59 protein-coding genes and 1 riboswitch (1 of these 60 running past the window's edge) are annotated in these 57,671 nt (G+C 39.2%); of the genes, 27 read left to right on the top strand and 32 right to left on the bottom strand.

Annotated features, from left to right (window positions below; genetic code table 11):
- The 4 genes in view from priA to nadC are tightly spaced (at most 12 nt apart) and all read right to left on the bottom strand, a layout consistent with a single transcriptional unit that may run on beyond the window.
- On the bottom strand, positions 1 to 564 hold the beginning of the coding sequence (gene priA / locus HPE63_RS00295; RefSeq protein ID WP_188312235.1) for a replication restart helicase PriA. Its footprint begins 1,893 nt before the window's first position; 564 of the gene's 2,457 nt are visible here — the first part of the coding sequence; the start codon lies at positions 562 to 564; its stop codon lies off the left edge, out of view.
- A 12-nt stretch (positions 565 to 576) separates the two neighbouring features.
- Entirely contained in the window at positions 577 to 1,017 is a 441-nt protein-coding gene (locus tag HPE63_RS00290) for a DUF2147 domain-containing protein (RefSeq protein ID WP_188312234.1), read from the bottom strand.
- Positions 1,001 to 1,984 carry a YihY/virulence factor BrkB family protein gene (locus HPE63_RS00285; RefSeq protein WP_188312233.1) on the bottom strand — a complete coding sequence of 328 codons (984 nt, stop codon included), beginning with the start codon at positions 1,982 to 1,984 and terminating at the stop codon, positions 1,001 to 1,003. Before HPE63_RS00285 ends, HPE63_RS00290 begins: the two co-directional genes overlap by 17 nt.
- Entirely contained in the window at positions 1,985 to 2,842 is an 858-nt protein-coding gene (gene nadC, locus HPE63_RS00280) for a carboxylating nicotinate-nucleotide diphosphorylase (RefSeq protein ID WP_188312232.1), read from the bottom strand.
- Positions 2,843 to 2,924: 82 nt separating this feature from the next.
- Here nadC and rlmH point away from each other — a divergent pair, with 82 nt between their 5' ends.
- On the top strand, positions 2,925 to 3,398 hold the full coding sequence (gene rlmH, locus HPE63_RS00275; RefSeq protein WP_188312231.1) for a 23S rRNA (pseudouridine(1915)-N(3))-methyltransferase RlmH: 474 nt from the start codon (positions 2,925 to 2,927) through the stop codon (positions 3,396 to 3,398).
- Between the two features lie 67 nt (positions 3,399 to 3,465).
- On the opposite strand, the gene serA is transcribed toward rlmH, so the two are convergent.
- From serA to HPE63_RS00250, 5 genes are all read right to left on the bottom strand, one after another.
- Positions 3,466 to 5,358 carry a phosphoglycerate dehydrogenase gene (serA, locus tag HPE63_RS00270; RefSeq protein ID WP_188312230.1) on the bottom strand — a complete coding sequence of 631 codons (1,893 nt, stop codon included), beginning with the start codon at positions 5,356 to 5,358 and terminating at the stop codon, positions 3,466 to 3,468.
- Positions 5,359 to 5,622: 264 nt separating this feature from the next.
- Positions 5,623 to 6,771 carry a cellulase family glycosylhydrolase gene (locus tag HPE63_RS00265; RefSeq protein ID WP_188312229.1) on the bottom strand — a complete coding sequence of 383 codons (1,149 nt, stop codon included), beginning with the start codon at positions 6,769 to 6,771 and terminating at the stop codon, positions 5,623 to 5,625.
- A 16-nt stretch (positions 6,772 to 6,787) separates the two neighbouring features.
- Entirely contained in the window at positions 6,788 to 7,483 is a 696-nt protein-coding gene (locus HPE63_RS00260; protein ID WP_223198000.1) for a DUF3307 domain-containing protein, read from the bottom strand.
- Positions 7,483 to 8,094, bottom strand: a complete 612-nt coding sequence (locus tag HPE63_RS00255) for a SatD family protein (protein WP_188312228.1) — start codon at positions 8,092 to 8,094, stop codon at positions 7,483 to 7,485. Before HPE63_RS00255 ends, HPE63_RS00260 begins: the two co-directional genes overlap by 1 nt.
- Positions 8,095 to 8,191: 97 nt before the next feature.
- The gene (locus tag HPE63_RS00250) at positions 8,192 to 8,644 is read right to left on the bottom strand and encodes a methyltransferase family protein (protein ID WP_188312227.1); all 453 of its coding nucleotides are present in this window, start codon (positions 8,642 to 8,644) and stop codon (positions 8,192 to 8,194) included.
- A 163-nt stretch (positions 8,645 to 8,807) separates the two neighbouring features.
- Between HPE63_RS00250 and HPE63_RS00245 the strand changes: the two genes are divergently transcribed.
- The 6 genes from HPE63_RS00245 to HPE63_RS00220 all read left to right on the top strand — a co-directional run bounded on the left by HPE63_RS00245 (position 8,808) and on the right by HPE63_RS00220 (position 15,020).
- Complete coding sequence (locus HPE63_RS00245) at positions 8,808 to 9,401, top strand: non-canonical purine NTP diphosphatase (RefSeq protein ID WP_188312226.1); 594 nt, start codon at positions 8,808 to 8,810, stop codon at positions 9,399 to 9,401.
- A complete protein-coding gene (locus HPE63_RS00240; protein WP_188312225.1) occupies positions 9,385 to 10,029 on the top strand; it encodes a DUF4337 domain-containing protein in 645 nt (214 codons plus the stop codon). Before HPE63_RS00245 ends, HPE63_RS00240 begins: the two co-directional genes overlap by 17 nt.
- Before the next feature lie 148 nt (positions 10,030 to 10,177).
- Entirely contained in the window at positions 10,178 to 11,980 is a 1,803-nt protein-coding gene (locus HPE63_RS00235; protein WP_188312224.1) for a DEAD/DEAH box helicase, read from the top strand.
- Positions 11,981 to 12,055: 75 nt separating this feature from the next.
- On the top strand, positions 12,056 to 12,829 hold the full coding sequence (locus HPE63_RS00230) for a carboxypeptidase-like regulatory domain-containing protein (RefSeq protein WP_188312223.1): 774 nt from the start codon (positions 12,056 to 12,058) through the stop codon (positions 12,827 to 12,829).
- Between the two features lie 49 nt (positions 12,830 to 12,878).
- Positions 12,879 to 14,573: an alpha-amylase family glycosyl hydrolase gene (locus tag HPE63_RS00225; protein WP_188312222.1), complete on the top strand. Its 1,695-nt coding sequence runs from the start codon at positions 12,879 to 12,881 to the stop codon at positions 14,571 to 14,573.
- A gap of 135 nt (positions 14,574 to 14,708) precedes the next feature.
- Positions 14,709 to 15,020 (top strand): metallophosphoesterase family protein, encoded by a 312-nt coding sequence (locus HPE63_RS00220; RefSeq protein ID WP_188312221.1) that lies wholly within the window; start codon positions 14,709 to 14,711, stop codon positions 15,018 to 15,020.
- Between the two features lie 2 nt (positions 15,021 to 15,022).
- On the opposite strand, the gene HPE63_RS00215 is transcribed toward HPE63_RS00220, so the two are convergent.
- The 3 genes from HPE63_RS00215 to HPE63_RS00205 are packed head-to-tail and all read right to left on the bottom strand — an operon-like array spanning position 15,023 to position 16,632.
- Complete coding sequence (locus HPE63_RS00215) at positions 15,023 to 15,400, bottom strand: VOC family protein (RefSeq protein WP_188312220.1); 378 nt, start codon at positions 15,398 to 15,400, stop codon at positions 15,023 to 15,025.
- A gap of 5 nt (positions 15,401 to 15,405) precedes the next feature.
- Positions 15,406 to 15,933, bottom strand: a complete 528-nt coding sequence (locus HPE63_RS00210) for an SRPBCC family protein (protein WP_188312219.1) — start codon at positions 15,931 to 15,933, stop codon at positions 15,406 to 15,408.
- 42 nt (positions 15,934 to 15,975) lie between these two features.
- Positions 15,976 to 16,632, bottom strand: a complete 657-nt coding sequence (locus HPE63_RS00205) for a TrmH family RNA methyltransferase (RefSeq protein WP_188312218.1) — start codon at positions 16,630 to 16,632, stop codon at positions 15,976 to 15,978.
- Between the two features lie 34 nt (positions 16,633 to 16,666).
- Here HPE63_RS00205 and HPE63_RS00200 point away from each other — a divergent pair, with 34 nt between their 5' ends.
- Positions 16,667 to 17,359, top strand: coding sequence for an SIR2 family NAD-dependent protein deacylase (locus HPE63_RS00200; protein ID WP_188312217.1), 693 nt, complete (start codon positions 16,667 to 16,669; stop codon positions 17,357 to 17,359).
- Here the strand turns inward: HPE63_RS00200 and HPE63_RS00195 are convergent.
- A complete protein-coding gene (locus tag HPE63_RS00195; RefSeq protein WP_188312216.1) occupies positions 17,322 to 17,795 on the bottom strand; it encodes a heme-binding domain-containing protein in 474 nt (157 codons plus the stop codon). The genes HPE63_RS00200 and HPE63_RS00195 overlap by 38 nt on opposite strands.
- A 34-nt stretch (positions 17,796 to 17,829) precedes the next feature.
- Here HPE63_RS00195 and HPE63_RS00190 point away from each other — a divergent pair, with 34 nt between their 5' ends.
- Together HPE63_RS00190 and purB are read left to right on the top strand one after the other, a co-directional pair.
- Positions 17,830 to 18,405, top strand: a complete 576-nt coding sequence (locus HPE63_RS00190) for an adenylosuccinate lyase (RefSeq protein WP_188312215.1) — start codon at positions 17,830 to 17,832, stop codon at positions 18,403 to 18,405.
- Positions 18,406 to 18,496: 91 nt separating this feature from the next.
- The gene (gene purB, locus HPE63_RS00185; RefSeq protein ID WP_188312214.1) at positions 18,497 to 19,840 is read left to right on the top strand and encodes an adenylosuccinate lyase; all 1,344 of its coding nucleotides are present in this window, start codon (positions 18,497 to 18,499) and stop codon (positions 19,838 to 19,840) included.
- Positions 19,841 to 20,056: 216 nt separating this feature from the next.
- Here purB and HPE63_RS00180 read toward each other — a convergent pair whose 3' ends face one another.
- The 6 genes from HPE63_RS00180 to HPE63_RS00155 all read right to left on the bottom strand — a co-directional run bounded on the left by HPE63_RS00180 (position 20,057) and on the right by HPE63_RS00155 (position 23,760).
- On the bottom strand, positions 20,057 to 20,872 hold the full coding sequence (locus tag HPE63_RS00180) for a mechanosensitive ion channel family protein (RefSeq protein ID WP_188312213.1): 816 nt from the start codon (positions 20,870 to 20,872) through the stop codon (positions 20,057 to 20,059).
- A gap of 145 nt (positions 20,873 to 21,017) precedes the next feature.
- Entirely contained in the window at positions 21,018 to 21,557 is a 540-nt protein-coding gene (locus tag HPE63_RS00175) for a DUF4252 domain-containing protein (RefSeq protein ID WP_188312212.1), read from the bottom strand.
- A 76-nt stretch (positions 21,558 to 21,633) separates the two neighbouring features.
- On the bottom strand, positions 21,634 to 22,182 hold the full coding sequence (locus HPE63_RS00170; RefSeq protein WP_188312211.1) for a DUF4252 domain-containing protein: 549 nt from the start codon (positions 22,180 to 22,182) through the stop codon (positions 21,634 to 21,636).
- 106 nt (positions 22,183 to 22,288) lie between these two features.
- Entirely contained in the window at positions 22,289 to 22,834 is a 546-nt protein-coding gene (locus HPE63_RS00165; protein ID WP_188312210.1) for a DUF4252 domain-containing protein, read from the bottom strand.
- Between the two features lie 10 nt (positions 22,835 to 22,844).
- Positions 22,845 to 23,264 carry a hypothetical protein gene (locus HPE63_RS00160; RefSeq protein ID WP_188312209.1) on the bottom strand — a complete coding sequence of 140 codons (420 nt, stop codon included), beginning with the start codon at positions 23,262 to 23,264 and terminating at the stop codon, positions 22,845 to 22,847.
- Positions 23,251 to 23,760 (bottom strand): RNA polymerase sigma factor, encoded by a 510-nt coding sequence (locus HPE63_RS00155; protein ID WP_188312208.1) that lies wholly within the window; start codon positions 23,758 to 23,760, stop codon positions 23,251 to 23,253. Before HPE63_RS00155 ends, HPE63_RS00160 begins: the two co-directional genes overlap by 14 nt.
- Positions 23,761 to 23,995: 235 nt before the next feature.
- Here HPE63_RS00155 and HPE63_RS00150 point away from each other — a divergent pair, with 235 nt between their 5' ends.
- Entirely contained in the window at positions 23,996 to 25,477 is a 1,482-nt protein-coding gene (locus tag HPE63_RS00150) for a S41 family peptidase (protein ID WP_188312207.1), read from the top strand.
- 78 nt (positions 25,478 to 25,555) lie between these two features.
- Here the strand turns inward: HPE63_RS00150 and HPE63_RS00145 are convergent, their stop codons facing one another.
- Positions 25,556 to 26,611 carry a YncE family protein gene (locus HPE63_RS00145; protein WP_188312206.1) on the bottom strand — a complete coding sequence of 352 codons (1,056 nt, stop codon included), beginning with the start codon at positions 26,609 to 26,611 and terminating at the stop codon, positions 25,556 to 25,558.
- A gap of 2 nt (positions 26,612 to 26,613) precedes the next feature.
- On the bottom strand, positions 26,614 to 28,452 hold the full coding sequence (locus HPE63_RS00140; protein WP_188312205.1) for a TonB-dependent receptor plug domain-containing protein: 1,839 nt from the start codon (positions 28,450 to 28,452) through the stop codon (positions 26,614 to 26,616).
- A 35-nt stretch (positions 28,453 to 28,487) separates the two neighbouring features.
- Positions 28,488 to 28,718: riboswitch (cobalamin riboswitch) on the bottom strand.
- A gap of 235 nt (positions 28,719 to 28,953) precedes the next feature.
- Between HPE63_RS00140 and HPE63_RS00135 the strand changes: the two genes are divergently transcribed.
- The 7 genes from HPE63_RS00135 to gndA all read left to right on the top strand — a co-directional run bounded on the left by HPE63_RS00135 (position 28,954) and on the right by gndA (position 35,685).
- A complete protein-coding gene (locus tag HPE63_RS00135) occupies positions 28,954 to 30,099 on the top strand; it encodes an ABC transporter substrate-binding protein (protein ID WP_188312204.1) in 1,146 nt (381 codons plus the stop codon).
- On the top strand, positions 30,100 to 31,131 hold the full coding sequence (locus tag HPE63_RS00130; protein ID WP_188312203.1) for a FecCD family ABC transporter permease: 1,032 nt from the start codon (positions 30,100 to 30,102) through the stop codon (positions 31,129 to 31,131).
- A gap of 3 nt (positions 31,132 to 31,134) precedes the next feature.
- On the top strand, positions 31,135 to 31,935 hold the full coding sequence (locus HPE63_RS00125; protein WP_317172881.1) for an ABC transporter ATP-binding protein: 801 nt from the start codon (positions 31,135 to 31,137) through the stop codon (positions 31,933 to 31,935).
- Positions 31,936 to 32,000: 65 nt separating this feature from the next.
- Positions 32,001 to 33,347, top strand: a complete 1,347-nt coding sequence (gene rmuC, locus HPE63_RS00120) for a DNA recombination protein RmuC (protein ID WP_188312202.1) — start codon at positions 32,001 to 32,003, stop codon at positions 33,345 to 33,347.
- Complete coding sequence (locus HPE63_RS00115) at positions 33,344 to 33,709, top strand: 6-phosphogluconate dehydrogenase (protein WP_188312201.1); 366 nt, start codon at positions 33,344 to 33,346, stop codon at positions 33,707 to 33,709. Before rmuC ends, HPE63_RS00115 begins: the two co-directional genes overlap by 4 nt.
- A gap of 3 nt (positions 33,710 to 33,712) precedes the next feature.
- Positions 33,713 to 34,267 (top strand): acyl-CoA thioesterase, encoded by a 555-nt coding sequence (locus tag HPE63_RS00110; RefSeq protein ID WP_188312200.1) that lies wholly within the window; start codon positions 33,713 to 33,715, stop codon positions 34,265 to 34,267.
- 8 nt (positions 34,268 to 34,275) lie between these two features.
- Positions 34,276 to 35,685: an NADP-dependent phosphogluconate dehydrogenase gene (gene gndA / locus HPE63_RS00105; RefSeq protein ID WP_188312199.1), complete on the top strand. Its 1,410-nt coding sequence runs from the start codon at positions 34,276 to 34,278 to the stop codon at positions 35,683 to 35,685.
- Between the two features lie 60 nt (positions 35,686 to 35,745).
- On the opposite strand, the gene carB is transcribed toward gndA, so the two are convergent.
- Positions 35,746 to 38,598: a carbamoyl-phosphate synthase large subunit gene (gene carB, locus HPE63_RS00100; protein WP_188312198.1), complete on the bottom strand. Its 2,853-nt coding sequence runs from the start codon at positions 38,596 to 38,598 to the stop codon at positions 35,746 to 35,748.
- A gap of 91 nt (positions 38,599 to 38,689) precedes the next feature.
- Positions 38,690 to 38,848, bottom strand: coding sequence for a 50S ribosomal protein L34 (gene rpmH / locus HPE63_RS00095; protein WP_089887732.1), 159 nt, complete (start codon positions 38,846 to 38,848; stop codon positions 38,690 to 38,692).
- 225 nt (positions 38,849 to 39,073) lie between these two features.
- On the opposite strand from rpmH, the gene HPE63_RS00090 reads away from it, so the two are divergent.
- Entirely contained in the window at positions 39,074 to 39,589 is a 516-nt protein-coding gene (locus HPE63_RS00090) for a DUF2892 domain-containing protein (RefSeq protein ID WP_188312197.1), read from the top strand.
- Here the strand turns inward: HPE63_RS00090 and cls are convergent.
- The 3 genes from cls to HPE63_RS00075 form a co-directional block, all read right to left on the bottom strand.
- Positions 39,586 to 41,049, bottom strand: coding sequence for a cardiolipin synthase (gene cls, locus HPE63_RS00085; RefSeq protein ID WP_188312196.1), 1,464 nt, complete (start codon positions 41,047 to 41,049; stop codon positions 39,586 to 39,588). The genes HPE63_RS00090 and cls overlap by 4 nt on opposite strands.
- A 2-nt stretch (positions 41,050 to 41,051) precedes the next feature.
- On the bottom strand, positions 41,052 to 42,011 hold the full coding sequence (locus HPE63_RS00080; protein WP_188312195.1) for a lytic transglycosylase domain-containing protein: 960 nt from the start codon (positions 42,009 to 42,011) through the stop codon (positions 41,052 to 41,054).
- 202 nt (positions 42,012 to 42,213) lie between these two features.
- Positions 42,214 to 42,876 carry an alpha/beta hydrolase family protein gene (locus HPE63_RS00075; RefSeq protein WP_188312194.1) on the bottom strand — a complete coding sequence of 221 codons (663 nt, stop codon included), beginning with the start codon at positions 42,874 to 42,876 and terminating at the stop codon, positions 42,214 to 42,216.
- A gap of 164 nt (positions 42,877 to 43,040) precedes the next feature.
- On the opposite strand from HPE63_RS00075, the gene HPE63_RS00070 reads away from it, so the two are divergent.
- Positions 43,041 to 43,334, top strand: a complete 294-nt coding sequence (locus tag HPE63_RS00070; protein WP_188312193.1) for a GNAT family N-acetyltransferase — start codon at positions 43,041 to 43,043, stop codon at positions 43,332 to 43,334.
- A 45-nt stretch (positions 43,335 to 43,379) separates the two neighbouring features.
- On the opposite strand, the gene mtaB is transcribed toward HPE63_RS00070, so the two are convergent.
- From mtaB to HPE63_RS00055, 3 genes are all read right to left on the bottom strand, one after another.
- Positions 43,380 to 44,708 (bottom strand): tRNA (N(6)-L-threonylcarbamoyladenosine(37)-C(2))-methylthiotransferase MtaB, encoded by a 1,329-nt coding sequence (mtaB, locus tag HPE63_RS00065; RefSeq protein ID WP_188312192.1) that lies wholly within the window; start codon positions 44,706 to 44,708, stop codon positions 43,380 to 43,382.
- A gap of 96 nt (positions 44,709 to 44,804) precedes the next feature.
- Positions 44,805 to 45,977 carry a GlmU family protein gene (locus tag HPE63_RS00060; protein WP_188312191.1) on the bottom strand — a complete coding sequence of 391 codons (1,173 nt, stop codon included), beginning with the start codon at positions 45,975 to 45,977 and terminating at the stop codon, positions 44,805 to 44,807.
- An 83-nt stretch (positions 45,978 to 46,060) separates the two neighbouring features.
- Positions 46,061 to 46,357: a type B 50S ribosomal protein L31 gene (locus HPE63_RS00055; protein WP_188312190.1), complete on the bottom strand. Its 297-nt coding sequence runs from the start codon at positions 46,355 to 46,357 to the stop codon at positions 46,061 to 46,063.
- 164 nt (positions 46,358 to 46,521) lie between these two features.
- Between HPE63_RS00055 and HPE63_RS00050 the strand changes: the two genes are divergently transcribed.
- The 4 genes from HPE63_RS00050 (at position 46,522) to HPE63_RS00035 (ending at position 51,665) form a co-directional block, all read left to right on the top strand.
- The gene (locus tag HPE63_RS00050) at positions 46,522 to 47,043 is read left to right on the top strand and encodes a DUF4199 domain-containing protein (RefSeq protein WP_188312189.1); all 522 of its coding nucleotides are present in this window, start codon (positions 46,522 to 46,524) and stop codon (positions 47,041 to 47,043) included.
- A 91-nt stretch (positions 47,044 to 47,134) separates the two neighbouring features.
- Positions 47,135 to 48,109 carry a glycosyltransferase family 2 protein gene (locus HPE63_RS00045; protein ID WP_188312188.1) on the top strand — a complete coding sequence of 325 codons (975 nt, stop codon included), beginning with the start codon at positions 47,135 to 47,137 and terminating at the stop codon, positions 48,107 to 48,109.
- 26 nt (positions 48,110 to 48,135) lie between these two features.
- Positions 48,136 to 49,845 carry a phospho-sugar mutase gene (locus tag HPE63_RS00040; RefSeq protein ID WP_188312187.1) on the top strand — a complete coding sequence of 570 codons (1,710 nt, stop codon included), beginning with the start codon at positions 48,136 to 48,138 and terminating at the stop codon, positions 49,843 to 49,845.
- Entirely contained in the window at positions 49,845 to 51,665 is a 1,821-nt protein-coding gene (locus tag HPE63_RS00035) for an ABC transporter ATP-binding protein (protein ID WP_188312186.1), read from the top strand. The genes HPE63_RS00040 and HPE63_RS00035 overlap by 1 nt, the downstream gene beginning before the upstream one ends.
- A gap of 70 nt (positions 51,666 to 51,735) precedes the next feature.
- Here HPE63_RS00035 and HPE63_RS00030 read toward each other — a convergent pair whose 3' ends face one another.
- Complete coding sequence (locus HPE63_RS00030) at positions 51,736 to 52,935, bottom strand: serpin family protein (protein WP_188312185.1); 1,200 nt, start codon at positions 52,933 to 52,935, stop codon at positions 51,736 to 51,738.
- Between the two features lie 224 nt (positions 52,936 to 53,159).
- On the opposite strand from HPE63_RS00030, the gene HPE63_RS00025 reads away from it, so the two are divergent.
- Genes HPE63_RS00025 through HPE63_RS00015 form a run of 3 tightly spaced genes read left to right on the top strand, consistent with a single transcriptional unit; the run spans position 53,160 to position 54,711 of the window.
- Positions 53,160 to 53,702, top strand: coding sequence for an RNA polymerase sigma factor (locus tag HPE63_RS00025; protein ID WP_188312184.1), 543 nt, complete (start codon positions 53,160 to 53,162; stop codon positions 53,700 to 53,702).
- 33 nt (positions 53,703 to 53,735) lie between these two features.
- On the top strand, positions 53,736 to 54,266 hold the full coding sequence (locus tag HPE63_RS00020; RefSeq protein WP_188312183.1) for a hypothetical protein: 531 nt from the start codon (positions 53,736 to 53,738) through the stop codon (positions 54,264 to 54,266).
- The gene (locus HPE63_RS00015; RefSeq protein WP_188312182.1) at positions 54,256 to 54,711 is read left to right on the top strand and encodes a hypothetical protein; all 456 of its coding nucleotides are present in this window, start codon (positions 54,256 to 54,258) and stop codon (positions 54,709 to 54,711) included. The genes HPE63_RS00020 and HPE63_RS00015 overlap by 11 nt, the downstream gene beginning before the upstream one ends.
- A 229-nt stretch (positions 54,712 to 54,940) precedes the next feature.
- On the opposite strand, the gene HPE63_RS00010 is transcribed toward HPE63_RS00015, so the two are convergent.
- Both HPE63_RS00010 and HPE63_RS00005 read right to left on the bottom strand, forming a co-directional pair.
- Positions 54,941 to 56,761: a pyruvate kinase gene (locus tag HPE63_RS00010; protein ID WP_188312181.1), complete on the bottom strand. Its 1,821-nt coding sequence runs from the start codon at positions 56,759 to 56,761 to the stop codon at positions 54,941 to 54,943.
- Between the two features lie 373 nt (positions 56,762 to 57,134).
- Positions 57,135 to 57,527 carry a hypothetical protein gene (locus HPE63_RS00005; protein WP_188312180.1) on the bottom strand — a complete coding sequence of 131 codons (393 nt, stop codon included), beginning with the start codon at positions 57,525 to 57,527 and terminating at the stop codon, positions 57,135 to 57,137.
- Positions 57,528 to 57,671 lie beyond the last annotated feature (144 nt).

The following is a 57,671-nucleotide window of genomic DNA, read 5'->3' as shown; positions in this document are numbered from 1 at the left end:
ATATCGAACCAATTTGGGCTTGTACTGCTCATAGATCTCATCTTTTAGAATAATGATATTCTTCTCCAATAACCGATTCAAGATGGGTAAAATATTTTTCGTATCTACTATCGCCCGCACTTCATCTACCCTCAACATTGATTGATGTTGCAGGGCCTCATAAACCAAAAATTCATCATCCTTAAGGGCGCCTTCGTCGACCACTCCCCTCTGGTTCCTTAAGATCAAGGTTTCACTCTCCAATAAAAAAGCGCTCGGCATGGCACTTCTGAATACCTCACCTATGGTGCACATATAGTAATCGGCAATCCAACGCCAATGCTTTAATTGCAGCTGATTTACGATAGGATGTTCATCCAATATTTTATGGATTTCCTTCGCCTCATATACCTCAGGTGGAGTTATATGTGTTTCATAGACCAGGGCCGTATAAATTTTTGATTTGCCAAAAGGGACGGCTACGCGCATTCCAGCCTCCAAAACCTGAAATTCGGATTCTGAAATACTATAGGTGAAGAGTTTTTCGAGGGGAATCGGTAATATTACATTGATGAAATGTTGCATACACTTCGTCTTCTATCCTTCAACACGCAACCAAGTTTGCGTTCTATAAATAAATGTCAAATAGCCGCGGACCTTTAGCTCATCTTTATTATCCGGATTCAACCATATTTTACAGCGAAACGTCATAGCCTGTTGTGGATCAAAAAGTTTCTTGCCTTTCCATTCCCCATCATCATGTTCTTTTGCGGCATCTATTATGGTCATTCCTAAAATAGGTTGATCTTTCATATCCCCATCACATTTAGAACATACAGCATCCGTTTTTCCTTCTTCAAGAATTTCAACGACATGGCCATACATTAAACCGTCTTTCTTGTAAATATCTATAATGGCTTTAGGCTTGCCAGTGCGATCATCAATGGTTTTCCATTTACCGAATACACTTTGGGATTGTGAGGTAAGGGTGAACATAAAAAACATTCCCAATACTATAAGTCTACTTGTTTTCGTCATCTTGATTGTTAATGTTTTTTCGTAATGAATAAAGTGAAGCATTAAGCTCGAACCCGAGTAGCAATATATTGGAATTTAACCAAATGAACACCATTAGTATCAATAAACCTCCCAAAGCCCCATATAATTCGTTATACCGTGCGAATTTCTCAACATATACCCCAAAAAGATATGAAGTCAATACGAATAGTATGGTAGTCATCAAGGCTCCTATCGAAAAGAATTTTACCTGTTTACCCTCCGCCGTACCAAAATAATACAAAATGGCTGTTGTAAAATAGGATAGTAATACAAAAAATAAAATCTTACCAATCTGGGCACCGACAATATCATTTTCGGATAGGTCATAGCCCCTGGTTTTTGCGGCCCATTCACTCAAATAATCCAAAATATAGAATTCAAAATATACAAAGGCGGCAGCTCCCAGGATCAAAAGAATCGAAAGTATTAACCCAACCATTAATGCATAGGCATATTGCCGAATAAAATTTCGAGTTAATTCAACATGATAGGAATTCTCGAATCCCCCGAAAATGGCATTTACACCATTGGCCATCAAGAAAATTGAGATGAAAAATGCGGAAGACAACAATCCACCACTCTGCTGGTCTTTAATTTGTTGATAGATCTCCCCAAAATATTCACTGGTGGCCGATGGAAGAAATGACTCTAGGAACAATAAGAATTGGGCATCGAAATTTTCATTTCCGACACTGGCATATGGTATTAGAAAAGGTACAAGGGTCACTAAAAATATCAATAGGGGAAATAGGGCCATAAAAAGACTAAAGGCAATTGAGCTTGCCCTAGAAGACAAGGCACCCCGTACAATCCCCATCATATACATTTCGGTTAGGTCATAAAGGGAAAGGCCTTCAAAGGCCGGTAATTTTACCTTTTTCAAAAGGCCAACCAACCAATTTATTATAGGAATCTTATCAAGCTTAGCCTCAATTTCTGTTGACATTTATACGGCTTTAAGGCTAAGGTCCATGTTATGCACCGAATGTGTTAAAGCTCCCGAGGATATATAGTCAACTCCACAATCGGCATAACTTCGGATTGTTTCTTCATTGATTCCACCAGAGGACTCCGTTTGGCACTTTTCTCCGATTAAATCTACCGCTATCCTAGTATCCTCATAATTGAAGTTATCGATTAAAATGCGATGAACCCCATTGCATTTTAGAATTTCGTTGATTTCCTGCAAATTTCTAGCTTCCACAATGATTTTCAAATCCATTTGGGTTTCTTTGAGATAGTGTTGTGTTTTATTGATAGCGTTGGTTATGCCTCCTGCAAAATCGATATGGTTATCTTTGAGCATGATCATATCATAAAGTGCGAATCTATGGTTTTCGCCTCCTCCTATTTTTACTGCCCATTTTTCCAAAGCCCTAATTCCAGGAGTGGTCTTTCGAGTATCCAAGATCTTTGTTTTTGTGCCTTCCAATAAGCGCACATAGGAGTTCGTTTTGGTTGCAATAGCACTCATTCGCTGCATGGCATTCAGCACCAATCGTTCAGCCTTTAAGATACTTTGGGAACTTCCCGAAACATAAAAAGCAATATCACCGTATTTCACCGGGGAACCATCATCAATCAGGGTTTCTACCTGCATTTTACTATCGATATGGGCGAACACTTGTTTGGCAAAATCAATCCCAGCAATAATTCCTTCGTCCTTTACCAAAAGTTTAGCTTTCCCTTCAGCTGTTGCCGGTATACAAGCCAAGGAACTATGATCCCCGTCACCTACATCCTCACGAATGGCATTGGCAATAATCAGATCTATCTCATTTTGAAATTGTGCTTCTGAAATCATTTACAAAATTGGTTTGCGCTAATTTACTAAAAACAATACCCATTATGAATATCCTATAACTTGAAAGTTTTAAATTTGACACATGACGATAAAACTGATGGCTATAGGAAAAACAGATAGTGCTTCACTACAACACCTTATCGCCGATTATGAGAAAAGGCTATGTCATTATGTCAAGTTTGAACTTGAAATTATTCCTGACATCAAAAATGTAAAAAACCTTTCTGAAATAGAGCAGAAAGAAAAAGAGGGCGAATCGATCTTAAAAAAACTGAACAATACGGATATTTTGGTTCTTTTGGATGAAAATGGTAAGCAATACGACTCCGTGGAATTCTCAATGTATCTACAAAAAAAGATGAATTCGGGCCTAAAACAACTGGTTTTTGTCATTGGAGGTCCTTATGGCTTTAGCCAAGCAGTGTATGCAAAGGCACAAGGAAGATTAAGTCTTTCGAAGATGACCTTTTCCCACCAAATGGTACGCTTGTTCGTTGTGGAACAACTTTACAGGGCATTTACCATTTTAAGGAATGAACCTTATCATCATAGATGACCTATTTCATTTAAAGAAATTGGTGCCATATACTGTTGAACAAATATATAGACCACAACGAATCTATTTAATAAAGTACCCTAAACTTAATGGTGTTATCTATTAGGCGTAATGCCTTGACCACATCCTTATTGTATTCTTTGTCCACATCGGTTATCACATAACCCAGTTCAGAATCGGTAGAAAGATATTGCCCAATGATATTCAATTCATAATTGGCCAACACTTTATTGATTTTGGCCATAATACCAGGTACATTTTTGTGGATATGTAAAAACCGGTGTGCATTAGTTTGTTTCGGCAATCTGATATTTGGGAAATTAACGGCATCCACCGTATTGCCAGAATTGATATAATCCATAATCTTGTTAGGTACAAAATCCGCAATATTGCGTTGGGCCTCTTCAGTGCTACCCCCAATATGAGGAGTAAGGATCACATTCGAAAGTCCTTGTAGATCTGTATGGAACTCCCCATTGGCCCTTGGCTCTTCAGGATATACATCTATAGCGGCCCCACCAAGCTTACCACTCTTCAGCGCTTCGGAGAGGGCGTCGATATCTACTACAAAACCCCGCGAAAGATTGATCAACATCGCCCCTTTCTTCATTTGCTTTATCTCACGCTCACCAATAAAATTCCTATTGGCCTTATTGTCATCGATGTGTAAAGTGACTACATCGGACACATTCAACAAATCTTCCAAGGTTTCACATCGTATGGCATTCCCGATGGCTAGTTTATCCTCTATATCGTAGTAATACACGCGCATACCAATGGCTTCTGCCAAAACCGATAATTGTTTCCCTATATTCCCATAGCCCACAATACCTATATTCTTACCCCTCACTTCCCTAGAATTGGCAGCTGTTTTATTCCAACGTCCTTCATGGAGCTCTGTACTCAACGGAAAGATATTCCGCATAAGCATAATAATCTCACCTATGGCCAATTCGACTACCGAGCGTGTATTGCTATATGGTGCATTGAAAACCACTACCCCTTTTGTCTTGCAGTAGTCCAAATCGATCTGGGTAGTGCCTATACAGAAGGCCCCAACGACCAATAGCTTATTGGCAGCATCCAACACTTTTTGGGTTACCTGTGTTTTAGACCGTATTCCTAAAACATGAACGCCTTTTATCTTTTCAATCAATTCTTGTTCAGATAAGCTGGTTTTTACCAGTTCTACTGAAAAACCATCTTCCGAAAGATTATCGAAAGCTGCAGGGTGAACATTCTCCAGCAAAAGGATCTTGATCCTATTCTTAGGATACGAAATATTACGCGGCAAGTCATTTACGAAAAGAAATTCATCCAAGTTAGGCGCTACATGGTCGGCTTTGTCAGTCGCCTTTTCCCGATGAACGTTTTCTGTGTATGCAAAGAACTTATGGGCGATGCCCGCTTCACGCATTACATAGTCACTATATCCATCACCGATGACCTGAACCTCTCCTTCAAGGTTCATCTGCTCAAGACATTCTATCTTTCCATTATGTTGGGACAAAGGGTTCTTTTCATCAAAACCAACGATATATCCTTCCGCATCGAACTCAAAAGTATTGGCATACACCCTTTCAGAAGGAATGTTGTATTCATGAACAATGGGGTCTATGAATTCCTTGAATCCACATGAAATCACATAAATATCTTCTGAGAATTTTTCGAAGAATTCTTTGTTAGACTCTATTGATTTGGATATTTTTTGACGAAGTTCCTGCACCAATCCTTCCAAATCATTCTTATGGGCTTTTAAAAGTTTAATGCGACGTTCCAAAGATTCGGTAAAAGAGATGTCGCCATCAATTCCCAGATTCGTGATTTTCTGGATTTCATTGATCACCTCTTCCTTATTCGATTTTCCGTGCAAGGTCATTTCAGCCAATACATCCAAAGCCTCAACCCTTGTCAAGGTACTATCAAAATCAAAAACATACTTTCTGCCCACTTGGTTCATCTTTTAAGAATAAGGGCATAAAAATAATTATAAATAACATCCGATACTTATTTTGGGCCTAAAACTGCCTTAGATATGAGCAATCGTCGGTATAATTACGGAAATGATTTTTTGAAGTACTATAAATTGAAGATTTCACATTAGAGTAACCTGCACTGATACACTGATAGATGTACCCTTAACTCTAAGAAGAAATTGAAAACCAAAAGGTAGATGTGCCCTATAACTCCATAGACTTTATCAGTTTGGAAATGGTTTAAGCAATTAGGGTTTGGAGATGATTTGCTTTATGAAATCCACTTCCCTTTGCGAATAAGGGGTGCCGTCTTGTCGTAGAATATCATGATGCCAGATTTTGGGCTCTGCTGTAAAGGTGGAATCCCAGCTTATCCAGGGGTAAATTGTATTGCTCTTACCTGAAACAAAGCCCCAGTTGATGGCAGCAATTTTAGCCTCTTTAAGAATGGGCATCATAGTTTCAAACGTGTTGCCTCCTCCCCTGGCCACGTATTCCGTGCACAAAAGAGGTCTGTCATATTTTTTAAGTTCTTCAATTTTACGTCGTACATCAGCCGTATTGCCATCATAGGCATGAAAAGAAATTACATCAGAATTCTCCACCATGAATTTATCGACTGCCGGCAGACTGTCCGGCGTGCCCCAATGGTCAATATTCCCACGCCAAATACCCGTGGTCAATGGTTGTGACGGGTTTATTTCCCTTGCCCATCGCATAACCTTTTGCAACAATAAAAAAGAGTATTTCTGCTTGTCTATTACTTCTAGCTCTCTTCGTCCTGGTTGCCCTGCCACATTATCCGGTTCATTATACACATCCCAAATAAGCACACGATCATCATTTGCAAAATGACCTGTGACCCCTTTGATATATCCCTTCAATTCTTTATGTCTAGTTGTATCACCCAAAATCGCGGCTCCGGGCGCTTGTACCCATCCTGAATTATGTACATGTGGAACTGGCTCTGGCTGTTTACCCAATTTTGGAACAGGGTGCCAAACATCGTCCAATAATACAAACATTGTTTTTATTCCATGTTTATCCGCCAAAGATAGGTACTCGTTCAAACGATTTAAAAATCCTATGGAATCTTGTTGCCAAAGTAAATTATGAAGATAAACGCGATGTAGGTTCATGCCCAAATCCGCTGACCATCCTAGCTCCTTATCTATGGTTTCAGGATCAAAAGTGTCTTCTTGCCAAAATTCCAGCTGGTTGATAGATGTACTGGGATTAAAATTGGTCCCTACCAACCAAGGTTGCTTATCATACCATTCCCAGGCCTTTTCCTTGGACCACCGCGCTGCAACTTGCGATTTGGATAAAATGTCCTTTTCTTCCTTACATGCACCTAGTGACAAAATCAGTGAAAAAGCTAGTAACGTTCTTATCATATTCGTTTGTTGATCATTAGCTATTGGTATAAATGATTCCGGTAATCATGGCAATTCCGAAACTAAGTAGGGTACCGATCAAAATATATTCGGTAAGTTTTCTATTGTTGCTCTCCTTAAGATCATTGAATCGGAATACAGACTTTGCCGTAATCAATAACCCTATAGCTTCCCACCTACCTAAAATTATAAAAAGCAGCACAAAAAGGCGTTCAATTATGCCAATATACTTGCCGGCATTCGGCAAAGACTTATGATCTAATTCTATCTTATTGGACATTCCTTCCAACAGTTTACCCATGATTATCGCCGAAGGAAAGCTGACAAAAACAATAGCCGTGACTAAGTGCCAATCGATCAGGGCCATTAAGAACATTGTTTGTCCTATTAAATTCCCATAGTAAGCACAAGCATATAAAACGATGATGTGCAGCAGTTGATCTATGAAAAATGGAATCGCCTTATTTCTGAATAAGGAATTCGAGTATAATTTCCCAAGGTCTATAAAGTAATGTGAAATAGCGATGATCAGGGCCAATTTCCAATAATCAAAATCCCACAAGAGTACCATGGTTACAACAAAATGCAGCAAAATGTGCAAGTATAGATATTTGGATGCTATTTTGTTTGCTTCTTTATGGATTACCCAACGGTTGGGTTGCAATAAAAAATCCCCAATAAGATGGGCCAATAAAAGTTTAATGAAGAGCATTATTCGCGGATTGTTTTAATAGTAGTTTCGTAATATGCCAAAACTTCCTGAACCAAATCCAATCGGGCTCTTTTAGTCCTTTGGCTCACCGCCGATTGTTTGATATTCAATTGTTCGGCCAAGTTTTGCTGTGATTTATTCGGATTACGCAAGGACAGGTACACTATTTCGGCAGAAACCGGACTCCAGTCATCCATAAAATCAGAGGCAAGTTTTAGCACTAGGTTCATGGTATTGTTGTATTCTTCGTCTGCCGTTGTCAGCATTAAATTTACCTTTTTTTCCTTTAATGCGGTTAGGGTCATTCCAGAACGTTGGTAGGCCGAGCCATTCGACTCACTTACACCGGTACCGATAAACGATTCGTCACCTATGCCTATGCCCATACGAATATCGAGTCCCTTCATAGTTTTTATCAGGGCTTTTAACTGTATCGCCACGAACAATGCTTCACTTACCGCAATGCGCACTTGAATTTCGTCCCCCCTGTATATCTCCCATGTCCCTGGGGTATCACCCCATTGTGCCAAACATGATTTGAGTTTGGGCATCCATTCCGTAGGTTCATGCCCTCTCGAATTGATGATGTCTCCCGTAATGATCGCTATCATTTGTATAATTTAAAAAGGTAATTTTTATCATTAATAAGCTAATATACTAATATTATTGTTTATAAGCTAATTAAGTAATAAATATTACCCTAGGAATTCAAAACCATCGCCTCACTTGGGTACAATAGTGTCGGTAAGCCTTGCCGTAAATATCGGATAATATCTTTTCCTCAGGTATAATCTGAAACTTGTTCAAATACGCAACGAAACCCGCCGCTAACAGGGTGTTGAACGCATTGCCCAACCACAACCCCCAAGCCAATAAAACCATTAAAAGGGCCAAATACATGGGGTTTCTCGAGAATCTGTACAAGCCGTTTGTAACCAAATCAGAGGCTTTAGAAGGAGTTCTTGGATCAATCGAAGTTCTTGCGATATAAAACTGGATCAACGAAATAAGTCCCACCAATGCGCCCATTCCCAACAAAAACAAAATCAGTACCTCCCTGCCAAAAAACTCAAAATCGCCAAAAGGTAATACCAGCGACAATACATACATCAGTATTGAAAAAATAACAAAAACAAGTACTGGTGGTAATTTTAACTTCATGAACCATTAATATAGTGGTGAATAAAATTACTATTTTTGGACCGGTTTATCATAATCCCAGATTTTTCCTTTTAAATCAAATCCATATTCTTTGCTACTAATCCTATTTAAAGCGTGGATACGTAAGGTTTTCCTAAAAAATATGAAGTAAACATTTGCTGTAATGAAATTGGTTTTCGCCACACATAATCAAAATAAGGTAAAAGAGGTACAGGACATACTACCGGAAAATATCTCACTTTTATCCCTAACGGATATCGGGTGTACCCAAGAGATACCGGAAACCGGTAAAACACTGGAGGAAAATGCCATACTAAAAGCAGACTATGTGACTAAAAACTATGGTTTCCCTTGTTTTGCCGATGATACGGGCTTATTGGTAACTAAATTGGACGGAGCTCCTGGGGTTTATTCCGCCCGCTACGCAGGTGTGAAAGCTAATGCCGATGACAATATGGGAAAACTACTTCAGGCATTAATTGCTAAAAAGGACCGTTCTGCAAGATTCGAAACGGTAATAGCCTTAAACATAAATAACGAACAACACTTATTTAAAGGTAAGGTAGAGGGTGAAATCATCCATGAAAAAAGAGGAAATAAAGGTTTCGGTTACGATCCTATTTTTAAACCACTAGGTTATACTAAAACATTTGCCGAATTACCTTTGGAAGTAAAGAACAAAATAAGTCATCGGGGTAAGGCGATTCAACAATTAATCAAATATTTAAATAGCTTGGTGCATGATACACGACAGTAAAAAAGGAGATACCGTACAAGTTTCGGTCGCTTCAGAAAATGCGGAGGCCATCGGAGGTGTTCTAATTGCTTTTTTTGCCGCACTCATGGCCATTGCCCAGATGGTAAATGGGGAGTTGGAAGAAGAAATGATGATAGCCCATAACAAGGTCGTCAATTATTCCAGTTGGTACCAATCCAAAAGCATTAAAGAAAGCTTAATGGAGAGTGAATTGGACTATCTTGAAGCTTTAATGGATGCAGGGGTTGTTTCCCACGAAAACCATGACGCAATTACCTCGAAAATAAAGGAAACCAAGGCCGATATTAAAAAATATGGCGATGAGAAAACCGAAATTTTGCTTGGATCATCCAATATACCAAAAGAAGAATGGGCCCAAGACTTGGATGGCCAAATGGGTACGATAATCGGTGTAAAAGAATGGGAAATCTTGGCCAACGAATATGATATTGCTACGCATAAATTCGATATTGGTATGTTGTTCTTTCAAATCAGCATCGTTCTTGGGGCAATCTGTATTATCATCTATGACAATCCTAAATTACAGAAAGGCTTCATAGTTCTCATGGTGGTCTGCGGTATTATTGGCCTTGCCATGTCTATTTACGGCTATTCCTTGGCACCGTAATTTAAACTATTCACATATAAATAAATAACCGTATCTTTGCGCCCTGAATAATTGCCGCCGGTATGGCAGGTGTTGCGCTGAGTCTAATGGGTTATAAACGATAATCGCTCTATACAACACACATATTTGCGATTAAGTAAAACACATTATGACAAAATTTAAAGCATTGGGACTGCAGCAGTCCCTATTGGATGCTGTTGCCGATTTGGGATTTGAAACCCCTTCGGAAGTACAGGAAAAAGCAATCCCCATTTTATTGGAAGATGAGACCGATTTGGTCGCTCTTGCACAAACCGGAACAGGTAAAACAGCCGCTTTTGGCTTTCCCCTCATCCAAAAGATAGATCGTGAAAGTAGAACTACCCAGGGGCTGATCCTTTCCCCCACCCGTGAACTCTGTTTGCAAATCACCAATGAACTTAAATTGTATGCCAAATACGAAAAGAGTATCAATGTCGTTGCAATTTATGGGGGTGCCAGTATTACAGAACAGGCGAAACAGGTAAAAAGAGGAGCGCAGATTGTAGTTGCTACCCCAGGGAGAATGAAAGATATGATAGGTCGACGACTTGTCGATATCTCCAAAATTGACTATTGTATATTGGATGAGGCAGACGAGATGTTGAATATGGGCTTTTTTGAGGACATACAGGATATTCTTTCGAATACACCAAAAGAAAAGTCCACTTGGTTATTTTCGGCCACCATGCCCAAAGAAGTATCGGTAATTGCCAAAAAATTTATGCATAACCCCCATGAGATTACCGTGGGAACCAAAAATGCAGGTACGTCTTCCGTACAACACGAATATTATGTTGTGGGAGGCAGAGATCGGTATCCGGCGCTAAAAAGATTGGCAGATACGAATCCTGATATATTTTCCGTAGTTTTCTGTAGAACAAAACGCGATACCCAAAGGGTAGCAGAAAAGTTGATAGAGGATGGTTATAATGCTGGGGCATTACATGGAGATCTAAGTCAAAACCAAAGGGATTTGGTTATGAACTCCTTTCGTAAAAAACAGATTCAAATGTTGGTTGCCACCGATGTAGCGGCCCGTGGTATCGATGTGGACGATATTACTCACGTCATAAACTATCAATTACCCGACGAGATTGAAACCTATACCCACCGTAGTGGCCGAACTGGTCGTGCGGGCAAATCGGGTATATCCATGGTCATTATCACCCGAAGTGAATCACGTAAGATCAAGGCCATTGAAAACAAGATAAAGCAAACCTTCATTCAAAAAACCATCCCAACGGGAATGGAAATCTGTGAAATACAGCTTTATCATTTAGCAAATAAAATAAAGGATACTGAAATAAACGAAGAGGTTGAAAATTATTTGCCGGCCATCAACGATGTATTCCAAGGTATTGATCGTGAAGAATTAATAAAGAAAATCATTTCTGTAGAATTTACACGTTTCTTCAATTATTATAACAAAACCCGTGATTTAAATACCGCTGTTTCCTCCTCTGATAGGGGTGAACGACGGGGCGAACGGGGAGGTGAGATACCAAACAGTGGCTCGGTACGTTACTTTATAAATGTTGGTGAAAAGGATGGGTATGATTGGATGTCCTTAAAAGATTTCATACGGGATACAGTTGATTTAGAAAAGGACGATGTTTTTAAAGTAGATGTCAAGGATAGTTTTTCATTCTTTAATACAGATGCAGAGGTTACTGAAAAAATCCTTTCGACTTTTACAGAATTCAAGGTCGATGGCAGGTTTGTAAATGTAGAGGTTTCCAAAAGTCCCGGCGGTGGAGGCGGTCGCGGAGGAAGGGACAAAAAAAGAAGCGGAGGAAGAGATCGAAGCCGCACCGGTGGTAAAGGCCGGGATCGCAATTCTTCGGGAAAAAGGAGGGATAAAAAATCATCTGGTGGCAGTCCAAGTTTTTCAGGAAAAAGAAGGAGTAAACGTAAAAGTGATTTCTTTTAGTTAATTGTATATTAAAAAGACGTCTCCTCTTAATATTTGTTTTGATTAGTACCCAATTATTCGGATTTTAGACCCATGATAAAATATATTACCCTTGCCTTACTTTTTGTAGGTTTTATGGGGTTTTCCCAAGATAATGATGCAGAGGCCCAACCTTTTAGTGCAATCGTGGTAAACGCACAGACAGATAGGCCTTTGGAAAGTGTGCATGTCATTAATTTAAACAAAGTGTATGGTACGATTACCAATGCTAACGGGGAATTTTCCATAACTGCTTCTGTTAACGATACCTTATACTTCTCCTATCTCGGTTTTAAATCTCAGAAAATCAGGGTCACCAATGATATGTTCAAGTTCGCAGACACTAAAATTGCACTGACTGAATTAGCCTATGCTTTAGAAGAAGTCATTGTACGTCCTTACCAGCTTACCGGCTATCTTGAAATTGATGTTAAAAACATGCCTATCAATAACGCCTATCAGTATAGCATCTCAGGACTTAATGTGGGTTATGAAGCGGGTAAAAAGAATCCAAGTGCTGTAACCAAGGTTTTAGGCGCCATATTGAATCCTGCCGATTTATTGCGAAACCTATTTGGGAAAAAACCCAATCAGATGCGTAAATTAAGGCAGGTCAAGGAAGATGATGCCATACGTGACCTTTTAGCTTCTAAATTTGACAGGGAGACCTTAACCGAATTACTTCAAATTGAGAAGGTCGATATTGAGGATATCCTAAATAATTGTAGTTATTCCAAATCTTTTATAACCACGGCGAACGATTTACAGATCCTAGATGCCATCAGTAGTTGTTATGAAGAGTTCAAGGTGCTAAATAGAAAGAAATAAATTTTCTATTTACCACTTCATTTTATAGCTTTAGCCAAAATAGACAACTATGCATCGACTGTTAGTATTGGTTTTGGTCCTGGCTTTTCTCAACTCTTGTAAATTGGAGCGAAAAGAAGCGATAATACAACCCGAAATCGCGGCCATTGAGAGTGAACCAGAAATCAAGGAAACTATTCCCTTCGTATGGGAAGGTGCGAATATCTATTTTGTACTTACCGACCGTTTTTATAATGGAAACAAAGACAATGATGTAAATTTTGAAAGAACGAATGAAACTGGTCCCCTTAGAGGTTTTATGGGCGGTGATTTGGAAGGGATAACACAGAAAATCGAAGAGGGTTACTTTACCGACCTTGGCATTAATGCGATTTGGTTTACCCCCGTAGTAGAACAAATTCACGGTGATACGGATGAATCTACAGGAAATACCTATGGCTATCACGGCTACTGGACGAAGGACTGGACAACTCTGGATCCCAACTTTGGAACGAAGAAAGAGCTCGAAAGATTAGTAAAAACTGCGCATAAAAAGGGTATTCGAATTTTGATGGATGTCGTACTGAACCATACCGGCCCTAGCACGGCCGAAGACCCGTTATGGCCCGAAGAATGGGTCAGAACCGGACCTATCTGTGAATTTACCACGTACGAAAATACCACGGCTTGCACTTTGGTCAAAAACCTACCGGACATACACACCGAGTCAAACAAAACTGTTGAATTGCCAGACGCCCTTTTGGCCAAATGGAAGGACGAAGGTCGATTAAGTACAGAACTCGATGAGCTACAATTGTTTTTTGATCGAACCGGTTATCCAAGGGCACCACGCTTTTATATTATAAAATGGTTAACCGATTATGTGAATGATCTTGGTATTGATGGTTTTAGGGTAGATACCGTAAAGCACGTGAATGAAAATGCATGGTCAGAGCTCTATAAAGAGGCTTCGGCAGCCTTCGAAGCCTGGAAGAAGAAACACCCTAATGACGTACTCGACGACAATTCCTTTTATATGGTTGGTGAAGCATATGGTTACAATATCTCTAGTGGTCGGCAATTTGATTTTGGTGATAAAAAGGTGGATTATTTTGACCATGGGTTTAAAAGCTTGATCAATTTTGAATTGAAAAATGATGCTGATAATGATTACGAAACCATCTTCAAAAAATACAGTTCGATCTTGCACACCAAGCTCAACGGTAAAAGTGTTCTGAACTATCTAACATCGCATGATGACAGCTCCCCTTACGACCAGGACCGTAAGAAACCCATTAGGGCTGCAAATGTGCTTTTACTTACCCCTGGGGCATCCCAAGTTTATTATGGGGATGAATCGTCTAGGGATTTGACCATAGAGGGCACCAATGGCGATGCTACTTTAAGGTCATTTATGAACTGGGAAGACTTAGATAGCTTGCCAAATACAATGAATACATTATTGCATTGGCAAAAATTGGGTAAATTCAGAAGAAACCATCCTGCCATCGGCGCAGGCAAACACAAAAGGCTTGCCAAAAAACCCTATGTCTTCAGTAGAACCTATACCAGTGATGATTTTAAGGACAAAGTTGTAGTAGGGTTAGACCTGCCTAAAGGTAAAAAATCGCTTTGGGTGAAAGGTTTCTTTGGCGATGGCACTAAACTTTATGATACCTATTCTGATACCTTTATCGAAGTACAGAACGGTAAGGCCAATTTTGAAAGTGAATATGATATCGCTCTTTTGGAATTGGTACAATAGTTAGTGTCGTTCATGACTGATTTTCAAGGTTAAGACGGTATACTTTTAATCAACGAGTCATTCGTACTTAAAAGCAAATCCCGAAAAATCAATATTCTAGGTATTGATGATTTAGTTTGGGGTCAATCAGATTTTATGATGGCTTGCGAAAATATCGATAGATCATTGACCTCACTCCTCCTAAACCATTGTCCGGCCTATCGAACTTCTATAGACGAAATAAGTACTTCCATGAAACTAAAGCCGATTATTTTGTCAGGGCATACCCACGGAGGGCAGGTGACTTTTTTTGGAATTCCTTTGATGACCCCCTATGGAAGTGGAAAATATGTTAAGGGTTGGTATTGCAATGATATATCCCAAATGTATGTTTCAAAAGGAATAGGCACCACAATTCTCCCTATTAGATTTGGTGCTCGAGCCGAAGTTGCAATTTTTAATGTGTGAGGTTACTTCAAGGAATGCAGTGCGATCCTGTTACCCTCAGTATCCTTCACCAAGGCCATAAAACCATGACCGCCACCGATTTCGGTTTTCGGCCGTAGTATTTCGCCTTCAGCAGCACTGACCCGGCCTAGTTCAATTGCAAGGTCTGGACAAGTAAAGTATATTAGTGGTCCATCTGTAGCACTCGGGGTATACATTTCATGTTGAACCAATGATCCAGCAGCCCCTTTTTTATCACCCCTGTTAGGAAACCAACCCATTTGCAACCCTCCTAAATCATGAACACTGATCTTAATGTTGAAGACTTTTTCATAAAATGCCTTGGCACGTTCCATATTGGTAACGGGAATCTCAAACCATCCTACCATATTAAAATCCATATCCTCTATTTTTCCAGTTTCATCTTAAGTGATTGTAGTCCTTCTTCAAAATCCTTACCTACCATCTTATCCATATTCATAAACAACATCATAATGCTCATGGGAAATTTGTTCTTACCTACAAAACCCCATGTCACTTTAGTTGAACCACTACCCTCGTCCGCAACACGGAGATAAGCATCAGACTGTGATTTCCATGGTTTTAAGAATCTTAATTGCGATCTTATTTCCTTGTTTTGGGTAATTCCGGTCAATTCTTGTTCCCCCTCACCTACTTCTTTGTTGCCTTTCCATCTACTGATTGCACCTACCTCCCCATCATTACCCGTAAATTCTTTTATCATATTGGGATCTTTTTTACCCCAAGGGCTCCAATCATCCTGGTTCTTCAAAAATTTTAAATACTCAAAAACTTCCGAAACAGGTTTCGATATTGAAATACTCCGCGATACATCGTAGGTTTTTGGGGCGATCATTGCTAATATAAATATTAGTACCACAATTCCGATAATAATATAAAGTAGTGTATACATTTGTTTATCAATTAATTGGTTGCTAATAAATATAGTGAAAATTTACTTTCGTCCGTAGAATCTCGATAAGATATCATCTATGCTTTTAATCGATTTTTTTGTCCAGTCCAGCTGTTTCTCCAATTTTTCGGAATCGGACAATTGCCAAGGTAGATCTTGACGTTTCATTTTAATCGTTAAATGTTGAAGTATTATTGCCGCCGAAACCGAGATATTCAAACTTTCGGTAAAACCGACCATAGGTATTTTTAAAAGACCGTCAGCTTCCCGAAGCATTTCCTTACTTAGCCCTTCTTTTTCAGTCCCAAAAAACAAGGCCGTTCTTTCCTTGATATCGAAATCTTCCAAATAACATGAATCGCCGTGTGGTGTAGTAGCGATGATTCGATACCCTGCGGTTCGTAATTGGGATATGCACGATTGGGTTGTTTCATGTCTATGGACATCTACCCACTGCTGTGCGCCCATCGCGATGTTCTTATCCAATCTTTTTCCAAAACGGCCTTCGATCACATGGGCCGACTGAAGGCCAAAAGCCTCACAACTCCGAATTACAGCACTTGTATTGTGTAATTGAAAAACATCTTCAATGGCCACCGTAATGAAATTGGTACGCTCTTCCAAAACTTGTTGAAAACGTTCCTTTCTTTCAACGGAAATAAAACCCTCAAGATACTTCAAAAGTTGCTGGTCTACCATAGTCCGAATATAATAAAAAGTCTATTTTTATAAAATGAAAAAGAATGTGGTAGTACTTACTGGTGCTGGCATAAGCGCGGAAAGTGGCCTAAAAACCTTTAGGGATGCAAACGGGCTTTGGGAGGGGCATGATGTGATGGAAGTGGCTTCTCCCCAAGGTTTTTCGAGAAATCCAGCCTTGGTCTTGGATTTTTATAATCAGCGAAGGAGACAATTGCATAAAGTATCCCCGAACGAGGCACATAGGGCTTTGGTCTCCCTGGAAGCGCATTATAACGTAACCATCATTACCCAAAATGTTGACGATCTGCATGAAAGGGCCGGCAGTACCCAAGTAGTGCATTTACACGGTGAACTCCTGAAGGTACGAAGTAAAGGTGGTGGTCAGCCAATTTTTTGGGACAAAGATTTGGTACTTGGTGACCTATGTGAAAATGGTCACCAATTGCGCCCCCATATTGTATGGTTTGGTGAAGATGTACCCTTGATGGGAAAAGCCATGGACTTGACCTCTGTAGCTGATATTCTATTAATTATCGGTACATCTATGCAGGTTTATCCGGCAGCTAGTTTGATCCATTTCGTAGCTTCGAAAACGCCCATATATTTTATCGATCCCCGACCATCAATGGAAAGCAACCCGCAAAAAGGACTATGGGTGATTCCTGAAAATGCAACTAAAGGAGTGCCTATCTTGGTTGCTGATTTAATTGGTAAAGTGTCCTAGAGCGTTTTGCCCATGCGATGACCGCTTGCTTTTCTTCTGTCGTCAATTTAGCCTCAGAATGCATCCAAGTATAAGGTTTTAAGGGCATTTCATCATTTTCGATTAGTTCAATGACCTCTTCTAGTTTATGGCTTTTCTTTTGGGTCGAATAATCTCCCCATATTGAAAAGTTCAGTTCTTCCTTAGCATCGTCAATATGATTGGACAACCAAAAGGATACAGGGGCAATTGTATTATACCATGGGTATCTGGTATTATTGCTGTGGCAATCATAGCAAGCATTTTCCAAAATCTCGCGGACCCTTACCGAAGGATTGGTTTCTGTAATAAAGGTTACGGAATGATTACCCTGGGATAAATTCTTTACTGGGCGATAAAATTGCATAGCAAGCAACACCAACAGCAGTATTACTGCTATTTTTTTCACTATTTTCATTGGGGCGAATATTTAAGTAAAAATACAAATAATTGTGACTCAAGACGAACTGACCACAGCTTTGGATTACGTCAACGCGACACGTAAAAAACGTATGCAAATGGCGAACTTGGTCATGCAGACTCCCGAATTATTGTCTCCATTGTTCAAAATCGCCTTCAAGGGCCAAGACCCTATTTCGAGCAAAGCATGCTGGATTTTGGAATTCGTGGCAAAGCAAAATCTGGACTTGATCTTACCACATATCGACCTATTCACCCAAAAAATAAGTACTCTTAATCTTGATTCATCAGTAAGGCCAATGGCCAAAATCTGTGAATTTCTAACCAAGGCCTATTTTTCGAAAAAAAAGAATAAAACCAAAACAACATTGACCACCGCACACCTTGAACTTATGGCAACGACCTGTTTTGATTGGCTAATCGGGGAACATAAAGTCGCTACCAAGGCCTATTCAATGACTTCCTTACTGCTTTTGGGTTATAAATTAGATTGGATCCATGCTGAACTGAAACTGGTACTGGAACAAAATTATGCCAATGGCAGTGCCGCCTATAAAGCCAGGGCGAGAATGACCCTTGAAAAGCTCAAATCGGTTAAATCGTGTTGAAAAGAATGTACAAACAATACTTTGGAAACCTTTTAATCTACTCCGTGAATAAGTATCTTTGCTGCTTTAAAAACAACCAATCCCATCACCCATGTCATTAAGCCCATTGAATGCCATTTCACCCATTGACGGTCGTTATAGAAGTAAAACGGTTTCATTATCACCCTATTTTTCCGAAGAAGGATTGATTAAGTATCGAGTTCAAGTAGAAATCGAATACTTTATCGCGCTTTGTGAAATTCCGTTACCCCAACTTAAATTTTTTGATAACAGCAAATTCGATGTCCTAAGGAATATCTACAAGAATTTTGATTCGAGTGATGCACAGGTTATTAAGGAAATAGAAAAAACAACGAACCATGATGTAAAGGCCGTCGAATATTTTATTAAAAGGGCGTTTGACACCTTAGGGCTAAGTGAACATAAGGAATTCATTCATTTTGGATTGACTTCACAGGATATCAACAATACAGCGATACCATTGTCAATCAAGGATGCGATGAATGACGTCTATGTTCCCCAGTATTTCGAGTTATTGGATAAATTAAATGAATTGGTGAAAGAATGGGCGAACGTACCCTTACTGGCCAGAACACACGGACAACCCGCCTCCCCTACCCGTTTGGGTAAGGAAATAGAGGTCTACGTGCAGAGATTAAAGGAACAATTCAATCTATTGAATGACATTCCCAGTGCGGCGAAGTTCGGAGGGGCGACAGGAAATTATAATGCGCATAAAATTGCCTATCCGCATATTGATTGGAAAGCATTTGGACAGCAGTTCGTCCAAGAGAAATTGGGATTGCACCATTCGTTTCCTACCACCCAGATCGAACATTACGACCATTTAGCGGCGCTTTTCGATGCCTTAAAGCGTATAAATACGATTATCCTGGATTTGGATAGGGATTTCTGGACCTACGTATCTATGGATTATTTTAAGCAAAAGATAAAAAAAGGCGAAGTTGGATCTTCGGCCATGCCCCATAAGGTCAACCCCATCGATTTTGAGAATTCGGAAGGAAACATCGGAATCGCCAATGCCATTTTTGAGCATTTGTCGGCCAAATTACCTGTATCTAGATTACAACGTGATTTAACCGATAGTACCGTACTTCGAAATGTAGGTGTACCCTTGGGCCATACAATGATCGCTTTTAAATCTACCTTAAAAGGTTTGGACAAATTGTTGTTGAACCAGGAAAAGATCGAACAAGATTTGGACAATAATTGGGCCGTGGTGGCGGAAGCCATTCAGACCATTTTAAGAAGGGAAGGGTATCCCAATCCCTATGAAGCCTTAAAAGGATTGACCCGAACCAACGAAAAAATCAATCAAAAGACCATGGCCGATTTCATTGACACCTTAAAGGTTTCCAATACCATTAAAACGGAACTGAAAGCAATTACCCCAAGTAATTATACTGGTATTTAGGTTAATTCCCACTATAAAAATAGGAGATCTACAAAGTCCAAGTATATATCTTTTAAAGGCATGCAGCCGTCTCTAAGTATTTGGTCACTAAGAACCGGATTACTTCACTTTAGCCTGCCTAGAGTACTTCTACTTCGTTCAGCGTAAACTAAAGTCGAAAGGGTCGTAATAACGATACATTAGTACTTTTTAGACCCCTTATAACTCAGTCATTATCTAACCTTTTTTATGGATTTCCACTGAATGCGGATACGGAATCTCAATTCCTGCTTGATCCAGAGCCAGTTTACAGTTTTCCAAAGTACCAAAATATACATCCCAATAATGCTCGGGTTTACAATAAGGCCGCACAGCGAAATTCACCGAACTATCGGCCAGTTCTGAAACATTGACTGAAGGTGCGGGGTCTTTGAGCACCAAAGGATTTGAAGTCAAGACCTGCATTAATACTTCCTTCGTCTTTTTGATATCCTCATCATAGCCCACGCCAATGGTGGTATCTACCCGCATTTTACCTTCTGCTGTATAGTTGATTATATTGCCATTGGCCATAGCGCCATTCGGTATTATGGCCAATTTATTCCCTGGAGTTATCATTTTTGTAGTGAAAATCTCTATTTCCTTGACCACTCCCAATTCCCCTTGTGCCTCGATCAATTCACCGATTTTATAAGGCTTGAAGATCATAATCAAAACACCACCTGCAAAATTGGATAATGATCCTTGCAAGGCCAAACCAACAGCTAAACCCGCAGCAGCGATTACTGCGGCAAAAGTCATTACATCAACGCCTAGTTGGGCAATAACAACAAGAATTAAAAATATCTTTAACACCCATGATACCAGATTCAATAAGAATCGTTGAAGGGACTCATCGTACTTACTTTTGGTCATCATTTTGCGGGCAGCACCCACTATCTTTTTGATGATCCAAGATCCAATGATGTAAATGAGTATTGCCGTGAGCAATTTTGGGCCAAATTCCTTTGCAAGTTCTAAACCGTAATTAATCCATTCCGTTGCTTTTTCCATTTTGAAAATATGTTAGTGTTAATAGTAAAACGAAGATAATAATTCGTGCTTAGAATAAATAATGCCTTACGTTTTCGCAGGTAGTTTTGAAAACAAAAGGCCTGCCCAATATTGGGCAGGCCTTTTGTTCATTGAGTTATTGGATCTATCCTTTTATAAAATCGGCAATTCCCTCCAGGCCTTGGCCTTTATACTCCGATTTTTGGATAGCTTTCATGAATTGTGCCAAATTGGCCGGTTTCATATTGTTGCCCAAGACACGGATCAACATAAATCCTTTTTCATCATTATCCCCATAAACAATAACCTCATCGATGGTTTCATCATCGCCTATATATTTAATAACTCCTTTACCATAACGGGTATTGAGTTTCATTAAATCGATGAATTTTTCATTATTTAAAATGGCTTTTACGTTGGCTTTTTCCGTTTCGAACTCTATTGCGTTGCTGCTATTCTTTTTAAAGGCCAAGACGTTCATTTTTTTTAAGGAATTCAATGCTTCCCTTTCGGCTTTGCTTAAATCGACTTTATCCATATTCAAAAGACTAACTGGAAGATCCACAGAGAGAAAATTGGGATTTTCCGAATTTTCCACAAAATACTCCTGTAGGCTCGGCGTCGAGGAACAACTGGTTGCAACCAGGATTAATGCCATCACTAGACCACTTAATATTCTTTTCATGTTATAGTATTTTAATGCGTGTTTTTCAAATTACCAAAAATCGGCCACTATAACAATCAGCGGCCGATCTTTGATTTTATTTGTTTCGTTTCCCTGCTTTGTTCAAGTCATCGGGTAAATCCATTTTTTTGGTAAGGGCGCCTATTTGATTCAAATCGATATCCCCGGTCATGGACACCAATACCGTTTCAAATTTTCTTCCATCTACATCGATATCCATTTTCTTCATTCCAGAAACGAACATCAACAACTCGGTAACATGGTCTTTGCGTTTGCCGTTCTTAATATAGAACTTAACGTTAACATCCTGGTCCTTGACCCGCATCAATTCTTCCAAGGAAGATGATCTTAAATACTTACGAACGGTGGCGGACATGTCTTCAGCAATGGCTTTGTCTTCAGTGATAAAAACTTTTATGCCATGTATTCCCTTTGCCATTTGAACAAACTCCTTAGTTTCCTTGTCGTCTTCCAAGTTGCCTATTGAGGTCAGTAAATCTATCATTCCCTTATTTACGATAACGGAACCTACATTGTCCATATCCTCGAATTTATCGAAAATAGACTGGGAAAATCCGGTTAATGGCAATAAGGCTAGTGCTAAAACTAATGTGATTTTTTTCATGATTGTCGTTTTTTACCTACCCGTTTATAGGCAGATTGATTAGTATTGATTGATGAAAGTGGTGGTTTAAAAGGCTTCCCAACAAAACCACCACATTTTATTGTTGTTAATTTTTCTTACCTGCTTCGTTCAGTTCTTCCGGAAGGTTCATCTTTTTGGTAAGTGATCCTATTTTACGCAAATCGATATCGCCGGTCAAGGAAAGTAATACAGTTTCAAACTTTCTCCCATTCACCTCAACATCGACCTTGTCGATACCTGTGACGAACATCAATAGTTCACTCACATGGTTTTCGTCTTTACCGCTTTTAATGTAGAACTTAACGTTCGCATCCTTATCCTTTACCCGCATAAGCTCTTCCAACTTGGCACTCTTTAGGTATTGGTTCATGGTTTTCATCATATCTGCTGAAATCCCCTTGTCCTCGGTAATAAAAACCTTTAGGTTCTTTAGGCTTTTAGCGATATCCATAAAATCCTTCGCTTCTGGGTCGTCGACCTCAACGTCTATGTTGGCCAGCAACCTAAACATACTTTGGTTGACCACTACGGCACTTACATTGTCCAAATCTTCGAATTTATCGAAAACCGACTGTGAAAAGCCAAGTGTTGGTAAAACTACCAGTGCTATAAGTATTATAATTTTCTTCATGATTTAAGTATTAATTTTTATTGTAAATTTTTTGTTTCGCGTTTTCAAATTCATTTAAATAAGCCACTTTCTCAGTACCCTTGCTAAAATTATCGGCCAAAAGGGTCAATGCCTTTTTTGTTTCATTATAAGCATATTGAGCTTCTTTCTTTTTTTGATACTCATTACCAAAGTATATGCCAAAAAACAGCACGGCCATGGCTGCGATAGAAAGCCATCTATAGTTGAACCTTTTGGTTTTTAAGGACAACTGCTTGGTATACCGTTCTTCCTTAGCCACGGAAAAATATTGGAACATAGGGGCATATTGTTCTAGATGTGTTGGCACACTTTCTTGTGTGAAATATGTTCTAAGCTCTTTTTCCTCGGTTATCGAAGTGGAGGCTTCCAGGTATTTTCCCAATAATTTTTCGATTCTATCCGATTCCATAACTATGTTTTTGCATTAATTTTTTCCGTACCGTTTTACGTGCTCTTGATAAAGCAACCCGTATGGCTGTTGGTTTCATATCCAATAATTCGCCGATTTCATCAAAATCGTATTCTTCTATATCGCGTAATTGCAATACCATTTTTTGTTGTTCGGGCAACTCCTCCATAATTTTCTCTACCCAGCCCATACTGTCCCTGACTTCTACCTGCTTTTGTAATGAAGTTGAATCATCGCCGTAGTTGCTATGTACTAACTTTAGATTACCAGCTTGTTTTGACTTCAACCGATCCAAACAAAAGTTCTTTGTCATTGTCATGGCAAAAGCTTCAACGTTGTTATAGTTACCAATATTTTCATTTTTGGACCACAACTTCATCAATATTTCCTGCGTCGCGTCTTCAGCTTCTTCCTTAGAGACCAACAAACGTTTTGCCAATCTATATAGCTTATCCTTAAAGGGCATAACCACATTTAGAAATTCTGACTGTTTCACTTCTTCTGATTAGTTGTTCGTTTTGCTTTATCAGGTCTACAAAAGGAAGACGATGTATAACGAATTTTGTTACAATTAATTTTTATTTCCTGTTATTGTCTTTAAATTAGGCATCCAAATAAAAAAAAGTTGCGTATATAGTTTATTCAAAGGTAGGTAAGTCCCCCGTGTCATGTTTCAATTTCTGGAATGGTAATTGCGGTCCTTCACTACAGATTGCAAAAAAAGAAAATTTATGAAAAAGTATCTATTGATATTCCTTTCGCTAGGAGTATTCCTAAACGCCTGTAAAAAAAGTGATGATGACCTTACTCCTGACAAGGGATTAACTCCTGATTCGGAAGAGGTAATGGTGCAGGACTTTATGTGGAAAGCGATGAATTTCTGGTATTATTGGCAGGCCGATGTACCTAACTTATCGGATACAAAATTCCCTGACACTGTTGAAGGTGTCGAAGCCTATACGGCATTTTTAGCTTCCGAGAGCGATCCTGGGGTATTTTTTGACGACCAGCTTCTTTTCAGTGAAGATCGCTTCAGTTTTTATTCAGATGACTATAAGGAACTGACCCAGGCATTTGCTGGAATCTCCAAGAGTAACGGACTTGAATATGGGTTGGTTAAATTCAGTGATAGCGATGATGTCTTTGGATACGTCCGTTATATTATTCCAAATTCGGATGCTTCTACAAAAGATATTGCCAGGGGAGAACTCTTTACCGGCGTAGACGGGCAAACCTTAAACGTTAGTAATTATATTGACCTCTTATTTGGCGATAATGATACCTATACGCTGAACATGGCCGATATTGCGGATAACCAAGTAACTCCTAATGATAAGGAGGTGACGTTGACCAAAATGGAGGGTCTTGTTGAAAATCCGGTATTTCTGTCAGAAACCTTTGAAATTGGAGGGGAGAAGATTGGGTATTTGGTCTATAATGGCTTTACCAACGAGTTTGATGAAGAGCTTAACAATGTGTTCGGGGATTTTAAATCGTCCGGAGTAACCAATTTAATCTTAGATCTTCGTTATAATCCCGGAGGATCGGTAAATTCGGCCCGCTTATTGGCCAGTATGATCTATGGTACCCATACCGATGAATTGTTCCTGAGACAACGCTGGAATAGTAAGATACAAAGCGAATTGAGCGATTCACAGTTAACAGATTATTTTGCCGATAAAACCAATGATGGTTCTGATATTAACACACTCAACCTTTCTAAAGTTTATATTATTGCTACCAATGCATCCGCGTCGGCCAGTGAATTGGTTTTAAATGGGCTCGCGCCCTATGTCGATGTTGTACATATTGGGGAGACCACGAGGGGCAAGAATGAATTTTCATTGACCATGGTCGATGATTTTGAAGGCAGTTATGTCTATAATCCAGAGCGGGAAAACCAAATCAATCCCGATAACCAATGGGCGATTCAGCCCTTGGTAGGTCGAAATGAGAATGCCGATGGTTTTTCAGACTATACTACCGGTTTGGTACCGGATATAATGCTTGAGGAAGATCTTGAAAATCTAGGTTCTTGGGGAGACCTTAATGAACCCTTATTGGCGAGGGCCATTCAGGAAATTACGGGAGTAACCGGAAAACGAGGTTTTGAGGTTAAAATGCCCCTATTAGAAATGACGAACTCAAAAATGTTCACCATACTCAAAGACAATATGGTGTTGGACAAGAAATTGGATATCAACATACAATAAAAAGTCTTCCATATTTAATACAAAAAGCCTTGACGATGATGTCAGGGCTTTTTTGATATTATCATACGGGCCTAATTCCTAATTAAAGTAAATGCCTCCTGGAATTATCCCCACATTAAAAGTTCCCAACTGTTCCTTGGAATCTAAATCATAAATAATCAATGACCCATTACTGGCAAAATCCTTGGCATCAGTGCCATATAATTTCCCATCATCTACAACCATGGTGTAAAAATTAAGGTCTTGCATGTCTGATTGTGAAGGTAGACCCGTGTCTGACGTATCCAAGGAATAGATGCCACCGTTAAGAAAATAATACAATTTGGAGCCATCCAATTCCAAGAAGTTTGGGTGTTCTGTTGTATCGAACGCTAAGGTTTTCTCCACGATGTTCGAACCCGTATTGATTTTCAACAAGGCGCCAGCCGTTTCATCCTGTGTATAAGATGGCTTACCGCCACATAACACCCACAAATTACCGTTTGAATCAACTTGCATGGAATTGGGAACATCCGCGACCAAAATTGTAGTTACGACCTCATTAGTTTGCGAATCGATAACAGAGATACTATTGTTCTGCCCATAGCCTCCTTGATGTGCAACATAAATGTTGTTATCATGGACTATTATTTTTTCGGGGCCAAAATCAACTGGTATCGTACCGGAGACACTATTCGTTTCCAAGTTTATAATAGCGACAAAGTCATCTGTTACGTCATTTGGATCACCCCAATTGGTCACATACCCCTTTCCATTGGCGTATAAAAAGTATCTCGGATTATTTAACCCCTGGGAAATTATTGCCTGACTTTCAAAAGAATATCTATCTACAATCGTCAAGGTATTGGAAACATTTGCTACGATATAGGCATATTCGTCTGTAAAACCCATGGATTGCACCACATTACCCAAATCGGCGTTATTCACCGCATTGAATATTGAATTCTCTATAGTCGTCAAATCTTCCGAAATAAAAGAAACGGTTCCCGTCCCATTACTAAATGGGCCTTCATTAGATACCAAAATGCCATTATCATAGGTACCCATTGGTGCCATGGCATCATCATCTTCTTTATTACAGGCCGTAAATAGGAATCCCAAAGCCAAGGCAAGTACTACATTTTTGATTTTCATTTTTAAAATTTAAAGTTTAGTTGTAATTGAATGTTTCTATTGGGCATAGGTCTAAATGCCACATTTTGATAATTTGTATTGAAAAGATTATTTATGCGAATTGTCGTTTTGAGACTGGAACCCAATATCTTGGCCATATCATATTCCAAAAGACAATTCGCCAAAAAATAACCTTCAAGTTCCTGTAGATTGTCTGATGTGGTGTAAACTTTGCCATTGAATAATGACTGCCATACGACTCCCCATTTCCGATAATGGTAAGCCAAACTATGCGTAACCTTATGCTTGGGCACATAAATCAACTGTTTTGAACTTTCCTTTTCAATGGCCCGCGTAAAGGCATAACTTATTTGGGACTCAATGTTGTTATCGTTATCAAATTTATGTTTCAAGGCAATTCTCGACTCTAACCCATACTGATAAACGGACTGTACATTAACCGGTGACCAAATCCCTGAATTATCAGGTAGCCACTGTATTAAATCTTTCGAAGAAATGTAAAAAAGATGTAATTGTGTGCTAAACCCTTTTTTAGCATATATCTGCCCTAATTCACCTTGTACCGATGTTTCTGGTTTTAAATCGGAATTGCCCGAGGCACTACCTTCCCAATACAGGTCATTGAACGTAGGGATCCTGAAATTCTTCGAAGTATTGATGGTTATGGCATAGGTACTTGAGACGTCATATTTGCCATCTATCGCAAAAACAAAAGGACTCACATAATCATTGACCCAATCTTTTCGTAGGTTAATGCCATAATTTAAACTTTTGGCAGGATTATGGGTAAATAGTATGGTGGTGGCAAATAGATTCCGATTAGCTTGCTGTATCGAAGTACCTTGTCCTTTAATGGTATTAAAATCCAAAATACCATTAATAGCCGCATTTTTAAATTCGTATTTAAGGTCATAGTTCACAATAAAACTTTCCGCTTTACCATAAGTAAATTGGTCACTATCCTTGTTCTGAAAAAATTTATAGCGTTCATATAAGTAGGCTGCCTTAACTCGCTGAACCTTATTGTTTTTAAAATTTACCCATTCGAAGAGTGATCTGGAGTTAATATCCTGATAATTGCTATTTGAAGGCGCTGTCAAAGTACCTGATAAATCACGGTCCCCTAAAAAAGTGGTATGGTACAATTTTAGTAAATGTGATGAAGACAACAATACCCCAAAATTCATATCAAAACTGGAATTTGAAAATGAGCCGTTTTCATTTTTATTTGAGGTCCCCAGATATTTGTAATCATTATCCGAGGCTATATGTCCTATACCAAGACCCAAAGCCGTCTTTTCGGTACCCACTTTCGTTTTATAGGTAAGGTTCCGTGTTGAAAAACTTCCGTAACCCAATTGTAGTCTATTCTTCCATTCACTATTAAAGTCTAGGGTGTTTTCCAAATGAATACTGCCCCCGACGGCACCAGTACCATACTGGGTACTACCCCCACCACTGCGTACGCTTATCTTATCGACACTCTGAGGTAGAATCGTATTAAAATCAACTTGACCATTCAATTGGGAATTCACATTGATCCCATTCCAAATTACGGCGGTTTGTGAGGCTCCAGTCCCCCTAAACGAGGGTGAGGAAACCATGCCGTACCCATTTTCCTTAAAATAAATGTTGGAATTGAAAAGTAGTGTTTTTGTTAAAGACCCATCTGTTCGCTGCAATACGGAATCCTTCAGGGTATCGACCTTAACCCCGTTTGAGAACCGCTCAAGTCTACTGTCCGAAACAATGACTTCTTTTAATTCTATAATAGGGTCCTGTTGGGCCATAGCGCTATGAACACCATAAAATACAAGTAAAGAAAGTAGCGAAGTTTTCATCACACCAATGACTTTTTACCCGAAAGTCAATCGAAATTCTGTTTTAGAACTTGGCAGGTCTCCTGACTTGTTTAAGGTTATCTTGCCTTCCCATCCACATAACGCCGGACAGTGACTTTGAAGAAAATAACATCCTCCTTTTAAAAGAGGTGCCAAAACAAGTTTGGCATAAACTTACAGTTGCGGGAACAGTCCCAGATTCTCACTGGATTCCCTTTTAATTTAGTCACCGTGAAAGTGACAAAACCAAATTCAGCACAAAGCTAAACCTAATTCCTTATTTATCCTTCTTTTTTTTGCTAAGTTTTATGGCCAACCATATGAAGCCAACGATAAAGTGAAGTATTATGATTCCTGCGATTATATAAATGGTGGTATTTGAACTATCTCGCATGCTTTAATTTTTGACAAAAGTAAGGTACAATCCAATCTAAAATTGTGACATTTGTTACCTTGCGGTGATTTTCCACTGGACCATTAAAAATCCGAATTCAAGCTACAATGCGAATTATCATTATTTTTTCTTTTTTCTTTTGTTTTTTGGGCTGCAAGGAGCGTAAAAAAGAAACCTTGCCTATTTCCCTTACACCTTCGATTACAGCAATTAACTATGCAAAGGGTTTCAGCATTGAGAAATTGGGTTCCGGTGTTACCATCATCAACATTTTATCCCCTTGGCCCGGCGCCGAGAGTACATTTAAATATGCTTTGGTTCCAAAGTCTAAATTGGGATCGATGACTCTGGACAAGGAGGAATTCGATGCTATAATCGGGGTACCCGTCACCCAAATTGTCGCCACTTCGACCACCCACATTCCATCACTGGAATCTTTGGGTGTCATCGATGCTTTAAAAGGTTTTCCGGACACCCAATATGTCTCCTCGAAAATGGCGAGACAACGCATAGACCAAGGTCTAATCAAGGATTTGGGAAACAATGAATCGATCAACACCGAAATGGTCATTGAATTAAACCCTGAGGTTGTTATCGGTTTCAGTATCAGCAATCAGAATAAGGCCTATGAAACGGTGCAGCGTTCAAATATTCCGGTGGTTTATAATGGGGATTGGACCGAGGAAACTCCCTTGGGTAAGGCTGAATGGATCAAGTTTTTTGGACCCTTTTTTCAAAAAGAACAGGAAGCAGACAGTATTTTCAAAACAATCGCAGCTTCCTATAATCAAGCCAAATCATTAGCGAAAAGATCAAAAGTCAAACCCTCGGTATTATGTGGCGCCTTATACAAGGATGTTTGGTATCTGCCAGGTGGAAACAGCTGGGCCGCCAAGTTTTTAGAAGATGCCAATGCCTATTATCCCTGGTCTCAAAGTGATCAAACCGGAAGTCTCAATTTAAGCATTGAAAGTGTTTTGGCCACAGGTGTAGACACCGATTATTGGATATCCCCTTCACAATTCACCTCTTATCAGGAATTGAAAGATGCCAATAGACATTACCTAAGTTTTAAAGCTTTCCAGAATAAGAACATCTATACATTTGCAAAAACAAAAGGGGATACAGGAGGACTGTTGTTTTATGAGCTCGCTCCTAATCGACCCGATTTGGTGTTAAAAGATCTGATACATATATTCCACCCCGAGGTATTGCCAGAACATGAACTATTTTTCTATAAGCCATTAAACTAATTGGAACGTACCACTACATATAGGATTCCGTTGTTATTATTGATTCTGGTCTTGCTACTTTGCTTTATCCTGAACATTAGCCTAGGGTCTGTGACCATTCCTTTTAAAGCTACCTTAAAGGCTGTTTTAGGAGGCGAATTGGCCAATGATTCGTGGAGATATATCGTTTGGAACTATCGTATACCCAAAGCATTCTCCGCCATCCTTATAGGTAGTGGCCTTGCGTTAAGCGGACTTTTAATGCAAACCCTTTTTAGGAACCCTTTGGCCGGTCCATTTGTTTTGGGTATCAGCTCAGGGGCAAGTTTAGGGGCGGCCTTGTTGATTATGGGTTCTACCTTATTTTCAAGTCTATTCTCATATAGTCTAATTAATGACATTTCCATGGCCGTGGCGGCAAGTATCGGTAGTTTTTTAGTGCTTTTGGTCGTGGTGATTGTTTCATATCGCATTAAGGACACTATGGCCTTGCTGATCATCGGCCTTATGTTTGGAAGTATAACTGCTGCCCTGGTCAGTGTGCTATCCTATTTCACAGATGCCGAAAAATTGCAGCAGTATATTTATTGGTCTTTTGGCAGTGTAGGCAATCTTTCCTGGCCTCAGCTCCTGCTATTATTGGCAATCATTCTAATCGGCGTATTCCTGAGTGTGTTTTCGATAAAATCGTTAAATGCCTTACTTTTAGGGGAGAACTATGCCAAAAGTTTAGGGGTTAATATGAAACGGTCCCGCTATATGATCATTATAGCGACCGGTTTATTGGCAGGGGGTATAACAGCCTTTGCAGGTCCAATCGCATTCATTGGCCTTGCCGTACCCCATTTAACGAGACAAATATTCAATACCACCGACCATAAGGTTTTGGTCCCCGCCGTATTGGTGTACGGGGCAATTTTAATGTTGGTATGCGATACCATAGCACAATTGCCTACCTCGGCCAATGTATTACCTATTAACGCCATAACCTCGATTGTTGGGGCACCTGTGGTCATTTGGTTATTAGTGAGGAAAAAGAAAATGATTTTTTAAAACGTGATTACAAAGAAAGTATTGGAACATAAAGCTTTGGAGGTCCATGATCTGAACATTGGGTATCGTTCGAAAAACGATCGAACGATCATTGCTACGGATTTGAATTTTCAACTCTATCAAGGAGAATTGGCCGCGATTGTGGGAGTGAATGGTATAGGCAAATCTACTTTACTCAGAACTCTAGGAAGCGTGCAGTCGAAATTATCAGGTTCAATACATATTGATGGAAAGGATTTAAAAAACTATACCCCAATTGATTTGGCGTCGACCATAAGTCTTGTTTTGACAGAACCCCTGGCATCAAAGAACCTAACCGTATTGGAACTTATTGCATTAGGCAGACAGCCGTATACTAATTGGATCGGTAGACTATCCACAACGGACAAAAACAAGGTACAAGAGGCAATTGCTATGGTCGATTTGGAGGGATTAAAAAACAAAAAGTGTTACGAACTCAGTGATGGGCAATTGCAGCGGGTAATGATCGCTAGGGCATTGGCTCAAGACACTTCAATAATCTTGTTAGACGAACCTACTTCTCATTTAGACCTGCATCATAAAGTTCAAATTTTGAAACTATTGAAGCAAATTGCCCACGAAACCCATAAAACTATACTGTTTACCAGCCATGAGATTGAAATGGCCATTCAACTCTGCGATAAAATATTGATAATGTATCCTGAAAGTCATGAATTTGGTGAACCTTGTGAATTGATCCGGAAACAATCCTTTGAACGTCTTTTCCCTACCGATGCTGTAACCTTCGATGCCAAAACCGGTTCTTTTAAGATAAAAAAGTAACCCATTGGGGCTGATATTTTTTAACGACAAACCTTTATCTTTACTCCAAAGAAGTTAAAATCCGAATGAACGAATATATTATATACCTTTTGGTTGGACTTATTTGCCTTGCTGGTGGATACTTTCTTGGTAATTATATACAAAGCCTTAAAACCAAATCAAACCAAAGCACGCTCGAAGAGGAAAAAAGACAGTTAAACCTTGCCAAAGCCCATTTAGAGAACCGTATCCTAGGTTTAGAAAATGAAAAGGAAGAGCTGCGTTCAGAAAAGGAACACTTAGGAAATGAAATCGTTCGGTATCAGGCAGATTTGGAATATCTGGACTTAAAAAACAAGGAACAAAAAGGGGAAGTCGAAAAATTACAAGAGAAGTTTACAATGGAATTTGAAAATCTGGCCAACAAAATCCTAGATGAAAAAAGTAACAAATTCACCGAGCAGAACCAAAAAAATATCAAAAACCTACTTACTCCCTTACATGAGAAAATAAAAACGTTCGAGGAAAAAGTAGAAATATCACAGAAGGAAAGTATCAGTATGCACTCGGCCTTGAAAGAACAATTATTGAACCTACAAAGCCAAAACCTGAAGATCACCCAAGAAGCCGAGAATTTGACCAAGGCCCTAAAAGGGGATAGTAAAATGCAGGGGAATTGGGGGGAATTGGTCTTGGAACGGGTTCTTGAAAAATCTGGTCTGGAAAAAGATCGGGAGTATTCCGTACAACAAAGTTTTACAAAGGAGGATGGATCTAAGGTGCTTCCCGATGTTATCATTCACTTACCCGATGGGAAAAAAATGATAGTCGATTCAAAGGTATCGCTCACCGATTATGAACGATATATCAATGCTGAGGAAGACCTTCAGGAGAAATTTCTTAAAGACCATATCAACTCCATTCGAAAGCATGTTGATCAATTATCGGCCAAAAAATATGAAGATCTTTATGAAATGGAGAGTCCTGATTTTGTATTGATGTTCATTCCCATAGAACCGGCTTTTGCTATTGCCATCAACCAGGATGCTTCCCTTTACAACAAGGCATTCGAGCAGAATATCGTGATTGTGACCCCGTCTACATTGTTGGCTACCCTGCGTACCATAGACAGTATGTGGAATAACGAAAAACACCAAAGAAATGCCATAGAAATCGCAAGGCAAGCAGGGGCCCTCTATGACAAATTTGAAGGTTTTGTGACCGACTTGACCCGTGTGGGCAAAAAAATGGATGAAGCCAAAAGCGAATATAAAGGCGCCATGAATAAATTGGTCGAAGGAAGGGGAAATTTGGTCACCAGTATCGAAAAATTGAAAAAAATGGGTGCAAAAACAAAGAAATCACTACCGGAACGTATCTTGAAACGTGCGGAGGAAGCTGATTTTGAAGAAGAGCCTAAACTTAAGTTATGAAGAAAATCCTTGTATTGACCATAGCGGCGATTATCGCTGTATTTCTTTTAATATATGCCTTTATTTATTTTGTGCCTTATAGTGAAGGGGTGCGTTCCGGGGAATTGATCAAAATAAGTCGCAAAGGGGTTTTGGCGAAAACATGGGAAGGGGAAATAAGCCAAGGCATTTCGGGTGCACAAATTTTCGCATTCTCCGTCTTGGATAAAGATGCGGAGGCCATTGATAAGTTGAAGGAGTACCAAGGGGAATATGTAAAGCTGGAATATGTTGAGCGGTATGCCACATTTTTCTGGCTGGGTGACACCAAGTACTTCATTACCAAGGTAGAAAAAGAGCAGTCACCACATTTTAGACAGTAGCCTATGAAATTATTTAAAACAGCCAAGGAATCCCATGTCTCAATTACGGAATTAATGCTTCCCTCCCATTCCAATTTTAGTGGTAAAGTACATGGTGGCCATATTCTTAATCTTATGGATCAAATTGCTTTTGCCTGTGCCTCAAAACATTCCCAACATTATTGTGTAACCGCCTCAGTGAATAAGGTGGATTTCTTGAATCCCATTGAAGTAGGGGAACTGGTAACGTTAAGGGCATCCATCAATTATACAGGTAAAACATCAATGGTAGTAGGTGTTCGTGTCGAATCGGAAAGTGTTACCACAGGAGAGAAAAAACACTGTAATTCCTCATATTTTACCATGGTCGCAAAAGACGAAAATGGCAAAAACGTTGCCGTTCCTGGATTGATAATAAAGGATGAACAAGGTGTAAGACGTTTTAGCCGGAGTATGAAGCGCAAGGAACAGGCAAGAAAAAGAGGGTCGAAGTTTAAGGCATCAATGTTCAAGGCCGATGAACATTTAGAGCTAATGGAGAGTGAGAATGTGAAGATCCAACTAAAAAACAACATATAGTATAGTTTATGGGGCAGAAAAGTTATGATTTTGGATTAGTAGGTTTAGGTGTCATGGGACGTAACTTCATTTTGAATGTCATGGACAAGGGCTTTACGGCAATTGGCCATGATTTGGACGATGAGAAGGTAGCATCCCTCTTGAAGGAAGGTGGCACTACTGATAAAGTCAATGCCTCATCGAATGCAAAAACCTTTATAGATTCGTTATCCCTTCCGAGAAAAGTGATGTTGTTAGTGCCGGCTGGGAATGCCGTAGACGCCGTTATTGAAACTCTTATTCCATATTTGGATGAAGGGGACATCATTATCGACGGTGGAAATTCATTTTTCAAGGATACAGATAGAAGGGAATCCTATTTAAAATCGAAGGGAATCCATTTTTTCGGCGCCGGGGTTTCGGGTGGGGCCAAGGGGGCCAGATTTGGTCCAAGTATCATGCCCGGTGGATCAAAAGAAGCCTATCAAGAAGTTAAGCCTATTTTTGAAGCCGTAGCCGCCGATTTCAATGGGGAATCCTGTGTCGCCTATTTAGGTCCGAAATCAGCTGGGAATTATGTAAAAATGGTCCACAATGGCATTGAATATGGGTTGATGCAGTTGACCTCCGAAATCTACGATATCTTAAAAAAAGTCGGGAACTATACAAACCCAGAGTTGCATAAGATTTTCGATTCATGGAATCAAGGAAGATTACAATCCTTCCTGGTTGAAATTACGGCACACGTCCTCAAACAAAAAGACGATCAGGCTGAAGGTTATCTGGTAGATTATATTTTAGATAAGGCCAAACAAAAAGGGACCGGTAAATGGACTTCCCAGAATGCCATGGATTTGGGCATTCCAATACCAACTATCGATATCGCCGTAAGTATGCGCGAACTATCGTCATTTAAAAAGGAACGCGTGCTGGCCAATACATTATACTCTAATAAAAAGACGGAGCGTCTAGATAAGGAAGTATTGGAAAAATGGGCTGAAGCCTCCTTGTATTTCGGTTTTGTCCTCACCTACGCCCAAGGATTCCATCAATTATCCGAAGCCTCCAAGGAATATGGTTATGACTTAAAATTGAGAACTGTAGCCAAGATTTGGCGGGCCGGTTGCATCATTCGGGCTGCCTTATTGGAGGATATAGCCAATGCTTTTGACAAAAACAAAGGACTTTCCCACTTATTGCTGAATGATGAATTTGCAGGAATGATCAAACCTACCTTACCAGCAGTTCGAAATCTCGCAATATTAGGCATCAACAATGGAATACCGCTACCGGGGTTGAGCAATGCACTGACGTATTTTGATGGATTTACATCAAATCGATTGCCCTTGAATTTGATCCAAGCCCAGAGGGATTATTTTGGATCCCATACCTATGAACGGATTGACAAACCGGGTATTTTTCATACGGATTGGGAATAGAAAGGCAATTTAAACCTTCAAGTACCTAATTTGATATGGCTTATAGGTTTGGAATCGCCTTTATTTACTTAGGTACATCTTTCTTCTTGAATAGAGGTTATAGAACTCATCGTCTTTTAAACTATCGATAAAAAGAATGCTCTCCCCCGTACTCTTCATTTCGGGACCTAAATTTTTGTTTACGTTCGGGAATTTGTTGAACGAAAATACCGGTTGCTTTATGGCGAATCCTTCCAATTGTGGATTAAACTTAAAATCCTTAACCTTCTTCTCCCCTAACATCACCTTTGTGGCATAATTTACATAGGGTTCTTTGTACGCCTTCGCAATGAAAGGCACTGTCCTTGAAGCTCTCGGATTGGCTTCGATGATATAGACCATATCGTCTTTAATGGCAAATTGTATATTTATCAACCCAACCGTATTCAAGGCCAAGGCAATTTTCTTTGTATGGTCCTTGATCTGTTGCATCACAAATTCCCCTAAATTAAATGGTGGTAAGGTAGCATTGGAGTCTCCTGAATGTATCCCGCAAGGTTCTATATGTTCCATAATACCAATGATATATACATCGGTACCGTCGCAAATGGCATCGGCCTCTGCTTCAATTGCACCGTCTAAATAATGGTCTAAAAGCAGTTTATTATTGGGTATCTTTCTAAGGAGATCAACTACATGGGCTTCCAGTTCCTGTTTGTTGATCACGATCTTCATGCCCTGACCCCCCAATACATATGAAGGTCTGACCAACAAAGGAAAATCTAGTTTGTCGGCCAATTCCAAAGCTTCGTCGGCAGTTTCGGCAACCCCAAATGGTGGGAAAGGGATGTTGTTTTCTTTTAACAATTCCGAGAAACTTCCACGATCTTCCGCTAAATCCAAAGATTCAAAACTTGTTCCGATAATTTTGATTCCGTATTTAGAAAGTTTTTCCGCAAGTTTTAAAGCTGTTTGTCCTCCTAATTGAACGATAACACCTTCCGGCTTTTCATGCCTTATAATATCGTAAATGTGTTCCCAGAAAACAGGTTCGAAATAGAGTTTATCGGCTGTATCGAAATCAGTGGATACCGTTTCGGGGTTACAATTGATCATTATGGTTTCATATCCGCATTCTGCCGCGGCCAACACCCCATGAACACAACAATAATCAAATTCGATTCCCTGTCCTATTCGGTTGGGTCCAGATCCAAGGACCACTATCTTTTTCTTGTCGGTGACAATACTGTCATTTTCAACCTTCCTCACGCCGTCCGCGGTTTCGTATTCGGCCTCAAAAGTGGAATAATAATAGGGTGTCATTGCCTTGAATTCCGCCGCACAGGTATCCACTAATTTATATACCCTGTTGATATTGAGCTCTTCCCTCTTTTTGTGGACCTCACTCTCATAACAATCGAGCATATGGGCTATTTGTCTATCGGCAAAACCTTTTTGTTTGGCCTCTAACAGTAGGCTTTTCGGAAGGCTGGGAATCGTATATTGCGATATTTCCTTTTCAAGAAAATGTAATTCCTCATACTGCTTCAAGAACCACATATCAATTTTTGTGATGTCATGAATTCGTCGTAACGGAATCCCCAATTGTATAGCGTCATAAATAACAAAAACCCTATCCCAACCTGGTATGGTTAATTTACTTATTATCTTTTCATAGTCCGTATATCCCTTACCATCTGCTCCAAGCCCATTTCTTTTGATCTCGAGCGATTGGGTCGCCTTATGAAGTGCTTCTTGGAAAGAACGGCCAATACCCATGACTTCGCCAACTGATTTCATCTGAAGCCCTAAGGTCCTATCGGATCCTTCGAATTTGTCGAAATTCCATCGAGGTATCTTTACGATTACATAATCGAGGGTAGGTTCAAAAAGTGCTGATGTCGACTTAGTTATTTGATTGTCGAGTTCGTCCAAGTGGTAGCCTATGGCTAATTTTGAAGCGATTTTGGCAATGGGGTAACCAGTTGCCTTTGAAGCCAAGGCAGAGGAACGGGACACCCTAGGATTGATCTCTATAGCAATGATATCTTCCTTTTCATCCGGGCTAACGGCGAACTGAACATTACAACCTCCAGCAAAATCGCCAATACTACGCATCATTTTAATGGCCATGTCGCGCATTCGCTGGTATGTGCGGTCCGATAAGGTCATCGCTGGTGCGACGGTGATTGAATCCCCTGTATGGATACCCATAGGATCCATATTCTCAATGGTACAGATGATCACCACATTATCGTTCTTATCGCGTAATAACTCTAACTCATATTCTTTCCAACCCATCAGGGCTTTATCGATCATCACCTCATGGATAGGGGAAATTTCGAGACCCCTACTCAATAATTCATCAAAATCCTCGGCTTTGTATACAATTGATGCCCCGGCACCTCCTAAGGTATAGGAAGCACGAATCACCAATGGAAATCCGAATTCCTGTGCTATTTCCTTTCCTTTCAGAAACGAAGTTGCTGTGGCTTGGGGCGCCATTCCAATGCCGATTTTCAACATCAGTTCCCGAAACTGCTCGCGATCTTCGGTTATATTGATGGCATCTATATCAACACCGATAATTTCAACACTATGATCTTCCCAAATTCCCTTTTCATCGGCTTCGATACAAAGGTTCAATGCTGTCTGCCCACCCATAGTCGGTAAAACCGCATCTATTTCTGGATGCTCTTTCAATATTTCAAGAATGGATTTTGTCGTCAATGGTTTTAGATACACATGATCGGCCATTGTGGGGTCCGTCATGATGGTAGCCGGGTTACTGTTGATCAATACGGTCTTTATACCATCTTCCCTTAAACTTCGAAGTGCTTGGGACCCTGCATAATCGAATTCACAGGCTTGACCGATTATAATTGGACCTGACCCTATAATCAATATCGACTTTAAATCTTTTCTTTTTGGCATGCTCTCAAAATATTTTAGATACTACAAGGATAAAAAAAAGGTGCTACTTTTAGAAAAGTAACACCTTAAAATATTATAAAAAGTTCAAACATTATTTTTTATGTCTCGGCTCAGAGGATACGGATAATTTTTTTCTTCCTTTAGCTCTTCTTCTAGAAAGAACCTTTCTACCATTAACGGTTGCCATGCGCTCTCTAAAGCCATGCTTATTCTTTCTTTTTCTTTTTGATGGCTGATACGTTCTTTTCATCCTCAGGCTTAATTTTAATACTTTGTTGTGCTTAAGGATTTTGCGAATACCTATGCAAAATCTGGGCGCAAATATACAAAGAGTTTTCGCTTTGGCAAACCTAATCAAAAAAATATTTTTTTCATGTTGACTTACTGGCTACAACTAGGTTTTTAATTACTTTTGCCCCACAAGGTGTTGAAATCACCTTTCTTAAATTTCACTCACGGACAATAGTAACATACCATGTTCAACAAGAATATTAAACTCGTTATAGCTGGCCTGATCATAGCATATGCTATTTATCAATTTGTAGAAGGAAACATAGGCAACGGCATATTCCTGATTCTTTTTTCCTTGATCTTCATTTTCCTCTACTTTAGGAACGAAATTATTTTGTTGGCTTTTCTACGAATGCGGAAGCAAGATTTGGAAGGAACCCAGAAATGGCTGGATAAGATTAAAAATCCGGAGACGGCCCTAATTACCAAACAACAGGGGTATTTCAATTATTTACATGGCATCATCCACTCTCAGAAGAATTTAACACAAGCGGAAAAATATTTCAGAAAAGCCTTGAAATTTGGACTAACCATGGATTATGATACCGCGATGGCAAAGTTAAGCCTGGCAGGTATCGCCATGCAGAAACGACGTAAAAGGGAAGCAACCACCTTGCTGAATGAAGCCAAAAAATTGGACAAGAACAATATGCTCACCGAGCAGATTAAAATGATGCAGCAGCAAATGAAAAAGATTTAAAGTAAAGGTGCCCATAACCTGCTAAAAGATTCCTGCAGGCGTCGTGTTACCCCACGTTGTTTCCACCTTTCATAATCTACCTCTTCACTTTCCTTCATATCCATTTCGAAAAAATGTCTCATTTGTTGGTTTATCCCTTTGTTATAAATCAAAGCATTGATTTCAAAATTCAACGAAAAACTCCTATAATCCAAGTTTGCTGTCCCTATGCTAGAAAATACATCATCGATGATCATAGTCTTGGCATGGACAAATCCTTTCGTATACCGAAAAATGCGAATCCCGGAACGCGCCAATTGCTCGATATAGGAATCAGTTGCATATTGGGCGGCCCAAGAATCAGATTTTCTGGGGATGATGATTTTAACGTCTACACCACTCCTTGAGGCTGTAGTAAGGGCAGTTAGAATCTGACTATTGGGAATTAAATACGGCGTGGTAATACAAATGTGTTTCCTCGCCGTATTGATGGCCGTAAACATGGCTTCCATAATATTCTCCCAATCGGTATCAGGGCCACTGGCAATAATCTGAACCGCAATAGGGTTATTGATTCCAGGTTTGGCCTTGGGAAAATACTTTTGGTTCAATTCGATATCTTTCTTGGCAACAAAATTCCAACTAAGGAAAAAAGAGGATTGCAACGAACCAACGGCAGCACCTTGAATACGCATATGGGTATCCCGCCAATATCGGTTGTTTTGAAAGTTGTTATTATACTTTTTATCGATATTGATTCCGCCCAAATATCCTATCTGTCCATCAATTATGACTATTTTTCGATGGTTTCTATAATTGATTTTACTTGTGGAATTGGAAAATAATACGGGAAGAAATGGATAGTGTTCTACGCCACTATTTGTTAAAAGCCGTTTAGATCTTGAGGTAATATTACTCCCAACATCATCATAAATCAGTTTGACCTGCACCCCATTTCTTGCTTTTTCACAAAGTATTTCTATTATCCTTATTCCTTGTTCATCATCCAAGAATACGAAATATTCCATATGAATATGATCTTCGGCATTGGCAAGGTCTTTCTTTAGCCTTTCGAATTTTTGTTCGCCATTGATCAGAAGGTCCACCTCATTGTCAAAGGTGAGAATCGCTTTCTCATTGTGACGCAGCAAACTATATAATTTGAAGATACCTTCCCCAAATTCATCCTTAAAATCGGACCTTTCCTCTTGGTCAAGACGAAACGCTTTTCGCCATTTCTTAAGGGTCTCATTATCAAAAATATATTTCTTCTCAAAAATCTTATACTTTCTGTAATCCTGACCAAAAAAGTAGTAGATCAAAATACCCAAGAAGGGCAAAATGGCCAAAACAAACAAAAATGAAAGTGTTTTAACAGGATTTTTGTTCTTAAGTACTATTAGCACCGAAAAAAGAACCACCAATACATAATTTAATGTAAGCAGTATGGGCCATAAGTTTTCCTTAAAGAAAGAAAACATATTTATTTAACTATTTTATAGTAGCCTTTTATTGGGATTTCAACCGTGTACTTTTTACCTGAAGCATTGTTCAAATGGGGTTCCCTAAGCCATGCATTATGTCGCTTTAGGATTTTGTAGTTGATTTCATATTTTTGGGCGAAATCGGCAAAGCTCGTAATGGGCGTATCCACTTCCACTTGAAAAGTAGGCACGGCGTTGTACATATCTCCCTTATCAATATCAAAACCGTATTTTTCCGGATTGGAAAGAATCTCTTTTATGGCCATAATACGGAAAACGTATCTCCCAGTTTCCTCGCCTAATAACAAATCATAATAGTCATCGACCTTTTGTATACCCATGAATTTATTGATAGAGCCTGGGCCTGCGTTATACGCTGCAGCCGTAAGTGTCCAGCTTCCATATTTTTCCTTCCATTTATTCAAATAATCACAAGCAACTTGGGTTGATTTTTCCAAATGGTATCGTTCATCTACATTATCATTTATTTCAAGTCCGTATTCCTTACCGGTTCCCTTCATTATTTGCCAAAAACCAGTGGCCCCAGCATAGGAAACTACATTGGTAAGGGCGCTTTCGGCTACGGCCAAATATTTGAAATCGTCCGGGATTCCATTCTTGGCAAGAATGGGTTCTATGATCGGGAAGTATTTATTGGCCCTTTTCATTAATAATAGGGCATTGGATTGCCAATAGGTATTCACTAAAAATTCCCTGTCGATACGTTCCATGATTTCAGGATCATCCTGGGGCACCACTTCACCTGCAAAATTCAAATCCTCGGGAATCTCTATAGTTGAAATCTTATAGCCCTCTGAGACGCTTTTATCATCATCATTTACTACTACATCCTGTAACGCTTCGTTTTTGGAATCGTCATTATTCTGGACAGCAAATATTAAGGTGGTGATTACGAAAAACACCCCTAAAAGCATTAATAAATTCTTTAAAATCTTCATAGTTTTTTTTTAAGATGTAACTCAAAGGTAGCAAAGAAATATAATAAAATGTAAATTCACTAATTCTTTACCTATAACGTATGCCTCGGTATATTATATATATGTAATCCCTTGCTTGTTCTCCCTAATACCCATATATAGGTTTGTCAATGTTTCATGCGCTAAGTAATTGAGGTTGTATCGCAACAGTATTACAACTCTTTTATTCCAAAATAATTGTGGGCAAGTGCTCATTAAACCATCGTGCCCTATGAATGATCATCGTATGGGTGCCATTTTTGACATGGATACAATCATTTATGTGGGAAATAGGAAAAACCGCATCTTTGTCGCCATGGATATGGACCAGATTTTTTGAACATTCCGTTTGTTTCCAGTTTACGATTTGGTCGATTGACCAATCGATATAATATTTATCCCGTATCGACAAATATTGCTCATAAAGCTCCAATCTTTTATTCAAGGTTTCCCCAAAGGCATACTTGACCAGCAACTCCACATTATTCACCAACCCTGTAGGTAGTAATTTATGAACCTTGGTATATTTTGCAAATAACATTCGCTTGGGCAATTCCGATGATTTTTTTACACTTGAAATCACGATTACTTTTTTTGTTGGAATGAATTTGGCCATCTCCTGAACCAGGATACCCCCGAAAGAAACCCCTATCAATACAGGGTTTCTATGTTTTATGGTTTTTGTCATTTTCTTGGCGTACGAAGCCAATGTCATGTTCTTATCGGGTACGAACCATTCTAAACGGTGGGTTTCGAATTCTTCCTCAGGCAAATGTATGTTTTCAAATATCGTTGAATTGGCCGCCATACCTGGCATAAAGTAAACGTGTGTCTTTTCTTGGTCCATGTGGATATACCTTACGAAATTCTTAGGAAAACCGTATTTTTTTATTACTTTTGTATTCTGTTTTGAAATGACTTTACCATTTTCACAAACTAAGTAAAAGTATAAAATTACGGGTTGAGAACATCGTGATTTTTTTGTCTAGACCAATTTTAAAATCAAACTATATGAATGAAATAGAAATAAAAGACAATAGTTTCCTGCGCCAATTTGAAACTAGAGTCGATGGTCACTTAGCCAAAATCGAATATTCTTCACAAGAGCGTAAAGTTTTTTTAACAAAATTGGTAGTGCCTGAAGAAATCACAAAAGAGGGTTTCAAAGAGGATTTTATCAGATCGGTATTACATCTCATACAAGAGCAAAACCAAAGGGTTGTGCCTACAAGTCCCCAAATTGCTGGTTTTTTAAGAAAGAATAGGCAATACAAGGAAATGCTTCCTGTAGGTATTCGAATTTAAGTTGGAAAAAGATTTAAAAAAATCCCGCTAGTTAAGCGGGATTTTTTATGCGGTTACCTTATTTTTTACAAACTCAAATCGTACGAGACCATCAACATCGATTTCAGTGAGCATTACTTCGTGCAAGGTATTCACCAACTTAGGGTTCCAAGGATATTTGACCTTCACATAATTCTCGGTAAACCCGTGAATGTACCCTTCTTTGTTTTCCCCTTCAAACAAAACCGTTTTACTACTTCCTAATTGACTTTCATAAAATGCCCTGCGTTTTTTCACCGATAATCCACGAAGCATTTTACTCCTTTTGTTTCTGACGTTTTTAGGTACTGGACCAGCCATGGTAGCGGCAGGTGTATTGTCACGTTCAGAATAGGTAAAGACATGTAAATACGAAATGTCAAGTTCATTTAAAAAATGATAGGTTTCCAAAAAATGGGCATCGGTTTCCCCTGGAAAACCAACAATGACATCAACGCCAATACAGGCATCAGGCATAACTTGCTTTATTCTATTGACCCTATCAACATACAATCCACGTAAATAACGACGCTTCATTTGTTTTAATATTTCATCGCTACCGCTTTGCAAGGGAATATGGAAATGGGGTACGAACGAATTACTATTCGCAACAAAGTCGATGGTTTCGTTTTTCAGCAGGTTGGGTTCTATGGATGAAATTCGTAATCTATGTATGCCTTTTACTCCATCCAAAGCCCGCACTAGGTCCAAAAACGTATGTTCATGTTTTTTATCCCCGAATTCACCCTTCCCAAAATCCCCAATATTGACACCGGTAAGTACAATTTCCTTAATTCCTTTTTCTGAGATTTCCTTGGCATTCTTGAGCACGTTTTTCAACGTATCACTTCGGGAAATGCCACGCGCCAAGGGTATGGTACAAAAGGTGCATTTGTAATCGCACCCATCCTGTACCTTTAAAAATGCCCTGGTCCGATCACCTATGGCATAACTGCCTACATAGAAATCGGCCTCATCTATTTCGCAAGAATGCACCACCCCTATTTCATTTTTGGAAAGGTCATTTATATAATCCGCTAACTTGAACTTTTCAGTAGCCCCCAAGACCAGATCAACACCATCAACATCCGCCAATTGCTCCGGTTTCAATTGCGCATAACAACCAATGGCGGCCACAAAGGCTTTGGGGTTTATTTTAAGTGCCTGTTTTACGATGGATTTAAATCGCTTATCGGCATTCTCCGTTACCGAACAGGTATTGATCACATACATATCGGCTTTCTCGGTGAAGTCAACACGCTCATAACCCTCTTCCTGAAAATCTCTGGCTATGGTAGAGGTTTCAGAGTAATTAAGCTTACATCCCAAGGTATAAAAACCGACTTTTTTCTTCATTAAAATACTACCTGAAAAATGGACTGCAAATATACCAAATTAGAACTAGGATTTTGAAACCTGTTTACAGTCAGCCAAACCAGGGATTTACCGTTGTTAGTAATTACGCCACTTCTTGGTAATCTCAAAGACATGATTAAGAATATTGGCCTCCTTTTCATCAAACTCGACACCTCTACGTGCCATCATTACCTTAGCTGCTTCAAAGGCCTTGTTGGTCGGGTATACAGTGAATCCCGATGCACCACCCCAACTAAAACTTGGAACAAAATTTCTTGGAAAACCAGGGACATATATATTACAGTTGACCCCGATAACCGTTCCTGTATTGAACATGGTATTGATGGCCGTTTTACTATGATCCCCCATCATAAGTCCGCAAAATTGTAACCCTGTTTGCTCAAAACTCTCGGTAGCGTAATTCCACATTCTTACCTTGGCATAATTGTTCTTGAGATTGGAATTGTTAGAATCCGCCCCAATGTTGCACCATTCCCCTAATACGGCATTCCCTAAGTAGCCCTCATGTCCTTTACTTGAATAGCCAAAAATTACCGAATTGCTGATTTCACCACAAACCTTTCCGAACGGACCGACGGTTGTAGCACCATAAATCTTTGCGCCCATTTTCACAACCGCATTGTTGCAAAGGGCAAAAGCACCCCGAATTAAGCTACCTTCCCAAACCTCGGAATCCTTTCCTAAATAGATAGGACCCTCAGTGGCATTCAAAATACTGTATTCAACACTGGCACCTTCTTCTAGAAATATATTCTCGGGATGTATTAGGCTATTTGTTTCTGAAATTGGTGCAGTGGTTCTTCCTTCGGTTATAAAATTGAAATCAGCTTGAAGGGCCTCCGCATTTTTGGAAAAAATATCCCAAGTATGCTCTATGCGCAACACATCCTCCTCAAACTCAATTTGGGTAAAGGTTGAAAAGTCGACTTCCTGGGCTTCTAACGAAAAAAAGGCAATCACTTCTTCCCCTTTAAAAATGGCCTCATTCCTTTTTAGCGACTTTACCATACGGACTAATTCCTTATTGGGTAGAAAAGATGAATTGATCAATACATTTTCTTCCATCTCCACCATGGGATACTTCTCAGAAAGATAATCCTCGGTTACCGTCGTCGTGGTCGTATTCAAATATTGCTCCCATTTCTCACGGATGGTAAGAATACCGATCCTGATATCTGCCACTGGTCTGGTGAAGGTAAAAGGCAATAATGCGTCCCTAACCGATCCATCAAAGAGAATATAGTTCATAATTGGAATTTTACTGTAAACAAATAACGCCCCCGATAATAACTATCGAGGGCGTAAGTTTATTGTTTAAGAACAACCTTCAATTAATCGTTATCCTTTTTATCCGCTTTTTCTTTATCCTTTTTTTCGACTTTTTGGAATTTCTTGTATTTGCTTTTGAACTTATCGATTCGACCAGCTGTATCCAAGAATTTAGCCTTACCAGTATAGAAAGGATGTGATGTTCTTGATATTTCCAATTTCACCAATGGATACTCTACTCCATCAACTTCCAACGTTTCCTTGGTATTGGCGGTTGATTTAGTAAGAAATACATCATCATTGGACATATCCTTGAATGCTACCAATCTATAATTCTCTGGGTGAATACCTTTTCTCATCGTAAAAATGTTATACCTTCTTATTTTAGAGCTGCAAATTTAAGTATTTTTCTCAAAATGACAATTAATTGTCCAAAAAAGAAAAAAGAAAAATTTGTACCTTTAATTGTAACGAATTTCACAATCGATCCACTAATACATCAAATAACTTAAATATAATTAAAATGGAGGAAAACCAACCAAAAACAGGAAAGTATGCATTAAACTTTGGTATTATTTTAGGAATAGTTTCCATAGTTTTTTCAATAATGCTTTTTACAATGGACATGCATTATGAAAGAAATACGGCGGTACAGATCATTTCCCTGATTCTCGCCGCAGCCGCGATTGTTCTGGCAATTTCGTCGTTTAAAAAAGCCAATGGTGGTTTTTTAACGCTTTCGGAGGCAATGAAAATAGGGACTGGAGTCGCCTTAATCGCAGGCATTCTAGGTTTATTGTATTTCTTTATCCAATCTAATTTTATTGAGCCCGATTATTGGGACAAAGCGTATGAAATTGGAAAGCAAACGGCATTGGAAAACAATCCCCAGCTTACCGAAGAGCAAATTGACCAAGGCATCGAAATGCAAAAAAAATTCAGCTGGTTATTTTATCCCATTGGTTTGATAATCAATATAATAATAGGTTTGGTACTCGGTTTGATAATAGGTCTGATCATGAAAAAACAAAAGCCGGCATACTAAAGCATCGACCTAACTTTTTTATTTGGCTTAAAAAGTTCAAACGAGTTCAAAGTCAAAATTGTACTTTTGAAAAGAATTTCAGAAGTTTTCAATGAACCTATCCATAGTAATACCCTTACTAAACGAAGAAGATTCCTTAATCGAACTTCATGATTGGATTGTAAAAGTTATGCAATCCAATCGTTTTTTGTACGAAATTCTGTTTATAGATGATGGTAGTACGGATGGTTCATGGGAGGTGATTACCAAGCTTACTATTGAAAACCCCAATGTAAAAGCCATACGGTTTACCAAGAATTTTGGTAAATCACAAGCCTTACATGCCGGATTTAAAGAAGCTTTGGGCGATGTGGTGATTACGATGGATGCCGACCTACAGGATAATCCAGAGGAAATTCCTGAATTATATGATTTGATCAAGAACCAAGGGTATGATCTTGTTTCCGGGTGGAAGAAAAAGCGGTACGATTCGGTCATTTCCAAAAACCTACCCTCTAAATTGTTCAATTGGGCAGCACGTAAAACCTCGGGGGTAAAATTGAATGATTTCAATTGTGGCTTAAAAGCCTACAAAAAGGAAGTTATTAAAAACATTGAGGTGCGAGGTGAAATGCATCGATACATTCCTGTTTTGGCAAAAAGTGCCGGATTTGGAAATATAGGGGAAAAAATAGTGCAACATCAAGCCCGAAAATATGGTAAAACCAAATTTGGTATGGAACGATTTATAAACGGTTTTTTAGATTTGATCACCATTTGGTTTGTTTCAAAATTTGGGAAAAGACCCATGCATCTCTTCGGTGCACTGGGCGTGATCATGTTCATTATCGGTTTCGGATTTGCGCTATATCTGGGTATTGATAAACTTTTTATCAATCCAACAGCCCGTCTCATTACGGATCGCCCGGAATTCTTTATTTCACTGACTTCGATGATTATAGGAACACAATTGTTCTTGGCTGGTTTTTTGGGGGAAATCATGGTACGTTCAAGGAAAGACGAAAAACGTTATAATATATCGGAAGAATTGAACCTTACCCAAGAAAAAGAGCAATTTTCTTCGTAAATTAACCTATCAAAAACAACGATTAAATGGATGCTATATTAACTACTGCCCAAAGTTGGCTTTCAGATTTCTTCGATGCTGAGGTCAAAACTGAAATTAAACAATTAATAGCCAACGATCCCGAAGGGTTAAAAGACCGGTTTTACAAGAATATGGAATTTGGAACTGGAGGTATGCGAGGGCTTATGGGTGTTGGTACCAATAGGATCAACAAATATACATTGGGAAAAAGTACGCAGGGACTTAGTAATTACCTTAAGAAGGTATATGCCGGTAAGGAAATAAAAGTAGTAATCGCTTATGATTGCAGACACAATAGCGACACACTCGCCAAAACGGTGGCTAATGTCTTCTCGGCCAATGGCATAAAGGTCTATCTATTTTCCGAGCTACGAACCACCCCTGAATTATCGTTTGCCGTAAGGCATTTAGATTGCCATGCCGGGATAGTCTTGACCGCTTCGCACAATCCTCCTGAATATAATGGATACAAGGTTTATTGGACCGATGGAGGTCAAATCGTACCTCCCCAAGATGGTGCGATCATTACAGCGATTGAAAATCTTAGGTATGAAGACATCAACTTCAAGGCAAACGAAAACCTGATTGAAATGATCGATACCGAAGTTGATGAAGCTTTTATTGAAGCTTCCGTCGCCAATGGAAATTTCAATGCTGCCGGTAAGGATAAGTTTAAAATCGTTTTCACTTCCTTGCACGGCACTTCCATCACGGCGATTCCTGAGGTTTTAAAACGGGCCGGCTATAACAATGTTACCTTGATCGAGGAACAATCTAAACCTGATGGGAATTTCCCAACCGTAGTGTCACCCAACCCGGAAGAACCTGAAGCCCTTTCCATGGCCATTAAAAAGGCCGAGGAAATTGGGGCCGATATGGTCGTGGGCACTGACCCTGATAGTGATCGTTTGGGGATAGCCGTTCGAAATTTGGAAGGAAAAATGGAATTGCTGAATGGGAACCAGACGATGATCATGATGACCAAGTTCTTATTGGACAATCGCAAGGAAAAAGGCATGCAAGGCAATGAATTTATCGCTTCTACAATTGTATCCACACCTATGATGATTGCCCTGGCCAAAGCCTATGGGGTGGAATGTAAAGTAGCCTTGACCGGTTTTAAATGGATTGCCAAAATGATCAAGGATTTCCCAAATCAACATTTTGTTGGGGGCGGTGAAGAAAGTTTTGGGTTTATGGTCGGTGATTTTGTTCGGGATAAGGATGCGGTAACCTCTACCCTCCTGGCCTGTGAAATTGCATCCGATGCCAAAGCCAAGGGGAGTTCATTTTATAAGGAATTAATCCAATGTTATGTTGATTATGGTTTCTATAAAGAAAAATTGATTTCTATGACCAAAAAGGGTATTAGCGGTGCGGAGGAAATCAAGCAAATGATGGTCGACTACCGAGAAAATCCTATCAAGGAAATAGATGGATCCAAAGTCGAATGGATCCATGATTACAATACCTCAATAGCGACCAACGTACTAACCGGAAAAACCGAAACCATCGATATTCCAAAATCCAATGTCTTGATATATACGACAAAAAATGGTACCCGTATGGCTGCAAGACCTAGTGGTACGGAGCCGAAAATCAAATTCTATTTCAGCATCAACGCTGAATTGGACCATGCGGATAACTTTAAGAAAGTAGGTAGCGAGCTGGATAAAAAAATAAATCGGATCGTAAGTGAATTGAAGCTCGGTTAATGGACTATTTCAAGAAAATTCTTCGCTTTGCGAAGCCTTATAAGAAATACGGGTTTCTAAATATATTCTTCAATATCCTCTATGCACTGTTCAGCGCTTTGTCCTTTGCCGCGTTGATTCCAATGTTGGATGTACTTTTTAAACCGGAGAAAAAGGTACTTAGGGAGCCCATCTATACTGATTTGGGCCATTTAAAGGACTATCTCCAAGATTTTATAAATTTCAAGGTAACGGCATATTCCGGGGACGACCAAATGAAGGGCCTAGTCCTTGTCATTGGGCTCGTTTTGATTTTGTTCTTGTTAAAAAACTTCTTCAACTACGCGGCCATGTACTTTATTACATTTTTGCGAAATGGCGTTTTGAAGGATGTTCGCAACGCGATGTACAAAAAGATTACAGAATTGCCTATTTCTTACTATTCCGAAAAACGAAAAGGGGATGTCATTGCCCGGATTACCTCGGATGTGCTCGAAATCCAACATTCTTTTCTATCTATATTAGAGTTGATTGTACGTGAACCACTCACTATCGTGTTCACCATAATCATCATGTTCGGAATCAGTTCAAAGCTTACTTTTTTTGTTTTCATATTTATTCCGATAGCTGGTGCGATTATTTCCAGAATTGGTAAATCGCTGAAAAAAAAGTCGGATCGGGTACAGAAAGAACAAGGGGAGTTTTTATCAATCGTGGAAGAGACTTTGGGCGGATTACGGGTGATCAAGGCTTTCAATGCGGAATCCCGCTTTTATAAAACATTCAGTACCTCTACAGAGCGTTTTTTTAAATTTTCGAACAAATTATTAAACCGCCAGAACCTCGCTTCCCCTACTGGGGAATTTTTGGGCATTTTGGTCATTGGTGTACTCTTATGGTTTGGGGGCAAAATGGTATTGGTAGATAAGACCCTTGATGCCTCATCGTTCATTGCTTACATGGGATTGGCTTATAATATTTTAACTCCCGCAAAAGCCATTAGCAAAGCATCGTTCGGAGTTAAAAAAGGGAATGCCGCAGCGGAACGGGTACTTCAAATTTTAGAAACCGAAAACCCTATTATCGATAAGGCAAATGCCTTGGATAAAACAACTTTTGACCAAGATATCGTTCTTAATAACATCGCCTTTAAATATGAAGAGGAGTATGTGCTTAAAAACTTTGACCTCAAGGTCTCGAAAGGCGATACCATAGCACTTGTGGGCCAATCGGGTAGTGGAAAAAGTACGATTGCCAATTTGGTCACCCGTTTTTATGACGTGAATGAAGGTGAGATTCAAATTGACGGAGTCAATATTAAGGATATCTCCAAGAAATCATTACGAGGATTAATGGGCTTGGTGACACAAGATTCCATATTGTTCAATGATACCGTAGGCAATAATATTGGTATGGGCAAGGAGAACGCATCGGAAGACGAAATAATAGCAGCGGCGAAAATTGCAAATGCCCATGAATTCATATCGGCACTACCCCAAGGATATGACACCAATATTGGGGATAGCGGCAATAAACTTAGTGGAGGCCAAAAACAACGGTTGTCTATCGCAAGGGCTGTTTTGAAGAATCCGCCGATCATGATCTTGGATGAAGCCACTTCCGCTCTCGATACCGAAAGCGAACGCCTGGTACAGGATGCCTTGGAGAAAATGATGCGCAACAGAACCTCAATTGTTATTGCCCATCGCCTGTCAACCATCCAAAGTGCCAGCAGCATTGTAGTGCTTCAAAAAGGGAAAATTGTTGAACAAGGTTCACATACCGAACTATTGGCGAAGAACGGAGCCTACAGAAAACTAGTTGAAATGCAATCATTTTGATTTAAGAGACTGTTTTGGAATATGTATATTATTCTTTTAAGTATTCCAACTTGGAGGCATCTAAAATTAATCAAGGCCTACCTACCCTGCCCATAAAACAGATTGATCCGGTATAGCTGTCCCGTATCATATATAAAAAAGGACGATTTACAACGAAAGAGGGCGTCCCTGAAGTCATTATAATTTCCACTCCCGTTACTGCAGCAGCTTCCGTGCCTTCCTCGTTGACCTCAATAAAGGTCTTTTGAAAGACTTTGGATATTCGCAATAAAGCTTCACTGTTTATTTTTCCAAAATCCGCATTACTGGAAAAGGCAATCCCTAGACCCATATTGGCCAATTCGTCGTTAAGCTCGTTTTCATATTCTTTCTTGAACTTTGGCAATTTTATATCTAATCCTCTTTCAGTATAACGCTCTAGCCAGTTTCCTAAATTTTTCATAGAAAGGTCAGCTACAATATCGTTGGTATCAAAATCCTCATGGGGCAAGAACACTGCCATTTGATAACGGTCGTTCTTATAGGGAAGGATAATCGAAGAAAAAGTATCGTTTGTAAAATGGGGTACAGTAGCGCTCATAGCCATCATAGGAACTTGTGCCGTGCCATTTGAAGTATGGAATGCCGCCTGTTCAGTGTCGCTGGGTTTAAACTCAAACTTCCAAGTACCCTTAAAATAAAGGGCATTGGCCAAAAAAAGAACCGTACTATTATCGAACTCTTCAATTAATTTGTCAATTTTGCCTTTGGTATGGTCATAAGCCCATTTATTAACAACCTCCACCGCCTTGACATCACTAAAATCCAAATTGTCGACTTCGGCGTTGTAAAACGTTTTATTAACGGCAACAAAGTCCCGCTCTACCGGAAAATCGTTCCGAATCCAGATCGCATTGGCCAAATTCAACCTTGCCCCACTTCCATCTGCCATAAGCGATTTCATCAATTTCTGATTAAATTTGTTGGCCCCGTCCACATCTTCATACCCCAAGACATCGCCAAAGGCAGACTCGGTGTCACCATCTGCCCCATTATAGGTCATACCTAATGCCATAGAAAGACTTAATGGAGAAACCATATAGTTTTCCGCTTCGCCATCCTTTGAAATTTCCTTGAAGAAATCTAGGGCAAACGTGTTGTTAGTCAACACCATGGCCTTAGCCTCGGCAGACTCTAGTTCAGAATCATAGCCCATATCACCATCATCCGAAGTACTACAACTTGCCAAAAAGATCATAAAAGTTACCAAAAACACTTCTTTGAATTTCATATACTTCTTTTTATAGTAGATACACCATGCCGTAAAAGGTTGTTTATTATCATCATTAAAATTAGGGAGAAAAGAAAAGAATCAGTACTAAGGAATCAGCGAATACATATTGAATGTCTACACATTTAAAAATTCATTTTCCTAACAGTGGCATTTCTTTCCAATCACAAACCAAAACATTAAACCTTTTGTTACTTTTATAGTCAAAGACAAAACCTTTCCCTTTGATTGTTGAAGAAACTTTGGTACATGACCTAAAGGATAAAGCCAAACAAGCTAAGGCCTTTGAAGTGTTGGTCAACACTTACAAAGAAAGGCTCTATTGGCATATACGAAGAATTGTGTTAAACCATGATGATGCGGATGATGTGTTGCAAAATACGTTTATCAAGGTCTATAAAAACATAAATGGGTTCAAGGGGGATAGTCAATTGTTTTCATGGATGTACCGTATCGCCACCAACGAAGCATTGACATTTTTAAAGAAAAAATCGAACAAGCTTGGTATTAGTGATGCTGAATTACAAGATAGAATGGTGACCAACTTACAAGCCGATGTCTATTTTGATGGGGATGAGATTCAAATGAAATTGCAAGAAGCGATAGCCAGACTTCCAGAAAAGCAAAAATTGGTCTTTAATATGAAGTATTTTCAGGAATTGAAATACGAAGAAATCTCGTCAATTTTGAATACCTCGGTTGGTGGTTTAAAAGCATCATATCACTTGGCCGTTAAAAAATTGGAATCTTTTTTAAAAGAGGATTAAACCATTTAAACTATTGATAGTCAAATAATAGACATGAAAACATCTAAAGACAATGCGAATTTCAAAACCCCCGAAGGTTACTTCGAAGGGTTTACTGATAAGCTTATGGATAGAATATCTACCCAAAAAGATAATCAGCGTGATCTATTGTCGTCAAAATCGAGTGGTTTTTTAGTACCGGATGCTTATTTTGAAGGATTGAATTCGAAAATTCTGAAAAAATTGGATCAGGATGAAACCAAGGTAATACCCTTAAATCCGCGTGCTAAATACCTGTATTATGCAGCTGCTATTGCCGCCTTGGTTCTTTTGACGATCGGCATCCGTTATACCCAATCAGCGGAACCTACCTTCGAGAGCTTGGCGAAAACCGAGATTGAAGACTATTTTGAGCATACCGCTTCCGGATTTTCGACCTATGAAATTGCGGAAGTGATCCCAGTGGATGATTTGGAGATATCCGATGTTCTGGAAAATGAATTCGAGGATGAGAATATCATTGATTATTTGGATAATAGTTTAGATGATTTTGAAGAATTAAACCTAACAGATTATGAATATTAGTAAAAATATACTGACTATTGTCTTCGTACTGTCCACTACGACTTTGTTATTTGGACAACGGGAATTTAATAAGGATAAAATAAAATCGTTAAAGGTAGCTTATATTACGGAACGATTGGATTTAACAAGTAAGGAAGCCCAGGCCTTTTGGCCGATTTACAATGCGCATGAAGAGCAAATGGAAGGCTTTAGGGAAAAAGAGCGCAGTCAGATCTACGGAAAGTTAAGGGATATGGAATCCCTGTCTGATAAAGAGTCAGAGGTGTTATTTAAAAATCTCATTGCTCTTGAAAACGAAAAACATGAAGCTGATCAAAAATTTCTAAAGGATATTCAGAACGTCATTTCCGCAAAGAAAACCTTCCTGTTATTGAAAACTGAGAGGGGTTTTAAACGGCGTTTACTACAGCAATACCGCCAAAAGAATAGTGGAGGCAATAGATGATTTTAAACGAAAAATAATGTTATCCTATATAAATTAGACCGTCTAAATTGGCGGTCTAATTTTTTATGAACTAGTGATAATGGTTTTTTGTTCAGAGTACAGCGAAAGGTGATTAGAAATGCCGATTACCAATAATCCATGTTGTTAACACTTATTGAGCTGTGGTGGCCGACTTTTCAATAGTTATTATCGCGATAGTCTCCCGCTTTCATAAATAAGGCCACGGTATTTATAATTTTTCCATTCTTGGTAGCATCGATACATTTTTCTCATGAAACTGCTCCATAAGGGATAGGATTTTATTCAACAATTGCAATACGTCATTAATATAGGGTCCTTTATTCAACATAACACATTCTGCCTTCAATGAGGCTGTTGCATCCGTGATCTCGGCCCGAGAGGGCAATCCTTCTTTCGCAAAACTTTCCAATACCTGGGTCGCCCATACCACAGGCACGTGGGCTGCACCGCACAAGGCCAAAATTTCTTCCTGAACCTTACTTATACTATCCCAACCGGTTTCTACGGCAAGGTCGCCCCTAGCTATCATTACACCTATATACTTGACCTTCAATGCGGCAAGTAGAATTTCCACGAGGTTATCAAAAGCAAGGCGCGTCTCTATTTTTAGAATGATACTAAGCTTGTTGACAGCATCCCACTTTTCCAATTCGCTTAATAACTCCTCTACATCATCCTTTGAGTTAACAAAAGAGAAATTAACGACGTCGGCATATTTCGCCACAAACTCTAGGTCCACCTTATCTTTGGCAGTAAGTCCACTGATTCCAAGGTCCGTATTTGGAAAATTTATTCCTTTTTCAGCTTTCAATTTAGATCCTTTTTCCATCGCCCTTGTAATCCGTACCTCAAAATAATCGGGAAATATGGCCTCTATATGACCCTCAATTTTACCATCATCGAATAAAATTGTTTCTCCTTTCTTTACCCTATCAAAGACCTCTGAGAGCTGGCACGGAATAGTTGCCCGCTCAATGAGATTCCCATCTTCATCGTATATTGCAGGGTTTCCTATTGTATGTGATTTAGTAATGGTAAGCATGTCATTGGTTCTAAGCAAAATCGCCTGTTCTATTGAAGGAAGTTCCCCCACTGTACCATTTTCCAATTCCCGATTCATACAACCAATAATGGTACCTGTACCGATATAGGAAGTCTTGTAACAATGTAAATGAACCTGTTGGTCTTCTACATGTACAACCTTTAGTTTTCTCAGTTTATCCCTAGTATCGGATAGGGTCAATTTATCACCCAGAGCCAATTTCTGAAGCCACTCTAACCCAACAGGCAAGGTGTTGGGCTTAGTGGCGTCCTTGACCTCTGGTACCAGTACGATTAATGCAGGACCTATGGTGTTACCGCTTTTATCACGCACTGGGGTAAACTTACGAATCTGAGGACCCGGCGTTATGTTACCCGTCCTTATTTTTGGCCCGGCAAGGTCCATTGCGATTTTTACTTTTTTTCCATTTGCCTTAGCGGCTTTCTGTACATTTAGAATGATTTTTTCCCAAATTTCCGGATTGTCATGGGCGCAATTTATTCGTGCACAGTTCATGCCATGTTGCACCATTTCATGAACCATTGGATAATCATATGCAGCTTGTGTTGGCTGTGTGACCATAATCCGTACTCTTCTTCCCTTGGGTCGAGTGCCAAAAAGTTCTTTTGTATGTTTATTCAAAAGTCTTTTCCCATTTTTTATAGATAATCCTGCCTTTGAATTTTCAGTGGGTATATCCCCTATTAAGCGATAAAGTATAAACCTGGTCTTCAACACGCTGGACAATAAATGGCCTTCAGCTTTGGCAAGCCTTGTCAATCCTATGTTCTGTAACTCTTTTTGGGTGGTTCTAAGGTCGAATTTTCTAAATGCGTTATAATGAATTAAATTCCGTGCACTTTTAAAATACTCAGGGTTTATCTGCGCTAAAAGAGCTTCAGCATTTGCTTCTTCAAGACGAATGGCATCGAGGATGATTTCGATTTGTGCAATCAATTCCTTTACTTTCTCTTTATTTATATTCATCTAGCGCGGTTTTAAATCAGGAGTTGTATTATATCAAATATACTTGGGACTTGTTGATCAAAATAATGATAAAGATCATATTCTAGAATGAATATATAATATAAATAAAGATATATTATAGTAGTTGGTAGCCATCTTAGGCCAATCCCAGATTTTAGCCAATAGCTTCGTACATTATACTACTGTAGGTGATAAAATGTCAATGGTTTTATGGGAATAAATTCATATTCATCTAGCTGGATTCAAAACCTATTCAACCCTTGATTACAGTCAGGTTGAACTGCGAAGGCCATGCCATCCATTTTGTTATTCCCTTTGATTCAGGATTTACATAATCCTAATTGCTGAAATCACCTTATATTGTCACCGTATTTCATACCTTACTATCTTTTTGCATATACTCTTGCCAAATAATTAGGATATATTTTTCTTTATCCTTCTCTTTTCTTTTCAAAAATCCATATTCATATACGAATAGATAAACATCCTCCTTTTGGTTCTTCCAATAATGGGTGAAAAAATTGGGGTCAAAACCCAGTTTCAATAAGATATCCGCCCTTACGATTACCTTGCCACCTTTATTATATTCCTTCAATATCTTTCGATTGAGCTTTAGTTGATTATCAACTTTATTGTAAAACCGCTCTGGACGGTTTTTTTCCTTCTGGTACTGAAAGGAGCTTTTACACTGTGGATCACAGAATTTCTTATCCGTCCTACCTTCCAATTCCTTGCCACAATGAAGACATTCTTTATACAATCTCATGGTTTTATCATTTAATAGCTCAGTATACGTATCCTATTCGTATAAGGTACGGTTAAATTATTTTGTTTTTTGATATTTACAAAAATCAAATCATGTTCAAGGGCAGAAACATTACTTTAAAGCATTTGCTGATCGGAGGCGAAA

This window comes from Maribacter arenosus, assembly GCF_014610845.1.
Classification (GTDB): domain Bacteria; phylum Bacteroidota; class Bacteroidia; order Flavobacteriales; family Flavobacteriaceae; genus Maribacter_A; species Maribacter_A arenosus.
Note: the sequence above shows the minus strand (reverse complement) of the source record. Positions and strands in the feature narration are given on the sequence as shown.

Bases quoted from the DNA above. Each gene is read 5' to 3' on its own strand.
- rmuC (WP_188312202.1), top strand. From the start codon at position 32,001: ATGAACGAATATATTATATACCTTTTGGTTGGACTTATTTGCCTTGCT.
- HPE63_RS00015 (WP_188312182.1), top strand. From the start codon at position 54,256: ATGAATATTAGTAAAAATATACTGACTATTGTCTTCGTACTGTCCACT.
- HPE63_RS00050 (WP_188312189.1), top strand. From the start codon at position 46,522: ATGGAGGAAAACCAACCAAAAACAGGAAAGTATGCATTAAACTTTGGT.
- HPE63_RS00245 (WP_188312226.1), top strand. From the start codon at position 8,808: ATGAAATTGGTTTTCGCCACACATAATCAAAATAAGGTAAAAGAGGTA.
- HPE63_RS00070 (WP_188312193.1), top strand. From the start codon at position 43,041: ATGAATGAAATAGAAATAAAAGACAATAGTTTCCTGCGCCAATTTGAA.
- HPE63_RS00145 (WP_188312206.1), bottom strand. From the start codon at position 26,611: ATGAAAATCAAAAATGTAGTACTTGCCTTGGCTTTGGGATTCCTATTT.
- HPE63_RS00170 (WP_188312211.1), bottom strand. From the start codon at position 22,182: ATGAAAAAAATCACATTAGTTTTAGCACTAGCCTTATTGCCATTAACC.
- HPE63_RS00115 (WP_188312201.1), top strand. From the start codon at position 33,344: ATGAAGAAAATCCTTGTATTGACCATAGCGGCGATTATCGCTGTATTT.
- HPE63_RS00030 (WP_188312185.1), bottom strand. From the start codon at position 52,935: ATGAAATTCAAAGAAGTGTTTTTGGTAACTTTTATGATCTTTTTGGCA.
- HPE63_RS00160 (WP_188312209.1), bottom strand. From the start codon at position 23,264: ATGGAATCGGATAGAATCGAAAAATTATTGGGAAAATACCTGGAAGCC.
- HPE63_RS00005 (WP_188312180.1), bottom strand. From the start codon at position 57,527: ATGAGATTGTATAAAGAATGTCTTCATTGTGGCAAGGAATTGGAAGGT.
- HPE63_RS00215 (WP_188312220.1), bottom strand. From the start codon at position 15,400: ATGGATTTTAATATGGTAGGATGGTTTGAGATTCCCGTTACCAATATG.
- gndA (WP_188312199.1), top strand. From the start codon at position 34,276: ATGGGGCAGAAAAGTTATGATTTTGGATTAGTAGGTTTAGGTGTCATG.
- HPE63_RS00010 (WP_188312181.1), bottom strand. From the start codon at position 56,761: ATGAATATAAATAAAGAGAAAGTAAAGGAATTGATTGCACAAATCGAA.
- HPE63_RS00250 (WP_188312227.1), bottom strand. From the start codon at position 8,644: ATGAAGTTAAAATTACCACCAGTACTTGTTTTTGTTATTTTTTCAATA.
- carB (WP_188312198.1), bottom strand. From the start codon at position 38,598: ATGCCAAAAAGAAAAGATTTAAAGTCGATATTGATTATAGGGTCAGGT.
- HPE63_RS00260 (WP_223198000.1), bottom strand. From the start codon at position 7,483: ATGCTCTTCATTAAACTTTTATTGGCCCATCTTATTGGGGATTTTTTA.
- HPE63_RS00090 (WP_188312197.1), top strand. From the start codon at position 39,074: ATGTTCAACAAGAATATTAAACTCGTTATAGCTGGCCTGATCATAGCA.
- HPE63_RS00180 (WP_188312213.1), bottom strand. From the start codon at position 20,872: ATGGAAAAAGCAACGGAATGGATTAATTACGGTTTAGAACTTGCAAAG.
- HPE63_RS00205 (WP_188312218.1), bottom strand. From the start codon at position 16,632: ATGGTAGACCAGCAACTTTTGAAGTATCTTGAGGGTTTTATTTCCGTT.
- rlmH (WP_188312231.1), top strand. From the start codon at position 2,925: ATGACGATAAAACTGATGGCTATAGGAAAAACAGATAGTGCTTCACTA.
- rpmH (WP_089887732.1), bottom strand. From the start codon at position 38,848: ATGAAAAGAACGTATCAGCCATCAAAAAGAAAAAGAAAGAATAAGCAT.
- HPE63_RS00255 (WP_188312228.1), bottom strand. From the start codon at position 8,094: ATGATAGCGATCATTACGGGAGACATCATCAATTCGAGAGGGCATGAA.
- HPE63_RS00055 (WP_188312190.1), bottom strand. From the start codon at position 46,357: ATGAGAAAAGGTATTCACCCAGAGAATTATAGATTGGTAGCATTCAAG.
- mtaB (WP_188312192.1), bottom strand. From the start codon at position 44,708: ATGAAGAAAAAAGTCGGTTTTTATACCTTGGGATGTAAGCTTAATTAC.
- cls (WP_188312196.1), bottom strand. From the start codon at position 41,049: ATGTTTTCTTTCTTTAAGGAAAACTTATGGCCCATACTGCTTACATTA.
- HPE63_RS00060 (WP_188312191.1), bottom strand. From the start codon at position 45,977: ATGAACTATATTCTCTTTGATGGATCGGTTAGGGACGCATTATTGCCT.
- HPE63_RS00265 (WP_188312229.1), bottom strand. From the start codon at position 6,771: ATGATAAGAACGTTACTAGCTTTTTCACTGATTTTGTCACTAGGTGCA.
- HPE63_RS00035 (WP_188312186.1), top strand. From the start codon at position 49,845: ATGGACTATTTCAAGAAAATTCTTCGCTTTGCGAAGCCTTATAAGAAA.
- HPE63_RS00075 (WP_188312194.1), bottom strand. From the start codon at position 42,876: ATGGACCAAGAAAAGACACACGTTTACTTTATGCCAGGTATGGCGGCC.
- HPE63_RS00020 (WP_188312183.1), top strand. From the start codon at position 53,736: ATGAAAACATCTAAAGACAATGCGAATTTCAAAACCCCCGAAGGTTAC.
- HPE63_RS00240 (WP_188312225.1), top strand. From the start codon at position 9,385: ATGATACACGACAGTAAAAAAGGAGATACCGTACAAGTTTCGGTCGCT.
- nadC (WP_188312232.1), bottom strand. From the start codon at position 2,842: ATGATTTCAGAAGCACAATTTCAAAATGAGATAGATCTGATTATTGCC.
- HPE63_RS00165 (WP_188312210.1), bottom strand. From the start codon at position 22,834: ATGAAGAAAATTATAATACTTATAGCACTGGTAGTTTTACCAACACTT.
- HPE63_RS00220 (WP_188312221.1), top strand. From the start codon at position 14,709: ATGATGGCTTGCGAAAATATCGATAGATCATTGACCTCACTCCTCCTA.
- HPE63_RS00150 (WP_188312207.1), top strand. From the start codon at position 23,996: ATGAAAAAGTATCTATTGATATTCCTTTCGCTAGGAGTATTCCTAAAC.
- HPE63_RS00235 (WP_188312224.1), top strand. From the start codon at position 10,178: ATGACAAAATTTAAAGCATTGGGACTGCAGCAGTCCCTATTGGATGCT.
- HPE63_RS00195 (WP_188312216.1), bottom strand. From the start codon at position 17,795: ATGAAAATAGTGAAAAAAATAGCAGTAATACTGCTGTTGGTGTTGCTT.
- HPE63_RS00135 (WP_188312204.1), top strand. From the start codon at position 28,954: ATGCGAATTATCATTATTTTTTCTTTTTTCTTTTGTTTTTTGGGCTGC.
- HPE63_RS00080 (WP_188312195.1), bottom strand. From the start codon at position 42,011: ATGAAGATTTTAAAGAATTTATTAATGCTTTTAGGGGTGTTTTTCGTA.
- serA (WP_188312230.1), bottom strand. From the start codon at position 5,358: ATGAACCAAGTGGGCAGAAAGTATGTTTTTGATTTTGATAGTACCTTG.
- purB (WP_188312214.1), top strand. From the start codon at position 18,497: ATGTCATTAAGCCCATTGAATGCCATTTCACCCATTGACGGTCGTTAT.
- HPE63_RS00290 (WP_188312234.1), bottom strand. From the start codon at position 1,017: ATGACGAAAACAAGTAGACTTATAGTATTGGGAATGTTTTTTATGTTC.
- HPE63_RS00040 (WP_188312187.1), top strand. From the start codon at position 48,136: ATGGATGCTATATTAACTACTGCCCAAAGTTGGCTTTCAGATTTCTTC.
- HPE63_RS00175 (WP_188312212.1), bottom strand. From the start codon at position 21,557: ATGAAAAGAATATTAAGTGGTCTAGTGATGGCATTAATCCTGGTTGCA.
- HPE63_RS00200 (WP_188312217.1), top strand. From the start codon at position 16,667: ATGAAAAAGAATGTGGTAGTACTTACTGGTGCTGGCATAAGCGCGGAA.
- HPE63_RS00225 (WP_188312222.1), top strand. From the start codon at position 12,879: ATGCATCGACTGTTAGTATTGGTTTTGGTCCTGGCTTTTCTCAACTCT.
- HPE63_RS00140 (WP_188312205.1), bottom strand. From the start codon at position 28,452: ATGAAAACTTCGCTACTTTCTTTACTTGTATTTTATGGTGTTCATAGC.
- HPE63_RS00230 (WP_188312223.1), top strand. From the start codon at position 12,056: ATGATAAAATATATTACCCTTGCCTTACTTTTTGTAGGTTTTATGGGG.
- HPE63_RS00210 (WP_188312219.1), bottom strand. From the start codon at position 15,933: ATGTATACACTACTTTATATTATTATCGGAATTGTGGTACTAATATTT.
- HPE63_RS00110 (WP_188312200.1), top strand. From the start codon at position 33,713: ATGAAATTATTTAAAACAGCCAAGGAATCCCATGTCTCAATTACGGAA.
- HPE63_RS00285 (WP_188312233.1), bottom strand. From the start codon at position 1,984: ATGTCAACAGAAATTGAGGCTAAGCTTGATAAGATTCCTATAATAAAT.
- HPE63_RS00045 (WP_188312188.1), top strand. From the start codon at position 47,135: ATGAACCTATCCATAGTAATACCCTTACTAAACGAAGAAGATTCCTTA.